This is a genomic window from Noviherbaspirillum pedocola, assembly GCF_016632335.1.
GTDB classification, from domain to species: domain Bacteria; phylum Pseudomonadota; class Gammaproteobacteria; order Burkholderiales; family Burkholderiaceae_D; genus Noviherbaspirillum_A; species Noviherbaspirillum_A pedocola.
On the sequence record NZ_JAEPBG010000016.1, the window covers coordinates 60386 to 118056 of the forward strand.

Consider the following 57671-nt stretch of genomic DNA (forward strand, 5'->3'; position numbering starts at 1 on the left):
GTCCATCGTGACGTTGTCGCTGAACTGGAACTGCTTGACGGTGCTGAAGGAGCTCGGATTGAAGAAGTTCCTGACAGTGAGCTGGTCCGTGGAACCGTTGACCATCACGATGAGGTCATAGTCCTTCTGACGATATTGCACGTCGGTGGAAGCAATGTCGGTGAAGACGACGGTGTCGTTGACGTTGGTAGCGTAGTAGCTGGTATCGGTCAGCGTGTCACAACCGTAACCTTTGCCGAAGCGGATGGTGTCTGCCCCGTCGCCACCACTGATGGAGTCGTTGCCGGCGCCACCATCGAGTACATCGTCACCGCCATTGCCGTAGAGGTTGTCGTTGCCCTCGCCGCCGAACATCACATCTGAACCACTATTGCCGCTCAGCGAATCATTCCCGGCAAACCCGAACAATGCATATGAATTGCTGTCGGGTGCATTGATTGAATCAGCATTCTCACTGCCAAGCCTGCGTGGCATGCCGGCGCTAATGATTAATTGCCCGAACTCCGAACTGTCATGACCGACTTGCTGCCTCATCGCATTTTGGACATTCACGCCGAGCGTGCCATCGCTGCGCAGAGCTGTCCCGAAGTCATCAATCTGCTGTGCTCCGGTGACGAAATCAGCAAGATATGCGCTGCGCAAGGCAGCCACGGTATCAGCGACGTCCAGCCGGAATGATGCGGAAGCCCCGTCCCATACCAGCTTCATGCTGTCGTACAAGCCCGCGAGATGGGTTTGCGTCATCAGGCGGCCGTAATAGTTCTGTTCTAGCTGTTGATAGGCGCCGGTGAGCACGGCAGTGGCATACGGGCCAGGCATGTTAGTGCCGGCATTCGTGCCGGCGCTCTGCATGAACTGCTGGCCTAGAAAGGCTTCGAGCGTGTACAGCTTGCGGCCATCGTCGATATACGTGCCTCTGCTGTCAGCGCCGTACTGACTACTGCCGGTCCATGCGAACAGGATCTGCTGCATCAAGGCATGGCGAGCGGCGTTGTCGCCTTCCTGCGCGAACTGCGTCACCAGCGCCTGTAAGCGTCCACTGCCATCGCGGGCCATGGCCTGATGCAGGCTGGGCACATTGCCGAAGCCGGGCAGGTCGGGTAGGGCGGCGATGGTGGCGTCGACGGGCGTGCTGGTGAGGTCGACTGTGCGCGCGGTGTCAGCGGCAAACCAGACGTCGACCATCGCATGCGAAGTGCCATTGGCATCGACGTAGCTGCCGGCCTGCAGCAGCTGGTTGCCTTGCGCATCGGTGACGGATTGCGCGGTATAGGCCACGCCCAGGCTTTGCACGCCGGCGGCATCGAGGGACAGCAGCTCGCCATTGCCCAGGACGGCATTTGAATCGGCGTCCTTCCAGACGCGCAGTTGGCTGAAGGTGGCATCGGCGGCGTCGATCTTGCCGTCGTGGTTGTCGTCGAGGGCTGCGAGGGCGATGAAGCCGTTGGCGGCGTGGGAACCGTTGGTGATTTGAGCGTAATTGCCGAAGAGCTCGGAACCGTCATCGATGGCGCCATTGCCGTTGCGATCCCAGACCAGCAGGCCATCGTCAGGCGCTACCCAGCCGGTGGTTTCGGCGAAGCGGTTGCCGTCGTGGTCGAAGTGAATGCCTTGGGTTCTCGAAATGGTTTCGATGCCGTCGTGGTCGAGGTCGAGGATGAGCGGGCTGATGGTGGTAAGCGCTGTTTGGAAGCGGGATTGCAGGTCGGTGATTAATTTTTCAAACGAAGCAGGGATTTTCCCAGTCGTTGTTATGTCTTTTATGCCGCTTTGAATTTTCTGCGTTATGTCTTGCAGTAAAAAATTAAGCGAAAGTGTGTATGGATTTATTAGAAAGGTTTCTGAGATGTCTTTTAAAATTCCTGACGGCTCCATTAATCCTGAATAATTCTCACCGACTGCGGCAAGATATGCGCCAACTGCCCAAGTGGCACATTGTGAACCGAAGGGCAGATCATAGGGAGGAGGAAACGAAGATGTCTTTTCTATATAGGACATTAAATTGTTGTACTGAGCTTCAGTCAATTCAATCTTTCCAGACGTGTTTGTCCAGCGATGATCTGCATCGTCATACAAAAAGCCATTACTTTCTAGTTTTCCAGATTCTAATGGCGCAAAACCATAGAAATCTTTTCGATTTTCCGGGCCATAAACCACAATGAACGCGTGTGGTATAAGGTCGTGTGGCTCACCAGTTGCGGCACCAATGAAGCTGCGAATTTCCATGCTATAGGCGCTCATTTTTTCCTCTCCAATTTAATAAGGCTTGGTGATGGTAATTGCCATAAAAATTTGTGCACTCTTTCCTGTTTCGTTTCTTCATGAATATAAATCGCTATTTCGATTTCTCTATTTGATTCAATATATTTATCTAAGCATATGGCAAGTAACTCTGCCATTAGCTTATTGTTCATGCTATAAAACTCTAACGTTATGCCTTCGTTATATGACTGGCCGAAAATTAGCTCTTTATCGAGACAATCACTTTTATGATCCTTGCATATGGAATTTTTTTTTAGCTGCCTGTATAGCTTTTCAATTAAGTCTTTAGTTTCAGCTTGATATCGTCTTTCATGTAAAATTGCATCTTTTATTGAAAAAACGAATTCTACGGAGGTATATGCTAGTGTTAGTATCGCAATTAATATCAACAGCTGCGCTCCCCTGCTGCGAAGAGTCTTATTTCCAAAATTCATTTATATAAATTTTTTATTTAATGGTTTTCGCGATTCGATCGACATGCCCACTTCGGCTGGAAAAACATTTAATGCGCATATTTTTCATTCGCCATGAGGCACCATTGCATCAGCTGCATTTCCTTGGACGCCATAACAATGTGATTGTTTGAGAGTAGGTTTCGCTTAATCCCTAGGAGGTCGTAGCTACTATCCATGGCGCTATTGCCGTTGTAATCGCAGACCAGCAGGCCATCGTCCAGTGTGAGCCAATCGGTGGTTTCGGCGAAGCGGTTGCCGTCGTGGTCGAAGTGAATGCCTTGGGTTCTCGAGATGGTTTCGATGCCGTCGTGGTCGAGGTCGAGGACATCGGCAGGAAGCTAGACATAAAGCACTCCTCGGTCGGACAAGTCGATGCGATGAAAGGCCGCCGGCGGAGGAGCGTTTGCCATCCTCATGCGCTAGGGCGATCAGCGTGGATATGAAAAAAGCGCCTGGAACACTACCGGCTTACAGCCATGTCATCGACACGGAAGGGAGCTGCAAGGAAGCGTTATTGGACCGCGAAGATCGGCATGCGGCGATTTCTGTTAAATCGACTCAACAAAGACTTAACAGTATCGTGCCCGTGGGCGACGCCGTGAAGAGAGGGATCAGCATCCGCTCGCGATGCGGACGATGGCCGCATCGTGTTCTGATCAGACAGAATCGATGCCATACACGTAGCGGAATGCGCAGGCAATGCCCTGATCGGGTTAAGTTAATTGGGCTGATGCCAAGACTCACGCCTTTGCCAATCACGCATACCCGGTTCGCTTTGATACCGCCACAGCAATCAATCTCCCGCCTCACGCGTAAACACCAGCAAACCAATCAAGCCGCCGATGATGGCACCATGGCTGCGCTGCAGCTGCGGCGGTTCTTATTCAGGCGATACCGGTACGGGCACGAAGAACAGCGAGCCGATGTGGTGGTCAGTCGATATCGACGCTCAGCCGCGAGGTCATCAGGTGGCTGCACGGTCTCGCGCCGATGACGAGCACGAACAGCCGCGCAAAGATGGAATCGGGAAGCAAGCGGGGATGCGGCAAAGCGATGGCAGCCGCGCTCATAGTCCCCGCACGAAGCGTTCGATCGCATTCAGCGCCATGCCCTTGCGGGCAAGCGCTTCATGCGGCACGACCCGCACCATCGGGTAGTCCGGCAAGGCCCGCGAAGAACGATACGGATTGGCAGGCGCGAGATAGTAATGCTCGCGGCCGTCCACGGTACGGATGAACAGCCGCGCACGCAAGCGTGCATCCGCATGCAGGATGCATTGCGCTTGCGCTGCCGGAATGTCCTCGCCAAAGCGCATGCGTGCGCGCGCAAGCAGTTCTTCCAGCGGCAGATAGTGGTCGGCGTCCGCGAGCACACGCTTCAACAGGAAGGCGAGATGCGCGGCTTCACGGCGGGCTGAGCGTTGACGTCGGGTGGTAATGGTGTCCATGTCTGTTGGTTGACGGCTGGTACATTGGTGGCTCGACCCGGCGCGCTATCGCGCATTCGTAGGGCCTGCTCCGCCCACGCGTCTCTTCGTCCGACCGGGGTCTCGAGCGTGCGACCGGTCCGCGTGGGCTTTGCCCACCCTACGGCACAGCGCGACCGCGAGGTGCAGCCAGGAATCGGAAGACAAACTATAGACAAGCGGTATCGACACGATGTGTCCGCTTTGTATCGAGCGCGACATAATCCGCGCCCGCGCCGATGGCTAGGCAGGTGTGCGAAAGAACCGCATGGACACCAGCGCAATCGCCAGCGCGCACAGCAACAGCAGCGCCAGCGCGATGCGCAGGCTCAGCGCATGCGCGATGAATCCGACGATGACCGGTCCTGCCAGCAGGCCGACATAGGCCAGGCGCGTGGTTACGGCCAGGCCGGCGGATGCGGTGCGGCAATGCGCGATCGCTTCCCTGCCGGCTGACGAGAACATGATCGGGATCACGTTCGACAAACCCAGCCCGGCCAGCAGAAAGCCGCTTGCCGCCAGCAACGGCCGCGGCATCAGCAGCGCCGCGCCGACGCCAACGATGCACAGCGCGCAGCTGCAGGGAATGACGAGGGTCGGGCCGAGACGTGCGCGCACCGGGTCGCCGAGAAAGCGCCCGGTCGCCATGCCGATCGAGAAGGCCGCATAGCCGGCGCCGATGAGGCCAGCCGAAGCCTGCGCGACATCGCGCATGTAGACCGCGGTCCAGTCGTACATCGCGCCTTCGACCACCAAGCCGAGAAAGGACAGAAAGCCGAGCATCTGCAGGCGCCGGTGCAGCCTGGGCTCGGCGCTGACGGGGGCATCGGACGATGCCGGCGCATGTTCCGGCCCGGCGGCTTGCAGCGCGGACTCCTGCATCAATCCTCGCGCGGCGAGCAGGGTGATCAGCGCGCACAGGCCGCATACGACCAGCATGTGCGCTTCATTCGGCCACCCGGCGCCGCGCCAGGCGCTGGCGACAATCGCGCCCAGCATGCCGCCGACGCTGAAGCTGCCATGCAGCGAGCCGATGATGGGCTTGCCGAAATGCGTCTCCAGCATCACCGCCTGCGAATTCGCGGCGATGTCGTTAAGCGCGCTGGCCGCGCCATAGGCCAGAAGCCAGGGCAGCAGCAGCGCGTATTGCGGCACCAGCAGAATGCCGAAGGCGGCAAGCGCCATCAAGAGGCCGCTGCGCACCGCTGCGTGCGCGCTGCCGACGCGTCCGATCCAGCGCCCGCCCCAGGCCATGACCAGGATGCCGCCCAGCGCCACCGCGAGCATGGCCAGCGACAGCACCGCGTCCGACAGATGGAAACGGTCCTTGATCGTCGGTACATGCACGCCCCACGACGCATAGATCACGCCGTTGCAGAACAAGATGGCCATGGTGGCGCAGCGCGCCTTTGTCAGTTGCGACATCGGGTACGGAAGAGATGCGTGCCGGGAAACGGGAAGGGGCTTGCGGGATACGGGCAACAACGCTGCGCATTGAGGCGCATTGATGGGCAGCCGCAGGCGGGATGGGCGTGCCCGGCATGTTGGCAAAGGCAGAAGCATAGCGGTTCTGGCAGGAAGCTTCATGCGCCGGCGCAATGCCGCGCGGCATGCCTTGCAAACGGGACAGACGGCCGCATATCAGTATCCGTACCGCCCGAGCGACAGCTCATCTCGCGGGTTGCGTTGCCCGGCCGCATTGTCATCATGGCCGCTGGCATGCGCGCATCCCCTTCCTGTCCTACCGCCCGAGCTGCATGCATTCCGACATGACACGATCGGCACATCGGCCGCGTCGATCCACGCTTCATGTCGCATCCATCAACCATGCGCATGTGCTGCGCAGGCTCTTCGGTCGCGAGCTTGCGGCTGCGGCATGCCCCACAGAGGAAAGCGAATCATGAAAGAACAGCTGATTGAAATGCAAGGCAAGGTCACCGAGATTCTTCCCGACTCCCGTTATCGCGTGGATCTCGAAAACGGTCATCAATTGGTGGCCTATACCGCCGGCAAGATGCGGCAGCACCATATCCGCATCATCGCCGGAGACAAGGTGACGCTGGAACTGTCGCCGTATGACCTGAGCAAAGGCCGCATTACCTTCCGTCATCTGGACCGGCAGGGCATGCCGCCTAGGCAGCGCCGGCGCTAAGGTGTCACGGCGCCACCGCCTCCGGCTTGCATGGCGAGCCGGTAACAAGAAAGGGCTCCCGCGGGAGCCCTTGTCGCAGGTATCGCTGGTATCGCTTAACGATAACGACGCGGCGTGGTCACGCGCACCGCATCGGCGCGCACTTCCATCGGCAGGCGGCTCACCAGGAAATGCAACAGCAGCGGCACCAGAACCAGGTCGTCAACAATGCCAAGCAGCGGGATGGCCAGGTTCAGCGGCGATACCGCGTACATGCCCAGCAGCGCCACCGCGGGAAGCAGCCACCCCGGACGGGACGGATGTTTCAACGCGTGCCAGAGCAGATGCAGATCGGCACGGCTGGTTTTCCAGAGCAGCAACATCAAACGCTTCATCAGTTTTCTCCAATGTAGGGGCGCCTGGCCCAACGCGGCGCGAACAGCGCGCCGGCACCGAGATATATGCCGCCATGCGGAATGGATACAAGACTACGCGGGAGAAAATCGGCGGAGTGGAAAGGGAAGACGCTCCATGCCACCGCTGCATCAGGAAATGTTCGGAAATGCGAAGACACATGAACGATGTCTTCATCAAGAAGTGCCGACTCGTTGAGAGCTAAACCGTCGAGCCCGCGATCACACTGGCGTGTAGGGTGGGCAAAGCCCACGCGGGTATCCGTCCATCACCCGCGTGAGCACAGCCACCCTGTGACAACACAAGCGCCCGGCCAGCCGGCTTCAGTCGATATAGCGCAACCCGGCCTTCTCCAGCGGCTCACGCATGTTGCACATATCCAGCCCCGGCATGCCCGAGCTACGTTGAACCGCGCCTGAAGGCGCTGAAGGCACCCCTGCTCGTGGATGCGCCGCTGTAGCGCCGCGAAGATCCTACATCCGCTCTTCATACCAGCGCTGCGAACGGTTCACGACCGCGACGACGAGCAGCATCACAGGCACTTCGATCAGCACGCCGACGACAGTGGCCAGCGCGGCGCCCGATTCGAAGCCGAACAGGCTGATCGCGGTCGCAACCGCGAGCTCGAAGAAGTTCGATGCCCCGATCAGGCTGGATGGGCCGGCAACGCAATGCGCGACGCTGAAGCGGCGATTGAGCAGATAAGCCAGGCCCGCGTTGAAAAACACCTGAATCAGAATCGGCACCGCGAGCAGGGCGATGACCAGCGGCTGCCTCGTGATCGCTTCGCCCTGAAAGGCGAACAGCAGGATCAGCGTCAGCAGCAGCGCCGATATCGAGAACGGCGCAAGCTTCTGGACGGCGCGTTCGAGATGGCCGCGGCCTCGGGCCAGAAGCATCCTGCGCGCGGCCTGCGCCAGAATGACCGGGAGAATGATGTACAGCACGACCGAGGTAATGAGCGTGTCCCACGGCACCGTGATCGCCGATAGCCCGAGCAGGAAGGCCACGAGCGGCGCGAAGGCCAGGATCATGATGGAGTCGTTCAGCGCAACCTGCGACAGCGTGAAATACGGATCGCCCCGGCACAACTGGCTCCAGACAAACACCATCGCCGTGCAGGGCGCCGCGGCCAGCAAGATCAGGCCCGCGATATAACTGTCCAGTTGCCCGGCGGGCAGCCAGCCGGCGAAGAGATGCCGGATGAATAGCCAGCCCAGGAAAGCCATCGAGAACGGCTTGATGAGCCAGTTCACCACCAGCGTGACGCCGATGCCGCGCCACTGGCTCGTGACCTGGGCCAGCGCGCCGAAATCGATCTTGATCAGCATCGGGATGATCATCACCCAGATCAGCAGTCCCACCGGGATATTGACCCGGGCCACTTCCAGACTGGCGATCGTCTTGAAAACGTCGGGAAGGGCGCGGCCCAGAAGGATGCCGGTGAGGATGCAGAGAAGCACCCAGACGCTCAGATAGCGCTCGAAGAAGCCGATCGCCGGGGCAGGGCCGCCAGCGACCTCGGTGGTGTGAGATGTCGTCATTGCGCAATGCGCCCGGCTTCAGGCCGAAGCGATGGGCATGTCGCCGATGCGCCGCAGTTCCCGCTCGATACCGGCCTTGTCCAGCGTGGCGATCGGCAGGCCGACGAAGCGCTCCATTCTCGCCTTGATCTGGCCGAAGATTTTGGAGAAGGCCGCGCGCTTGTGCTCGTCGCTGCCTTGAACCGCGGCCGGATCCTCGAAGGACCAGTGCGCCGTGGCGGGCCGCCCCGGCCAGACCGGGCAGGCTTCGCCCGCGGCGTTGTCGCATACCGTGATGATGAAGTCCATCTGCGGCGCATCCAGTCGGGCGAATTCTTCCCAGGATTTGCTGCGCAGGCTTTCTACCGGATAGCCGATTGCCTTCACCTTCTCGATGGCGAAAGGATTAACCGTGCCGCCTGGCTTGCTACCGGCGCTGTGGCCACGAATGTTCCCCTTGCTCATTGTCGTTGCCAGGGCTTCGGCCATGATGCTTCGCGCGGAATTGCCTGTGCACAGGAACAGGACGTTGAAGGTCTTTTCGGTCACGGTTGTCTCGAAAGGTAAGCGATTGAACGAGGAGGAGAGGTGGCTGGCGCGGATGTCAGGATGATTCTGGCGATGCTGCCGCGCAGGCCGGCTGACCCATGGGGGAGCAGGGATTGCCGCCGCAGTAGTTCTCCGTCAGGTAAGCAATGAGCTCGTTCATCGCTTCAAAGCGGGCGGAATAGAAAATCTGCCGACCTTCGTGCCGCTGCTGTACCAGGCCGGCGCGCAGCAGATCCTTGATGTGGAAGGACATCGAGGCGGCGGAAATGCCGATGTTCGCGGCAATACTGCCGGGAGTCAGCCCGGCCGGACCGGCTTGCACCAGCAGACGAAAGGCTTGGAGCCGGTATTCATGGGCGAGCGCGCCAAGCGCGGAAGCAGCGGTAAGGAGTTCCATGCCGCGCATCATAAGAAGTTTTCTTTGTAATTCAAAAAAAACTTTAATCTTTCATCGCTGCAGCTATCTTGCTCAGGGAGGCTTTACGCAAGCATGTTTGCCGAATCGCGCCAGAGGAAACGTTGAGACGCAGGCATGGCAGCTCAGCATGCTCATGCCTGCGCAACATGGGCAAGTCGGCACTGGCAGCGCTGCGGTGGCGCGTTAAGCGGGCGGTTTGGCGCCTGTAGAAGGGCTCTGAAACTATCGTGCAGGGAAGGAGGAAGATCGCCGACGCGCGTGGAGAACGCGACATCGGCGCAGTGCGGCAGGCGCGGGCTCAGGCGGCTTCGAGTTCCGGCTCCGCCAGCCGCTGGCGCGACTGGATATGGCGCTCATCAAATTCGATCTCTTCGCCGACATAGCCGTCGCGGCGGCATTCGACGATGGTGCCGAGATAGTTGAAGCCGTCGACACGATCGACGCGCACCCTGAGCTTGTAGCTCAGCGATTGCAGCACGACCAGGTCGCCGCGGCGGGTCGGCAGAGAGTCGTTTACGGATTCGCAGGCGTGCGGGCCCACAGCCAGCGCTTGCCTGGCTTCTTGCAGCATGAGGACGACCATGGATGGCTCCGGAGTAGGGCGTTGGCGGATGGGAGGCGGTTCCGGCCCGCCTCCCGAGTCATTGCAGGTTTAAAGCGTCGACGGGAGGGGCCCGTCTCAGATCACGCGCTCTTCGCGCAGCGCGGCGATGGCCTCAGTCGAGTAGCCGAGCTGCGCCAGCACTTCATCGGTGTGCTCGCCCAGCAGCGGCGAGCGGGTCACATCCGTTGGGCTGTCGGACAGCTTGATCGGATTGCCCACCGTCAGGTACTTGCCGCGCACCGGATGATCCACCTCGACGATGGTGCCGGTCTCGCGCAGCGACGGCTCTTCGGCGATTTCCTTCATCGACAGGATCGGGCCGCAGGGAATGTCGTACTTGTTGAGGATGTCCATGACTTCGAACTTGGTCTTGGTCTTGGTCCATTCCTCGACGGTGGCGAAGATTTCCATCAATCGCGGCAGACGCGCACGCGGCGTGGCGTAATCCGGGTCGGTGATCCACTCTTCGCGGCCGATCACCATGCAGATCGATCCCCATACCGGCGCCTGGGCGATGAAGTAAATGTACGCGTTCGGATCGGTCTGCCAGCCCTTGCACTTGAGCGTCCAGCCCGGCTGGCCGCCGCCCGAGGCGTTGCCGGCGCGCGGCACTGCTTCGCCAAAGGACTTGCCTTCGGTGAATTGCGGGTATTCCTCCATGACGCCGGCGCGCTCCAGGCGCTGCTGGTCGCGCAGCTTCACGCGGCACAGGTTCAGCACCGCATCCTGCATCGCCGCCAATACCTTCTGGCCGCGGCCGGTCTTTTCGCGCTGGTACAGCGCGGTGACGATGCCCAGCGCCAGGTGCAGGCCGGTGCCGCTGTCGCCGATCTGCGCGCCGGTGACCATCGGCGGGCCGTCGTCGAAGCCGGTGGTCGAGGCCGCACCACCGGTGCATTGCGCGACGTTCTCATACACCTTGCAATCCTCGTACGGGCCCGGGCCGAAACCCTTGACCGAGGCGACGATCATCTTCGGATTCAGTTCCTGGATGCGCTCCCAGGTAAAGCCCATGCGGTCGAGCGCGCCGGGCGCGAAGTTCTCGACCATCACGTCGCACTCCTTGATCAGGGTCTCGAGCACCTGCTTGCCGGACGGCTTCTTGGTGTCGAGCGTGATCGAGCGCTTGTTGTGGTTGAGCATGGTGAAGTACAGGCTGTCGGCGTCCTGAATGTCGCGCAGCTGGCCGCGCGTGGCATCGCCTTCGCCGGTCTTTTCCACCTTGATCACGTCCGCGCCGAACCAGGCCAGCAGCTGGGTGCAGGTCGGACCGGACTGCACATGGGTGAAGTCCAGGATCCGGACTCCTTCGAGGGCTTTCGTCATGATTAATGGACCGCTTAAGTTAAGAATCCCGAGTTGCGGGCAATCCTAACCGCAGAAAACCATAAAGAACAATCAATTTTGCTATGCCAGACCATAAGGCTTTGGTGATGTGCTTGCCTTATCGAAACGCCTCAGGCATGCGGTAATTCGTTGTCAGCCGGACAAATGCCATAGCGGAACGGCGACATACCAGAGGATGCTGGTCAACGCGCAAATCAGCAGGCCATCGATGCGCCCTGGCGGCCGCTTGCGCCACAGCAGCGCGCACAGCAGAGCTGCATGCGCCAGCGCAAATGGCAGCAGGCCGTCGTAACAGCCGCGCAGCGCCGGTGCATCCTTTACCAGCCAAGCGGCTGCAGGCGCCAGCACGGTCGGCAGCAGAGCCAGCCGCAGGATGCCGCGATGGCCGAGACGCACCGCCAGCGTGCGCTTGCCCGCGGCGCGGTCGGCTTCAAGGTCCGGGAAACCGGCCAGCATGATGGACGGCAGGATTGCCAAAAACAGCGGCAGGCTCGCCAGCCAGGGAAAGGCATCGCGCCAGGCGCCATCCTGCAGCAGATAGCCGCACAGCATCACGCCGAGGCTATGCGTGAGACCGACATCGATTTCGCCAAGGCCGCGCCAGCACAGTCGCAGCGGCGGCGCCGTGTAGCCGAGCGCGAGCACCAGCATTGCTGCCATTGCCGCAACGGACGGACCTCTGGCGCCAGCGTCAAGCAGCAGACCGGCGCAGGCCAGCGCGGCTACCAGGAAAAGAACGATGCCGCGCCGCAGGGCCGGCATGGACAGCCGGCGCGCGATCAGCACGCGCGAGCCGCCGTTGAACGGCCCGTAATGGCGGTTGCGCCGGTCAGACGGATAGTCGAACACATCGTTGGCAAACACCGTCGCCGCTTCGAGGAAGAACAGGTACAGGTAGCCGATCCAGTAAGTCCAGCGCGCCAGTCCGCCGGGTGCTGCGGCGAGTGCGCCGATGGTATAGGCCATCCAGGTCATCGGATAGAACTGCAGCCGCAGCGCCTGCAGCCAGGCCCACGTGCGCGTGCGCACCATGCCGGCGCGGCTGCGTCCGCCATGCTGCAGCGAGTACCCAAGGCGCCGCGCCGTCTCGAGCCAGTTGGCTCGCGTGGCGGCATCCGCATCCTTTACCGGGCCCAGCGCCAGGCTTTGCAGCGTTTCGATGCCGCAGAAGCCGAGTATCGAGCGCCGCATCGCGCCGGTGCCGGGCGAGCGGTAGATCAGGCGGTAGACCCAGGGCGGCATGTCGATGGTGGTGATCAGATGCGCGCTTCTGCCGGTCAGCAAGCCTTCATAGCGGCCCTCGTGTTCGCCGAAAGCGAAGCCCGGCAGCAGCACCCGGTCGAGAAAGCCATGCAGCCGCGCCGGGCCTATGCCCCACCAGGACGGAAACACGATTGCCAGATGGTCGGCCCAGGCAATGCTTGCGCGTGCCTCTTCCAGGTCCGGTTCCAGCGGCTGGGCAAGTGGCGATGGCGTGCGCACATCGGGATCGAAATGTAGTCGTGCCAGGTTCAGCAGGCGCACTTCCATGCCGGCGGCACGCGCACCTTCGGCATACGCTTCGCCGAGGCTGGCATTGAAGCTGGGCGCGCGCGGATGGCCGACGATGACCAGCACGCGGCGGATGGCCGTGCGCGGCGAGGCTGCTTCCGGATGTTCTGCGCTGGGGTGCATGCCCTTCCCGAAAATCCGTTTGGCGCGGATAGGGATGAGATGTTCAGCGGGAATCGGCAACGGTGCGATTCGGTCAAGTGATGGATGCGTAATGCCGGCTGCAACTGTGCGGAAACTATTCACACCGTCCATGCGCATGCGGAAGAATGCAACCGGCTAATGCGGGCAAGGGCAGTGGTCATCAGCCCGGTCGACGAATCAGCCGCGTTTTCCGGCTGCTGATCATTACATCAACACCATGGCCACCACCGGCCCGCCGCCGCGCCATTTCACGCCAACAGCGGCGCCAGTCCCAGCAGTACCCGCGCCTCGATCGGATCCGCCGGCCGCGCATCATGCCGGGCGCAGGCTTCCACCGCCAGCCTGACCAGTTCCGCGTTGCTTTGCGCGAGCCGGTCGCGGCTGATGCGGATGTTGTCTTCCAGGCCGGTGCGCACCGCATCGCCTTGGCGCGCCAACACCCATTCGATCACCTCGGCCTGGTGCCGGCCGATGCCGGCGGCAGTCCAGGTTGCCTTGGGCAGCACCCGCTTCAATTCACCGAGCAGCAGATCGACCAGATGCTCGCGTGCCGGCAATGCGTTCTTGATGCCGAGCACGAACTGCACATGCGGCCGCTCGTTGATCAGGCCCATTTCCACCAGCCGCTGCGTTGCATGGATGTGCGACAGGTCGAAGATCTCGATTTCCGGCAGGACGCGGTACTGCTGCATCTTCGCGGCCAGGTCTTCGACGAGGGCCGGCGCGTTCTCGTAGATGATGCTCGGAAAGTTGACCGAGCCGGTGGCAAGCGAAGCCATGTCCGGCTTCAGGCTCAACGCCGCGCCGCGCGCGTTCTGGTCGCGGCCACGGCCGCCAGTGGAGAACTGCACGATCATGCCGGGGCATTCCCTGCGTATGCCTTCGAGCACGCGCCGGAACTGCTCCGGGTCGGACGAGGAATTCTCCGCGTCATCGCGTACATGCAAATGCACCAGCGTCGCGCCGGCTTCGAAGGCTTCGCGGGTGGACGCGATCTGCTCCTCGACAGTGACGGGGATGGCTGGCGTGTCCTTTTTGCGCGGCACCGAGCCGGTGATGGCCACGGCGATGACGACTGGTCTCATGACGTTCTCCTCGGGATACTTGCTCGTGGTATGGCCGTCGCGTTCGGCATGCGGAAAGTGGCATCGACCCGGCGCTCCGACATCTCTTCGATAGTCGAGCCGGCGCGAGGTTTCATCCGCGCCGCAGCACGGCTTCCTCGCGCAGCGCGGCAATCAGCGCGAGCGCGGCCTCGCCCAGACTGGCATCGCTGCGCCGCGCCAGGCCCACCGGTTCTTCCGCGCCGGCAGTGGGAATCGTCAATGCGATCAGCGCGCCGTCTTCGAGTTCCGTGCGCACCGCGCCGAGCTGGGCGAACCAGACGGTGTCCGTGGTGCGCGTGAGCTGGCGCGCCAGCGAGATCGACAGTGTCTCGGTGTAGTTCGCCGGCAGCTTCAGGCCGTGCCCGGCGAAATAGCTTTCGGTGTTGTGGCGCGGTATCGTGCCCTGCGACGCGACCATGACCGGATAGGCAAGAAGGTCCTGCAGCACCGGGCCCTTGACCCCGGCCAGCGGATGTTGCGGCCGCACTGTCGCCACCAGCGGCTCGACATACAGCAGTTCAAAGGACACGCCGACCAGCAGTTCTGGCTCGGCCATGCGCGCGACCGCGACATCGATCTCCCCGCCCTTGAGCATGCCCAGCAGCGCGACGTTGGTGGCGGTCTGCACCGAGACCTGCGCTTCGGCATGATCGCGGCGAAAGCGCCGCAGCGCGCCCGGCAGCAGATCGGGCGCTACCGTCGGCAAGGCGCCTAAGCGCACCGCTTCATGCTGGCGCTCGCGCTGCGGGCCGACCGCAGCGCCGGCGGTATGCAAGGCGTCGAGCACCGTGATGGCATGCGCGAGAAAGGTTTCGCCGTCACGGGTGAGCTTCGCGCCCTGGCGGTTGCGCTCAATAAGGGTCGTGCCGAGGAGGGCTTCGAGCTCATTCAATATCTTTGTCACCGCCGGCTGCGAGAGGCTGAGCCGCGCCGCCGCCCGGCCGAGGTTGCGGGTCTGCGCGACGGTAACGAAGCAATCGAGATGACGCAGCCGCACCCGGCTCTTGAACAAATCTCTTTCCATAACCGGAGGTTATCAGCGGGCCGGCGAGATTTCAATTTACATAAAAAATCATGAAGCCTAGAGTCCGGGCTTCCATCCTCATCACGGAGACAAAGATGACTGACCGAGTCAGTGAATATCTGCAGCGCGACACCAGCGCGCATCCGCCGGCGTATGCGCCGACCTACAAGACCAGCGTGCTGCGCTCGCCGCGCAATGCGCTGATTTCGCTCCAGAACTCGCTGTCCGAAATCACCGGCCCGGCGTTTTCCGCCGAGGAACTGGGGCCGCTGGACCATGACCTGATCATGAATTACGCCAAGGATGGCTTGCCGATCGGCGAGCGCATCATCGTCCACGGCTTCGTGCGCGACGAATTCGGCCGCCCGGTCCGCAATGCCCTGGTCGAAGTCTGGCAAGCCAACGCCGGCGGTCGCTATCGTCATCGCAACGACAAATACCTGGCGCCTGTCGATCCGAACTTCGGCGGCTGCGGCCGCATGCTGACCGACGACAACGGCTATTACTTTTTCCGCACCATCAAGCCGGGTCCTTACCCATGGCGCAACCGCGTCAACGACTGGCGTCCGGCGCACATCCATTTCTCGCTGTCGGGCGACGCCTGGGCGCAGCGCCTGATCACGCAGATGTATTTCGAAGGCGATCCGCTGATCGCGACCTGCCCGATCGTGCGCACCATTCCGAACGAGGAAGCGGTGCGCGGCCTGATCGCGTCGCTGGACCGTGGCGGCGCGGTGCAGCTCGACAGCCTGGCCTATCGCTGGGACATCACGCTGCGCGGCGCGCGCGCCACGCTGTTTGAAAACCGGATTCAAGGAGCCAAATAACATGTCCTACCATTTCCAGGTCGCCAAGGAGAGCGCTTCCCAGACCGCCGGCCCGTATGTGCATATCGGCCTGGCGCCGAACCAGGCCGGCTTCGACATCTTCGAGAAGAACTTCAGCAATGTGCTGGTCGGGCCGAACACCGCCGGCGAACGCATAGCGATCGAAGGCCGCGTGATCGATGGCTCGGGCACGCCGGTGCGCGATGTGCTGATCGAAATCTGGCAAGCCAATGCGGCGGGCCGCTACAACCATCCCGCGGACAAACAGGACAAGCAGCTCGATGCCGACTTCCGCGGCTGGGGTCGCGGCACCTCGAACTTCGAAACCGGCGTCTACCGCTTCGAAACCATCAAGCCCGGCGCGGTCGAAGGCCGCAACGGCCGCATGATGGCGCCGCACATCAACTTCTGGATCGTCGCGCGCGGCATCAACATCGGCCTGAACACCCGCATGTACTTCGACGACGAGGTCGATGCGAATGCGCAGGACCCGGTGCTGAACATGATCGAATGGGAAGTGCGGCGCAAGACGCTGATTGCCGAGCGCATTCAGCGCGATGGCAAGACGGTGTATCGCTTTGATATCCGCTTGCAGGGGGAGGATGAGACGGTGTTTTTCGATATCTAACCTGATGGGCTTCAATCGCCCCTGAAGCATCCATGATCGGCGCGGCGCACGGGCAAGCCCCGTTGTGACGCGCCGACTTCGCGCAAAAATCACCCATACAGAACGCGAAGCCGTTACCATCCTTCCGCTTTCCCATACAAAAGTCTCCAGGTCGCTACCTTGGCTTGCGCACAGCATGCAGGCCAGACCCATGGATGACCTTGGCAAGGTGCCGATGCGAGACATCGCCTTGCCACCCCGCCGGCCGATGGCCTGGCGATGCATGCTCCGACAACCTCGATGCCGGAGCACGGCCCAATCAATCTGCAATGCTGACCGGCGTTATCGCTGCGCCATCCTGCGCCTGACGCATGCTTGCCGCGGCGGCCGGTCCGTATCGCTTGGAAGGAAAGGCATGGCATCGTCTTTCGAATCAGGCTCATCGTGTTCATTGGCTGCATGCGCGGCGCACGCCGATCCTGGCGTGGGCCGGATCTGCGCCGCCGTCAGCGACCATAATCACAGCTGCGCAAAGGCGCTGGACGAAGCCGAAGCCCGGCTTTGGCAACGCCATGCGAGCCGTCCGAACGCTGCGCTGCGCGAGGCATTGATCCTGCACCATCTGCCCTATGCCAGGACCGTTGCGGCTGGCATGTATGGCAGGCATCTGCACCAGGAAGTCGCGTTCGAGGATGTTCTGCAATGGGCCATCGTCGGCATGATCGAAGCGATCGACCGCTACGACCCCGGCAATCGCGCCGGCCGCGCCAGTCGGGCCAGCTTCAGGACCTATGCCTTGCCGCGCATGCGCGGCGCCATTCTCGACGGGCTCGGCCAGTTCAGCGAACGCCAGCGGCAAACCGCTCTGCAGCGCCGGCTGAAGGAGCAGGGCTTGCCTCGGCCCGCAGGCAAGCCCTGCAATGAACACCTGATGCGCCTGCTGCTGCAACAGGCTGGAACGGGCATGGGCATAGCGCTGCGCACGCTCCTGGCCGATACCGGCATGATTGCGCCGGGAGAAACCGCCTATGCGGACCCGAGTAGCGCGGCGCTGGAAACCAGACAGCAGGCGGCATTTGTACGGCAAACCCTGCGCGGGCTCACGCCCCGCGAGAGCGCCGTGATGAATTTGCATTATTTGCAGGGCATGCGCTTTCACGATATCGCCAGGATGCTGTCGATCAGCAACGGAAGGGTGTCGCAGCTGCACACCCTGGCAATCGCACGCTTGCGCAAGGCGCTTGATGGTGCCGCGTAACGGCACGCGCGCCAAGTAGCCATGCGCGCTGCACGATCCGCGGGTGTCGTCTGCTGGTCCTATGGCACGCCATCCCGGCGATCGAACCAAGGTTCGGGCTTTGCGGGCGATCCTTGCCGCCTTGCCACCACGATCGGCATTTCGACTCCTTACTCAAAGAATTTTTTCGCTCAGCCCTAAACAGTTCGCAGCTTGCTCCGGATAACTTGTGAAAGAGTGCAATGAATGCGCAGCATGCCTGGCCATTCCGGCAGGGTACGCGCGCTGCTTCACCACGTCTGCCCGATGGGCATGGCAAACCGCACCCGCGCGCAGCGGGCCGGTCGCATCCCGTCGAAGTCCCCATGCAAATGAAAGGCAGCCATGGTCGCCATCGTTAGCAGCAATACGCTCGGCATCAATCTCGATCCCTTGTCCACATCGGAAAACGGCAAGCGTCCCGTCGCCACGCCTCAGGGCCGCAATGGCGAGCGCGCCTATGTCAATGTCGCCAACGGCGACCTGGTGCTGCAGGATAGGGATGCGCTGCTGGTCGGCCTCGGCAGCGACATCAGCTCGCTGCGCACCTACAACAGCCAGGGAAGCTTCGACTTCGACAACAACGATGGCTGGCAATCGGCGCCGTACAAGTCGATCACCAGGATCAGCTCCAGGGAACTGGTTCGTACGGATGTCGACGGTTCAAGGCGCAGCTACAAGTCCGACGGCGGCGATTACTACACCGCCGTCAAGGACGACGGCGGCGGCCTCGATCAAATCTTCGAGGACCGCTACGGCAAGCGCTACACCTGGACGGATGCGGCCAGCGGCGTGAAGGAGGTCTACCGGACGGATTCTTCCGGCCTGATCCTGTCCTCCACCGACCCGAGCGGCAACACGCTGACTTATGCCTATGACAGCGAGAACCTGCTGACCTCGGTCACGAATGCCGACGGCGAATCGCTGAACTATTCGTACACGTCCGGGCGGCGCCTGGCGCAGCTCAGCACGACGCTGAAGTCGGGGAAGGTGCTGAACCAGGTCAGCTATGGTTATGACGAGCTGAATCGCCTGAGCGTAGTCAGCGTCGATCTGAATCCGGGCGGCGATCTGCCGGCCGGCAGCACCGCATCGACGCCGTACGTGACGCGCTATGCGTATGACGGCGCCAGCACCCGGGTCGCAGGCGTCACGCAAAGCGACGGCACCAGCCTGGCGTTTACCTATGCGCAAGTCGGCAGCGGCTGGCGCATCGCCAGCATCACCGATGGCGCCGGCGCGATCACCCGCATCTCGCATGACCTCGCGGCGCGCGCCACCACGATCACCGACGCGTTCGGCGTAGCAGCGATGTACCGCTACGACGCTGACGGCCAGCTGATCGGCGTCACCAACGGCATCACCGCGGCCAATCCGGCCGGCACCGGCACAGTCGGCTATGCCTGGAACGCCCATGGCGATCTTGCGTCGGTCACTGACGCCCGTGGCAACAAGACCACGATGTTTTACAGCGAAACTGGCGATCTGCACATGAAGACCGACAGCGTTGGCAACGTCACCTTCTATACCGTTGACGGCGTACACCTGAGGCAAGGGCAGAACGTCATCGACTCCACCATGAGCGTGCATGCGGTGACGCGCTATGTCTACGAAGACGGGAAACGGCGTCTGCTGCGCTACACGGTCAGCCCGGAAGGCAGGGTCACCGAGTTTCGCTACGACGCGCAGGGCAGGCGTACGAGCATGCTTGAATACTCCGACGCCGTGTACAACCTGAAGCTGACCAGCGACTCCACCATGCTTGGCGTTTTCACCATGCAGCAGTGGGCCTTGCAGCAGTGGCACTCCCGCGTTCTGCGCACGGACTACACCTACGACCATCGCGGCCAACTGCAATCGTCCACCGTCTATGGCGCCGTCGACCGCTATAGCGCGGGCGTCGCCGCCACCGGTATGACCACGCGCTATGTCTATGATCACCGCGGCCTGCTGCTGCAGACCATAGGGCCGGACGGCAAGAGCAGCAGCCAGACCATCTACGACGGATTGGGCCGGGCAGTGCTGAGTATCACGGGCACGGCCGACGGCACGCAAGCGATCCGCACCGCGATCCGCTACGACGACGCCAGCCGCGCCAGCACGGTGACGCTGGCCAACGGCTTGCAAACAAGCTCGGTGTTCGACGCCGCCGGCAGACTGGCGAGCCAGACGAACTACGCGCCCAACGGCGAAATCCTCGGCGCGACGCGCAATGTCTATGACGCCGACGGTCGCCTGCTGATGAGCGAAGACGCGAGCGGAAAGCGCAACTGGATGCTGTATGACGCGGCTGGCCGCAAGCGCGCCGACATCGATGGCGCGGGTGGCCTCACCGAATACCTGTACAACGCGAACGACCAGGTCATCGAAACCATACGTTATGCGACCGCGGTGGACGTGCGCCGGCTGGTCGATGCGAATGGCAATCCGCTGACCGCCTATAACGCCAACCCGTTTGCCGCGCCGAACGGCACGAGCGTCGTCACGCTCGATGCGATCCGGCCCGCGCGCGCTGCGCAGGATGCGCGCAGCTGGAACGCTTACGATGCGCTCGGCCGCCTGAGCTGGCAGATCGATGCGCTCGGCTACGTGATTCGGAATGTGTACGACGTTGCATCGCGGCTCAATGGCGTCATCCGCATCGCCACGCCGGTCGACACCGGCATGCTGCAGGACGGCGTCGAGTTTTTCATTCCTTTTGGCAGGGAAACGGCGCCGGTCGGCGCGGTGTCGCTTCGCGCTACTGCCAGCGCAGACGACCGCAGCAGCTATTTCTTCTACGACCGCGACGGCTTGCTCGTGCAATCCATCGATGAAGAAGGCTATACGACGGAAATCCGCTATGACGCCGCGGGCCGGCAAGTAGCACGCATCGCGCATGCGAGCCGTGTTCCGGGTTACGGAACGGTCGATTTCAATTACCGCCTCGCCATGGTGCTGCGGGCTGACTTCCCACGGGCGCTGATGCCGAACGCCACCGATGACGACATCGGTGATTACCGCTACTACAACAACGCAGGCCAGCTCGTCGCCGAAGTCGAAGCCGGATACCTGACCGAAACGCTGTACGACGCCAATGGCAAGGTCGCGCGCACGATCCGGTACGCGAATCCGCCGCGCGCCTGGGTCAGCGTGATTGCTACCCTTGCCGAGCTGCGTCCCGTGGCCAGCCCGCAGGACCGCGTCACCAGCTATACCTGGGATGCGTTCGGCAGGCTCGCCAGCCAGACCAATCCCGAAGGCACGATCACGCGCTATAGCCATGACGCCGTCGGCAACCTGATCGGCACCGTCACCGCGGCCGACACCAGCGAGCAGCGCGGCCTGCTTGCCAGCTACGACCTGCAGGGACGACTGGTCGCCGAGCTCAGCGCCGAGGGCGCGGCGCTGCTGAGCGGCGCGCAAAGCGCGGAGGAAATCGACGCGATCTGGGCCAGTCATGCGATGCGGTATGCCTATGACGCTGCCGGTACCCGCATCAGCGCCACCGACGCCAGCGGCAACCGCAGCGTCTATCTTTACGACGATGCCGCCCGCCTGCGCTTTGCGATCAATGGCGCCGGTGAAATTACCGAAAACCGTTACGACGCGTTCGGCCGCAAGCTGCGCGAAGTCCGCTATGCCGCCAGGCTCGCGCCGGACGACGCGGCAGCGCTGCGCGGTGGCCTGCTTTCCGCGTCGGGCAACCGCGACGCGGCGAAGGTCTTGGCCGCCGCGGAACAGGCGAACGTAGCCGACAACCACGTCACGCAATACGCCTACGACGCTGATGGCCGGCTGGTCACGAGCACCGATGCGACTGGCGCCACCAGCAGCCATGCCTACAACGCTTTCGGTGAACAGATTCGCTCGATACTTCAGGTCGCGCCCGATACGCAAACTACCACGCTGCGCCGCTACGACAAGCGCGGCCTGCTGCTGGCTGAAGTAGCGGATGCCGGCGGCCTGAGCCTGAGCACGGGCAGCGAATACGACGCCTTTGGCCGCGTCGTGCGCACCGTCGATGGCAACGGTAATGTCCATGTCTTCACCTACGACACGCGCGGCCGCGTGGTGCAAAGCACCGATCCATCCGGCGCAATCCGGCTCAGCACGTATGACGCCTTCGATCGCGTGCTGACCCAGACCGATGCGCTCGGCCATGTCACGCGTTACCGCTACGATGATGCCGCGCGCAGCATCGTCGTGACCACGCCGGATGGCGTAAGCGTCACGACGCGGCGCAATCGCCTCGGGCAGACCGACAGCATCACTGACGGCCGCGGCAACACCACCCGTTTTCATTACGACCACGATGGCAGACTGCTGTCCACCGAAACGCCCGCCACGCGCGAGAGCGCCAGCTACGATGCCGACGGGCTTCTGATTGCCAGCGTCGATGCGAACGGCACGCGCACCGTCTATCGCTACGATGCGACGAATCGCCTGCTGAGCCGCACCGTCGATCCTGATGGTCTTGCGCTAACGACGATTTACCGCTACGACGCCTTTAACGACCAGATAGCCGTCACCGCGCCGGATGGTGTCGTCACCCTTACCACCTACGATGCCGACGGCCGTGTGCTGAGCCAAACCGTCGATCCGGCATCGCCTACCAATCCCGGTGGGCTCAATCTCGTCACCCGCTACGCCTGGGATGCTCGCGGCGACTTGCTAAGCGTGATGACGCCGGGAGGCAGCCTGACGCGCTATGTGTACGATGGCGCCGGCCGCCGCTTGCAAACCATCGTCGATCCGTATGGCTTGCACCTCGTCACCAGCCATCGCTATGACACCAATGGCAATGTGATTGCCACCACCGATCCCGATGGCAGGATCCGCCGCCAGGTGTATGACGCCAGCAACCGGCTGATCTACTCCATCGATGCCGCCGGCAATGTCAGCGCCTATCGCTACGACGCCGCCGGCAAAACGACCGCGGTGCTGCGCTATGCGCAGCCCATCGATACCGCGGGCCTGGGCGCGAATCCCGCGCCCGCCGATATCGAAGCGCTGCTGCGTCCGGCGCCGGATGGCGACGCGATCGAAAACCGTGTTTATGACGATGCCGGTCATCTGGTCGCCACCGTCGATGGCGTCGGCGCCGTGGTGGCCTATCGCTATGATGCGAACGGCAATGTCAGCGAACGCATCGCGTATGCGAACCCCATCGATGTGCGGACCTGGACACCAGGCACCATGCCGGCGCCATCCGCCGACCCCGCGCACGATCAGCTCACGCGCACCGTGTATGACGCGCTGAACCGGGTCGTCTATCAATTGACATCGACCGGCGATGGCAGTCAGATCGCCGTCAGTGCCCGGCGCTTCGATGGCAATGGCAATCTCATCGAACGCATCGATTATGCACACGCGATATCGGCGAACACGCCGCCCAGCGAGCAAGCCATTGCCGCCGCGCTGGCACCGCTTGCCGATGCGCGTGTCGATGTCGCCCGTCGTTATCTGTACGACGCGGCAGGACGCATGAGCTGGAGCGCCGATGGCACCGGCGCCGTTACTCGATATGTCTACGATGCGCATGGCCGCCTCGTAAAGCAAATCGCCTTTGCGCAGCGCATTGCCGCCGATGCCCCACCCCCATCCGTCACGCCTGGTGCCGGCGACCGCATCACGCAATTCGCCTACGACGGCGCCGGCCGCCTCGTCTACAGCGTCGATGCGCTCGGCGCCGTCACGCAAACCGTTTATGACGGCAACGGCAATGCCACGAAGCGCATCGCTTACGCGCATCCCTTCGAGCGACCAAGCGCTGCAACGATGCCGCTGATAGCAGCATCGCTCACAGCCATGCTGGTCAGCGACCCATCCGAGGACCGCGTCAGCCACGCCTTCTACGACGGCGCGAACCGGCAAGCCCTCGCGATCGACGCCAGTGGCGCGGTGACCTATACCGCGTTCGACGGCAATGGCAATGCGATCGCGGTCATCGCCTTTGCCAGCGTGATCGATGTCCACGCTTTGCGCAGCGTCCCGACGATTGCTGAGGTCGCAACGCTGTTGCGTCCGCAACCGAACATGGACCGGATCACGCTGCATGCCTATGACGCCGCCAGCCGTGAAATCTACAGCGTGGATGCGCTCGGCTATGTCACGCAGCACGGCTACGATGCGCTCGGCCGCCTGCAATTCACCACGCTGTATGCCACGCCGGCAAGGAACCTGCCCGCTGGCAGCAATGCCGCGGCGATCGCCGCCGCGCTCAGCTCGGATGCGGATGCGGACCGCACGACGCGGCAGTCATTCGATGCCGCCGGTAGGCTGCTGCAACGCACCGATGCGCTCGGCCACGTCGAATCGTGGCGCTACAACGCGCTTGGCGCGAAGCTGTCCTGGACCAACGCCAACGGCGCGACCTGGGATTACGACTACGACGCCGCTGGCCGCCAGGTGCGCGAACTCAGTCCGGAAGTCGAGGTGGGCGCCATCGTCAACCTGGGCGACAGCAACCCGGACGGCAGTCCCTCTCTTGGCGACCTGATCGGCCGTTTCATCGGCGGCGTCCGCCTGCTCGAGCCGCAAGCCAGCACGATCCGCATCGAAACCCGCTACACCTACGATGCGCTCGGCAACCTGATCGAGCGCACCGAAGCGGCTGGCAGCGCCGAGGCGCGCAGCACCCGCTATGAATACGATGCGAGCGGCCGACAGATTCGCACGATTCTTCCGCCAGTCGGCGTCTACGATGAATCCGATCTGACGCATCTGGCGCAGGATGGCGGCGGCTCCGCGGCCCGCGCCGAAACCATGCGCGCTCCCGCAACGCAGGTGGGCTACAACAGCTTCGGCGAAGCGGTGGCCAGTATCGATGCGGCTGGCAATATGAGCGTCAAGGCTTATGACGCGGCAGGCCGCATTGCCTTCGAGGTCGACGCGGCCGGCTATGTCACCGCGTACGGGCGCAATGCCTACGGCGACGTGATAGCGATGACGCGCCATGCCCGTCAGACGCGGCTCAATGCCAGCGTGGCGGATATCCCAGATGCCGCCACCATCGCAGCCGCCGTCGGCAGCGACGAGGGCGACCGCACGATACGCACCGCCTACGACTGCTCCGGCCGTGCCGTGCAGACGACGCAGCCGGCGGTCTGGGTCAACAATGGCCAGGGCGGAGGCTACCTGGCGGCGCCGACGACGCGCATTGCTTACGATGCATTCGGCCAAGTCGTGCAAAGCGCGATTCTGGCCGACGCGTCACAGGGAATGGACGGCGCGTCCTGGGCTATTACTGATAACTTCTACAACCGCCGCGGCGAGCAAATCGCCAGCATCGACGCCCTGGGCTATCTGAGCACGCAAGCCTTCGACGCAGCCGGCAACCTGCTGCAGCGCATCGAGTATGCGCAAGCGCTTCCAGGCTGGGACGGCAATGCGCCAACCGACTTCAGCGCCATCGCAGCGCCGCAGCCGGACCGCAAGGATCGCATCACCAGCTATGCCTACGACCTCGGCAATCGCCGCATCAGCGAAGTGCAGCAGGGGGGCGAATTCAGCACGTTGTGGCCATGGACCCTGTTCGGCACCCAACCCATCGTCACCAGTCAGGAAGGCGACCTGTTAACGACCTATGCCTATGACGCCCTCGGCAACCTCGTCGCCAGCACCGACGCCCTCGGCAAGCGCAGCTACAACTACTACGACGCGCTCGGTCGCGTGAAGGCGGTCGCGCTCCCGGCGGGCGCTGGCAAAACCGCGCTGACCCGCTATCTGCGCGATGCCTTTGGCAACGTGGTAGTTCAGATCGAGGCAAGCAATGGTGCTGATGCCGCCGACATCGCCGGATACCGCTACACCGCCGATCTTGGCAATGACCGTGTGACGATGGCGCGCTATGACAGCCGCGGCAATGCAATCGAAACCATCGACGCGGGCGGCGTAAGCCACTATGCGTCCTTCGATGCACTGGGGCGGCTGGCGAAATCCTGGCAGGGCGTCAGGGGCCGCGTGGCCACGCATGTGCTGTACACCGTGCACCGCTACGATGCGCTTGGCCGTCAGACGGAAGTCATCACACCGCAATCCAATACCCGGCTCAATGGTGACAAGATCGAGGAGCGCGCCGACCGCGAGCTGTCATCGGTGCTGACGGCAATGCGCTATAACGCCTTCGGCGAGATGGTGGCGCGTGGCAGCGCCGACATCGGCAGCGCCGCGCTGTTCCAGGAATTCTTCGACTACGACGGCGCGGGCCGGCTGTGGCGCAGCAATGGCAACGATGGCGTCGTCAAGATATGGCTGTACGACCTGCAGGGCAGGCAAAGCGCCCAGATTGTCAGCGCCGGCAGCGCCTACGGTGGCTTGGGCATTGATCTGCAAAGCATTGCAAGCGCACAGGAGGCGGGCTGGCGCGGCAGCGACGGCCTGCGCCGCAGCGACACGGTGCGCGATCTTCTCGGCCGTGCGGTGCTGCAGATACAGCCGCTGCGACAGGACGTCCTCAATGGCGACGCCTACCGGCCCGCGATCTTCCAGAGCTTCGACCGCTGGGGCAATGTGCTGTCGCAAAGCGATGCGCGCAACAGCGCCTGGCGCACGCTGTATGAATACGATCAAGGCAATCGCCTGATTGCCCAGGTGCAGCCGGATGCGTATGGCGCCATTGGTGGCGGCAGTCCGAGAACTGAATTCTTTTACGATGCCCTCGGACGGCAGCTGGCCGTGCGCGCCGCCAACGACTATGTGAACGGCCAGGTCTGGGATGACGGCGGTCGGCTGGTGCTGGAAATGCATGCCGATGGCGGCCGCGTACGCCATCAGTATGACCTCTTCGGCAACCGCATCACGGATATCGATGCGATGGGTAACGTCACCCGCTACGGCTACGACCGGCAAGGGCATCTGACGCAAATCACCCATGTCGGCGTGGATGTATACGGCGCGGATGAGCGGTACCGGGTCAGCGGCGGCCGTACCGATGTCTCGACCTGGCAATACTGGGACGACGCCGGTCGCATGGTTGGCGAAGTCGACGGCGAAGGCGGCATCACGCAGTATCGCTATGATCTGCGCGGCAACGTGATCGCAACCACCGTGGCGGGCGTCGTCACGGCAACGGCGGCTTTTGACGCGCAGGGCCACAAGATCGCGCAGCGCGATGCGAACGGCAGGCTGTCGACCTGGGACTACGACACCTATGGCCGCCTGCTCTCGCGCACCGACCTCGGCGGCGTCGCGACCTGGTACCGGTACGACCATGCTGGTCAATTGATCCAGCAGGACAGCGGCCGCGGCCAGCGCCTGCGCTATCGCTACGACGCTGCCGGGCAGCAGGTGCAGATCATCGATGACGCCTTGCAGCAGGTGACCGACCGCGCCTACGACGCCGGCGGCAGAACGGTGTGGGAGCGGACGCAGCAGGCGGGCGTGAGCTACCAGGACCAGCGGATGCAGTACGACACGCTGGGCCGGCTGGCGCGGATTGATGCGCAGTCAGGGGTGGCCATGGCCATCGACTATGACGGCGTGGGCAACAAGCGCCATGTGCATGTCGACTACGCCGGGCGTTCACGCGAGATGTGGTACGCGTATGACGCGATGAACCGACAGATCCTGGCCGACGGCGCAGTGGATAGCAATCCGGAGAACCAGGCGAACATCACGGCCGAGCAGGGCCACTTGCTGGCGTACGACCGGAATGGCAACCGTATCCGGGACATTGGGTGGGACACAGCGGTAGTGCCGCTCTACCGGCAGACGAGCGACGAGACCGGCACGCCGGTTGGACCGTATCTGCCCAGCGGGTATGAAGGCGTGAAGGATGCCGTGACGCACTGGTACGCGTACGACGCCATGAACCGGCTGTCGCAGGTATTGGTAGGCGCAATCGCGGTGGAGCAGACTGGAACGACCACGGTGTGGAGCGGCAGCTCGGACTCGGGCGGACCGGTGGCAACCGAAGTGCCGATCATGACGCGGCGGCAATTGGACCGCGACCAGGCGATCGTGCTGGACACGAGGCTGTACGACGGCGCGTCGCGGCTGGTGCAAAGCGGGCCGGCGGGCGCACTGTCGGAATGGTATGTGAGGGCGCTGGCAGGGGACAACGCCTCGCTGCCCGGCGCGGTGACGACGGTAACGCGCTATGACAGCGCGGGCCGCGTGCTGTCGCAGCACACCAGGAATGAAGCGAACGGCAGCGACTCGGAAACGGTCTACCGGCGCTACACGACGACGTACGAAGTCGTGGAGCTGTCAAGCGAGATCAATGAACAGGGACAGCAAGAAACCGTCCTCCTGCAGATACCGCATACGACGTGGGAGGACGGCTACGACGCGGCGGGCAATGTGCTGGGATACCGGACGACGCAGGGCGACATCGTGTCGGACACGACGATAGCGCTGGCGCTGTACGACGGCTACAAGGAAGCGTCGGTGAGCATGGTGATGACCAACACCGACTCGGGCGATCAAACCAGCGGCACGATGGTGGACCGCTATGACGTGAATGGCTACCTGATTGGGGTAGCGGATGCGAACCCGCCGCCGCAAGAGATTCCCAGGCCGAAGAAGGGTATTTGGTTAGACGTTGCAAGGTCGTTGCTGCTCAACCCGCACAACCGCAGCCTGATCAACGACGCCTACGGCCACGTCCTGCAGAAGAAGCAGGAAGACAACGTACAGCAGCAGTTGTTCGTCAACGGCAAGCTCGAAGCGGTGTACGGCCGCGGCACCGATCCGGACAACCAGACCAAGCCCGGCGATAACGGCAAGGCCGCTTCACCGAACTACATCACGCTATCGAACTTCGATCCGGCATACCGGCCGGTGACGAACAACTACCCATCGGCGGGCGTGGGCCAATACGTTGTGCAGGCGGGCGACACGCTGCAGGGCATCGCGCAGAACGCGTATGGCGACAGCGGACTGTGGTACCTGATCGCGCAGGCGAACGGTCTGGCAAGCGACGCCGAGCTGCGGGTGGGGCAGACGCTGAGCATCCCATCGCGGGTGACGGCCGGCGTGCACAACAATGCGCAGACCTTCGCGCCATACGACGCGGCGCGCACGGTGGGCAGCACGGCGCCGAACCTGCCGACGCCGCAGGGAGACGATGGCTGCTCGCTGGAGCAGGTGCTGGTGATCGCGGTGTCAGTGGTAGCGACGATCTGGACGGCAGGGGCCACGGCGGAGCTGCTGGCCGGGGAAACGGTAGGCGAGTTCGGCGCGATGATGGAGCTGGGCGGAAGCGTGCTGCTGGGGAATGCCGGTGTTGCCGGTGCGGCGGCCGTCGGCGTGAGTGGATTGGTTGGCGTGGAAGCGGCGGTGATCGGCGGCGCGGTGGGCTCGCTGGCGGGGCAGGTGTTTGGCAACATCATCGGAGTGCAGGACGGCATCAGCTTGCGCGGGGTGGCATTGGGCGCGCTGAGCGCGGGTGTGGCGACGGGGGTGGGCATGCTGGCGCAAGGCGTGCCGATCCTGGGTGCGACAGGCCCGGGTGCGGCGGGCTGGCTGGGAGCGGCGAGCCGGGCGATGGTAGCCAACGCGGTCACGCAAGGCATAGGCGTGGCGGTGGGCCTGCAACCGAGCTTCAGCTGGACGAGCGTGGCGGCGGCTGCGGCCGGCGCGGGGTTGAGCGCGGCGGTGGGCGAAGGGATGAACACGCTGCTGGAGTATGTGCCGAAGCAGGGCTTCGACCTGGGCAAGAGCCTGATTTCGGGGACGGTATCAGGGTTTGTAGGCGGGATGGCCGCATTGGCGCTGCGCGGCGGTCGGCTGAGCGTGGCGCAGGTGGCGCGAGATGCGTTCGGCAATGCGCTGGGCAACAGCCTGGTGGAAGCAAGCCTGCCGGCGCCGGTGTACGGGAAGACGTTCGAGGAGGATAGGCAAGCGCGGGAGGCGATGAACCCGTTGTTGAAGGCGATGAGGGTCTCGGGGAATGACGCGGGGAGGATGCTTACGGAGCAGGTGTGGCAGGCGAGCATGCCGGGGATCCCCGCGTTGAACGATGGACGAGTGGGTATTCGGCAAGCGTCTGAGACTGGCACGCGGATTCAATCGTATTGGGATACGCATCCAATGCTGTATGCGAGCAACGATGTCGTCGACCCGTTGAATAGCAGGACGATTTTTGACAATGGAGCGTCGCCATCAAAAAGAATCGGCGAACAGACTTTTGAATTCGTCGACTTCATTGATGCAAGTAGCAAAGAATTAGGAATCCCGGAAGTTAAGTATCCGGACGGCACATGGACGGTACCGCAAGACTTCCAAATGCCCAGTAACGACTTCAGCTTGCCAGAGATATTAAACTCTGATGGCTCGTGGTCTCTCCCAAGAGGAGCCAATAATATTGGGAATCCATTTTTAGTAAAAAATGGCCAAATAACCTTTGAGGCGGAAGGAAACGAAATACAAACCAGCCCATACTTTAGTCGAGTAATTCAATGGCCCGGCGGCAACTCTGGGGTCACGTTGGGTCGTGGCTATGACATGAAAGAAAGAACTGAATCTGGTGTCAAGTCTGACCTATTTAATGCAGGTATCGACAAAGAAATGGCAATAAAATTTGCGCAGGGAGCCGGATTGTCAGGGCAAGCTGCAAAAGACTTTGTTGCAACAAATAAACGACTGCTTGGAGAAATAAGCCCAACACAACAAAAAGCATTGTTCGAAATTGCGTATTCTCAAAAAGAACAGTATGCGGAAGGATTTTACGGGAGGGTGACAAAGAGCATGACTGATGCCCCAAGTTGGTCTGAATTAAACCCGATCATACGAGATGTTGCCGTCGATTTCGCATACCAAGGCACGTCCACGTCAGAGTTTCGTGCCATCGCGACGAATAGCAAAGAGAAGATTATATCGTTTATAAAAGAATCGGAGAAATTGATGAAATATGAGGCAAATCGAGGAAGAATAAAATATTTGGAAGCAGGTCAATGATATGAAGATCAGTCGCAATTCTTGCATATTTACCTATGGCTTCTTCTTGATTTTCCTTATCGCCACTATGCATAAGCTTGGATACTGCTTTGAATTTGGGTCGGCGTATGAAGGTGTATATGTGATGCCCGGCAAAGCAACAGTGCTGGATCCAGTTAGCAATAAATACCATATGGTAAAAAATGCCACGGATTGCTTGGTAATGCGAAAGATTTCAGAGTCTGAAGTAAGGGTTTATTTAAGTACTATTCAAGAGCGCGGTTACAGCTGCTACTTAGAAGGGGAGGCACAAGTCGAAAACGGTAAACTTGTAATGCATATTCAAGACGATGAGAAAGATAATAATGGATTTCAAGGTGTATATATTAAATTTAACGGCAAAAAAATTTTTTTTGAGGTGACTCCCGGTGCTGCGTCCAATTTCTGTGGGATTCATGCTTCTTTGCGTGGGCTAGCTTTCGATGTCAAGAAAAAGACCATTCCTTGGAGGAAAAATAATAATGTTTCGGATGAGTTGCTGAGCAAATATTGTCCAAAATGGAATAGGTAATCGTGTAGGGAATGCGAGAGAGATTCTTGCAATATGTTCCTAAAAAAGTGGTATGGGGATCAGGAAATTTAGGATGTTGGAATTTTAAATCAAATCTGGATCGGATTGGAGATTTATATAGTGAGAGAATAGGTCGACAAGCTAGCTTGGTTCATCCAAGGTGGGTTCTAGCGGACACGAAGAATAAGTGCTTCAACTTCAATGGGTACGTCTGAACTGTCTTTTGACAAGTCGTTCACGTCTTCATATCGTGGCAATCCCGAAGCGGCACTTAGCTTTATTCAGTCTGAAACCAATGCGGTTGGCGAAGGCGTTATGGCTGATATCCGAAGTGGAGTCTTGGCTGTACCAAAAGTAGTCAGTGGACTTGAATACAAGAAATTTCTAATTAACAAAACGCGGGCTCGTTATTCGAATCAGACTCCAGGACTTCAATACACTTTTATAGCGAAAATATTCCCATGAATAACATCACTCCTAATACCTTGGGTGAGGCAATAATTTTTGGTCTCAAATTATTAGATGATGATAGCAAACGCGAATTGGCGAAGATTGGTTGGGTAAATCCACACACAAAATATGAGACCGACTTCATTGGGATAGTCGGGGCGGCTCTTGGAATTCTGGATAAAACTAATCAGTCATTATTGCAAGATATTGCGACTAACCATGCAGATTGTTTGCATTTCTTGGATACTGATGGATCACTTGTTGAGCCTGATGCAGCGATCCGTGTGGTATTGAGTGAGATGTCTAAAGTAGTTCTCTTGTAACTTATGCAGACGTATTTGGAAGTGGTTAAGGAGCGTCATCGCTATGCCCGAAAAGTGCTCAAATACGTTTGTCATCGCGAGCTTGAATAGAGAGCAAGGACTACATTGGAGATTGCCATGGAAAGACAGGCCTTTGCCGAGCCAGCTTGGGTTATCCGAAGTAAAACCATCAAGCAATTGATCAAGGAGCTGCAGTCATTTGAGAATCAAGACTTACCCGTTGAAATTTCGGTCGATGATGGAGCAACCCGAAAGCCAATTAGTCTGGTAAAGAAATCCGGGCAGGTCTGTCTGTTGGTTAATAGTGAAACATAACGCCCCATGCCTTGCCAAGATTGCGTGCCGGGCATGATGTAATGGAAAACCACAATGCTGCGTATGTCGAAGCCAAAAATGAAACGAGAACAATTGGAGTCAAGTCTTGCAAGGATAGGTGTTCATCCAAGCAGTTTTTCTTTGGGGAATATTCGTCATAGCGAATGCGTCTGCGCAGTGCCTACGGATGGGCACTGGAAGGTTTTCTATGTTGAGCGTAATAGGCCTCAAGAAATGGCCTCATTTCCGTCCGAAGAAGGTGCATATGACTTCGTGTATGCAACCTTTTGTAGCTGGATGGGAGTACAGGAGTAAAGAACCCGACGATTTTCCCGCGCTTAGAGCGGGTTTTTACCCGCTCGCCCGTAACAGCAGCCGCATCGTGGACATCGGCCCCACCACGACATCGACATAGGCTTCCTAATCACGTTGGAGCAACACGAACCCTACTGTGCAAAGTCCATTCGAGAATAGTGTCATATGCGTCGGCGTTGGCATGGCGAAGCGGCGCAGCAGTACAAAAAGATTGGAATGCTGGTACTTACCAAGGCTCCTGGTTGCCGGAGCCCCAATGGGCTTGGGGTGGGCGTGCTGCTCCGCAGGCAGTTAATGGTTTCTCGACGGACAAATGGGGCCTTGAATTTGACTGGATTAATAAAGGCGCTGGCAACCAGATTTATGTTTCGAATGCGTGAAACATCATTTTTCCCTCTAGCAGGGTGTTGAAATTTACCGCCTTTCACTATCAAGATAATGCTGGTGATGAACATATATATGACTCGTAGACGAATTCGTTCCGAGGAATTCTGAAGGAAGCTAAAAAATCTTAGAAAATCAGGACTTCGCGCACTATCGATAAGGGAATGAAGCGCTATTTAGGAGAGAAATAATGATTCGATCAAATCATGCAATGCGACTCAAATTGCCTGTGCTAATGAGTAACTCAAGGTCAATTGCAAATGCGTTGATGGAATTATTGGAAGATGGTTTTGCTTTATTCGATGGGTGCACGTTCTTAAATTCACTCTTATTGCTTAACAGAAATGCGCGACTCCAAGATTATTCCGATGAAACAGGCTTTGAGTGCTATGTCAACTCCTTCCACATCGAAGACTATATTGAGGGAGGTGGGATAGAGCAATCGCTCTCATTTATTTTCGAGCTCTTTTTGCTGTGGAATAAGGAGCCTCGGTGCAAAGTATTGCGAGCAATGATTTCAAATGACGTATTCGGGACTGTAATCCATTTTCATGTATTTCGTGAGGGTGAATCATGGCTCTCTGAAGATATAGACGAATATGAGGAAGCGATTCTTATTGCCGATTCTACCGATGTGGGCTCGTTATTTAGCGTAACTGGAATGTCTTCGGTCAGTGTGGCTCGATAGCGTAACGCGCCATGGATGGCTTATATGGGCGTCTCATAATACGTAGTCTCTAGAAAAACGCTAATTTTATGAAATTCGTTAACCCTTACATTGGCGCGGCGTTTTTGGAGCTATTTATGTTTTTGGAGCCTGGAGAGAACGCGTCGCTTGCATCAAGGAAGTTGAAAATGTGCTAAATGCGATTGATTTCGCATTACGACAAAATACTTCTTTTAGTGGGTTGCGTAACGAGCATTTCACTTTTCGTATATTTACAAGGAATGAAATGGAACGCTTGCAAGCGCAATCAGATGCACAACATTTTTTATTAAAAAATGGCCTTATTAGATTGGGAGGGAAAAAATGCGAGTGAAGAGTATTCACTGGATATCCGTGGAGGCAAAAGAGGCGGAGGTCGAAATTGCAGATGGGCATTACGCATGTTTGGCATTCTCTCAGCCATGTGGCGTCAACGTTGACGACGAGGTATCCATGCCGCTGCATGTGTTTGACATCAAGAACGCAATGCTCAGCAAGGAGACTGAGTTGGGCGTTTGGAAGACAAGCGAATCTGGTCATGGACGTAGAGTCGTTGCGCGTCTGGTTGATGTAGAGAGGCAGTTACTAGCTGTGGGAGGTATACAGCTGGTCGTAGACAAGCATTTACCAGGAGGTCTAGAAGCAGAGAAAGTTATTGAATTCGAATGTGCTCGGCTTGATCTATGGTGATTTTGATTTTGGAGTAGTCGTGGCAATCGATCGTGCCAAGGATGACGTAAGAGCAGTACTTGAGTCAGGCGCGGAAATTCAGCTGATTGATAGAGGCGACTACTAGATTTATGTGCCAAATGCGCGTAATGACATCTTTCCCTCTGACGTAGTGACTGGCCTGCTCCATGGAGATATCTGTGACGTACGATGCACGACTAATTCCCTGGCTTGAACTGGCTGACGAGTTGGAAGAATTCGACCGTTTCATGCACACCACTGGAGAACGATATTTTCCTGGCGGGCGATCGAGCCGCGGTGTGGAGTTTGATGCTGGCACAACGGCCGCAAAGCGCATGCGCAAGGTCGCGGCAAGCCGGTGGATGTGGTCTGGTTGCAAGCGGGATCAATTCGAGGGCATCGTCGAAATGGAATTACGCACCTTCCGCCGCTGGATATCCGAGTCAGGCGGGGAAAGCTGGTATGAAGAAACCGAAGCGGGCCGAGAAATGCTCGCGCGGATCGCCAATATCGAACGCAAATTCAAGCAGCTCATGGAAACTCGCTAGGGTTCGGATGCAATATGAGCCTTAATCAACGACGCCTACGGCCACGTGCTGCAGAAAACGCAGCAGGACAACGTGCAGCAGCAGTTGTTCGTCAACGGCAAGCTCGAAGCGGTGTACGGCCGCGGCACCGATCCGGACAACCAGACCAAACCCGGCGATAACGGTAAGGCTGCTTCGCCGAACTACATCACGCTATCGAACTTCGACCCGGCATACCGGCCGGTGACGAACAACTACCCATCGGCGGGCGTGGGGCAGTACGCGGTGCAGGCGGGCGACACGCTGCAGGGCATCGCGCAGAACGCCTATGGCGACAGCGGGCTGTGGTACCTGATCGCGCAGGCGAACGGTCTGGCAAGCGACGCCGAGCTGCGCGTGGCGGTGGGCGAAAGGATGAACAAGCTGCTGGACTACGCGCCGAAATAGGGCTTCGATCTGGGCAAGAGCCTGATCTCGGAGACGGTATCGGGCTTTGTAGGCGGGATGGCGGCCAGGCGCTGCGCGGCGGTCGGCTGAGCGCGGCGCAGGTGGCGCGGGATGCGTTCGGCAATGCACTGGGCAACAGCTTTGTGGAAGCAAGCCTGCCGGCGCCGGTGTACGGGAAGACGTTCGAGGAGGATAGGCAGGCCCGGGAAGCGGTGAATCTGTTGTTGAAGGCGATGAGGGTCTCGGGGAATGACGCGGGGAGGATGCTTACGGAGCAGGCGTGGCGGACGAGCATGCCGGGGATCACGGAGGAGCAGTACTTCAGTGCAGCGCCGAGAACAATTGCTGTGATCTGGGTCGGCGTAGAAGCACAGTAAAAATACAGATACTGCGGTGCGTCCCCCGAGCATCCAGTGCTCTCTTCCTTGTTGTGCATGTTCCAAGTCGAAGATGATATTTGACGCAAGGGAACCTTGTCAGCTGACCGGTTTCTCAACCGGCTCTTATGAACAGAGCCTCAGCCATCCCTTTCGCATCGACGCGCCCGTGTCGCCACTATGTAAGCGCGGCATCTTCTCGCATCGAGTTCATTATTTCTTCCTTTACTCCACGATAAAAAGCAGATGCCAGATTTCCCGGACAGAGGAATTCGTATCTCACCATGGACGTGCTCAAGCCTAAGCGCTAAAGAGCGGTGCAACATCCTTCAGCATATGGAGAAGCTCAACGACGGCAGCGCCTGCTTCGTCGAGTGTGATGCGAACGATGCCAGCATTTTCTATCTGCGCAAGCGGACGTTGAAAGACTGGTGGCATGAAAGTCGCGCGCAATTCTGGGCTGAGTTTGGCTTTGTCGAAGAGCTGAACAAATTGAAGGCCGCGAGAGTCGCTGCGATGCATGTGATTGCTTCTGCCCTCGGTGTAAGTCTTGACGACGGATCAAAACAACAGATACGCGAGGCGGCGCACGGAGCCAGCTTCTACCTGCTGGATGTCAGCCGTGTCATTGCGCCTGAAACACTGGATCTGTCGGGAAAGAGCTTTCTGATCAGTGGCTTCGAAACATTCGATGAAGGGCACAAGCTTCGTCGCAAGCATGGACTGGATCGTCTCATGAAGGACGGAAGGCAGCCGTTGCGGGTTGATCGGGTAGCCGATGCGCAGGGCAATGAGCATCTTTATGTCCGTCCCAGATCGATGGAGGAAGCGTTCCAGGAGTTCTGGATGAGCGAGAGCGAACGGCGAACCATTGAAGACGAGGCTCGAAAGGCAATCAAAAGCGCATTCAAACCCTATCTGGACGAGCTCAAGGGAACAAGTGCAGCATCGGGCCGGGGTCAGGGAGTGCGGCCAAACAAGGCGAGCGCAAGACAACAGGCTACCGATGCATATAACGTCCGTGCATCGGTAGAAGGACTCAAGAGGGCCGTTTCAGCGGATCGACGAAAAGTGTCCCGGGTGAATCTGCGTGAAGTCATCGACAAAGACAACGTTGCTGAATTTCTTGTATCGCTCGAGGCGCTTCTCCATAGCTCTTCAGAGCCTTTGCGGCTCAAGGATGAAGAAGACGAACATGGTAATCAGGCCCTATATCTGCAGGAGCGTAGCCCGGACGAGCGCATTAAGGAGATGACCTTCGGGCTGATATTGCAACGGCAATTGTCCGACATGAAGCGAGACACGGCGTGCATGATTGAAAACAAGCTTAGCGAAGTCATTGGGCTTCTTCAAAAGGGAATTGCGCCATCTAGTAATCCGCTAGGCATTCATCTCAAAGGTGTAGAGGGATTGCTCAGCCGCTTGCGTGCAAGGGGGTGGGAGAGCGAAAAGGTGGGAGAAGCATCCAGCTTGTTGCCCAATTCGATAAGGAAGTCCGGAGCTTCGTCAGGTTCGCGTCTGGATGTCCACGCCTCGCATGGCGTAAGGCATGCGAGGCTAGTTGGGTGTTCAGTGGTTGCAGCTCATCCGCTGAGTTTTGCGGCGAATAACATCATTGTTCCGCTGGACGAGATAAGAACCATGCTTACTTACGGAGATGCAGTATTAGAGGAAGGCCAAGCTGTTGCCCTGAAGGCTGCAAAGGAGCATGCGGAGCAAATGAGCGAGTTGGAGGAAAAATCGAGAGTGAGCGAAGTCGATCAGAACACGCTGCAAGGAAATTCCGCTCGAACGCAGGCAAAGGTAAAGCCAAAAACAGAAGCAAAAGCGCAAGGACAGCCAGGCGGTGTGCCCTTTCCGCAGGATGTGCGGAGCATTCGGCATACGCCTAACCTATTGCTGGTGCCTTCTCTGGGCGCGCTGCCTGATAAGGAAACTTGCGAATCGTACTGGCACGCCTACTATTCCGCACTGTTGAACACTTCACTGAAAAACTCTTCATTGCCGTGCGATCCTCCGCCGGGCACTCTGAAGGGAACGGTTGTGATTGCTCCACAGCCAGAGCAAGGGCCGAATCGTTATTCCGAAGCGAACTTGCGCGGCCTCGTGAGGGCATGTCGGGAGCGTTCTTCGGTGGAATACGCGAAACAGCATGACACTGAACTGCTTGCGATAACGATTGCGCATCCTGACGAGGATGTTACTGAACGGATCAGCAGACTTCTGGATTCCAACTGCATTTCTCACAAAATCAGGGAAAGCACCGCAGCAAGTGACCCTGCAGCAGGAAAGCAAGAACAAGCAATGGTTGTCCGTACTGAAAAGAAAATCGAGCGATTCGAGTTCGAAAGCGAAGACGATACTTTCTGCTATGAACTGGCGCAACATTTAGCATGTCCCACGATCTTAGCGTCGCCGGTGAAAATACTGACCTTACCAGGGACTGAAAAGCATAAGGATGACGACGAGATTGGCCCAGGTTATCGATTGGATTCGTTTTAAGTTGTCCGGCTTTGACTTCATGATCCTGCGCGCAGGCATGCCTTGCCTCTGCATTCCGTTGACTCAGTGCAGAGCCATACTCCTGGCCATCATCATCATCGCGATAACGCAAAAGATTCCTGCGTTCCGTCCATGCGACTGTTTCTGATGTCGCCGGCCTGATGCCTGCGATGCAGTACGCAACAAATGAACGTCGCGGAAGTCGGTTCGTCGGCTTCATGCGCATGTGCCGTGCATCTCCGGCGCGATGCCGCGAAGGACGACGCGTTGCGTATCACGGCTCGAGACTTTATGGTTTCCCTTGGGGGCGGCATAGATACGGCGTCATGAACATGCGTTGAAATAAGGCTTCGCTAAGCCATGGAAACCATGCAAGCCGCTTGCGCGTCCAAGTCCGGGACTTCTCACGCATGGAAAGGCGTAGACCGGATTTGGATAACGACAGGCAATCTTCGCAACCGCCACTAACGCCGCGGTCCTGGCGCACGCGGCTGGCCTCGGGCCTTTCTGTGCTGCTGCGACTGGCACGTTTCTTCTGGCGCTGGCTCGCCGCCCGCGGCGCCGCAGTGCTCGACCGCAAGGCGCCCCGCCGCGCACGCATGCTTGCATTGGCGCGGCTTGTTGGCGGCTTCGCCGGCGCCGGCATCGTGCTGCTCGCGATCTGGACCCTGATTCAGATCCCGCTCACGCCCGGCATCGCCGACCTGAAGAAAGCCAAGCGCGAACATCCGAGCGTGCTGGTCTCGGTCGACGGCCAGACCTTGGCCAGCTACAAGCGCTTCCATCGCGAATGGGTGCCGCTGGAGCGGATCTCGCCGGATGTGGTCAATGCGCTGGTGGCGACCGAGGACCGGCGCTTCTATCAGCATCACGGCATCGATTTTCATCGCCTGGCCGGTGCCGCGCTGCGCACGCTTGCCGGGCGCATCGAAGGCGGCTCCACCATCACCCAGCAGCTGGCGCGCAATCTCTACCCTGAGGAAATCGGCCGCAAGCGTTCGATCAACCGCAAGATCCGGGAAACCATCACGGCCCTGAAGATCGAGCATGCGTACACCAAGCGCGAGATCCTCGAAACCTATCTGAACACGGTGCCCTTCCTGTACAACGCCTATGGCATCGAAATGGCCGCGCGTACCTATTTCGACAAGCCGGCCGCGAAGCTGACGCTGCTCGAATCGGCCACGCTGATTGGCATGCTCAAGGGCGCCAGCTATTACAACCCGGTGTTCAATCCTGAGCGATCGCGCTCGCGGCGCAACGTGGTGCTGGCGCAGATGAGCAAGGCCGGCAAGCTTGCACCGAACCGGCTTGCCGCCTTGCAGGCGCAGCCGCTGGGCCTGGACTTTGAGCGGCAGCTGGAAGCGCGCGGCCCGGCGCCGCATTTCGCCGAATTCCTGCGGCGCTGGCTGATCGACTGGGCGGACCGCCATGACTACAACATCTATGCCGACGGCCTGAAGATCTACACCACCATCGACTCGCGCCTGCAGGCGGCGGCGAATGCGGCGGTCAAGCGCCAGGCCGATGCGCTGCAGGCGGTGGCCGATGTCGAATGGGCGCAGCCGGGACAGTCGCTGCTGTCGACATCCACCGCGGCCTATGCGGCGATGCGGCCACGCGTGACGCCGTTCGCGCATTTCTGGCGCGCGCATCCGGAGTTGCTCGACGCCTTCGTGCGCGAGTCATCGGCGTATCGCAATGCGGTTGCTGGCGGCGCCGATGCGAGCGCCACGCTGGCGCGCCTGAAGTCGGACACGGATTTCCTCGCCAAGCTGAAGTCGGACAAGACGCGGCTGGAAGCCGGCATGGTGGCGATCGACCCGGACAGCGGCGATGTGAAAGCCTGGGTCGGCAGCCGCGATTTCGACCTCGACCAGTACGATCACGTCGCGCGCGCGCAGCGCCAGCCGGGCTCGACCTTCAAGCCTTTCGTCTATGGCGCGGCGCTGGAAGCGGGCATTCCGCCGGATCGCAAGTATCCGGACCGGGTGAAGGAATACCGCCTGCCCGACGGCGGCACCTGGCAGCCACGCGACATCGGCCCGGCCAGCGGCAGGATGATGAGCATGGCCGAGGGCCTGGCGCAGTCGAAGAACACCATCACGGCGCAGGTGATGGAAGCAGTCGGGCCGGCGAAAGCGGCGGACTTCGCGCGCCGCGCCGGCGTGCGCCAGAGCCGGCTCGAGGCGGTGCCGGCGCTGGCCCTGGGCACAAGCCCGGTGACCTTGCTGGAGATGGCTTCCAGCTATGCCACCATCGCCGCCGGCGGCATCTACCGCGCGCCGCTGATGTTGACGCGCATCGAGGATGCCCAGGGCCGGGTGTTGGTGGAATTCTCCAGCCGCTCGCGCCGCGAATTACCACGCGGGGCCAGCGAGGAGCTGATTGCGATGCTGCGCGGCGCGATCGACCATGGCACCGGGCAGGCCATACGCAGCAGCTTCGGCATACGCGCCGACGTCGCCGGCAAGACCGGCACCACCCAGGACAATACCGACGGCTGGTTCATGCTGATGCATCCGCGCCTGGTCACGGGCAGCTGGGTTGGCTTCGACGATGCCCGGGTGACGATGCGCAGCGATTACTGGGGGCAGGGCAGCCACAATGCGCTGCTCCTGGTTGGCGACTTCTTCCGTGGGGCGGCGAACCGGCGCCTGATCGACGTCGCCGCGCGCTTTCCGGGCGAGCGCGCTTCCTGGTTCGGCGCGGGCCTGCTGGATTGGCTGGATCGCATGCTGCATGGTCATGGCGACGGCGGCGGGCATGGCACGCCACTGGATGCGCTGGCGGATGGCATACGCACCGTGCGCGAGAGCATCGAGCGGGTGCAGCGGGAATGGGAGGCGCTGCAGCGCCTGCTCGACCGGATACGCGGCGTATTTTCCTGAACGCCTACTGGGTCGGCTTGCGCGGCGGCGCGCCGGCGGCGGCGGCTGTTGCGGCATCGCGCCGTGGTGGCGCGGCGGGCGGCGCCTTGTGCGGCGGCTGCGTGTCTTGCGGCGAGTTGCCATGCGGCGCATTGTCCACGTGCGTGACCCGGTCTCGGCTTGGCCGCGAGCGGTCGGCGCTACGTTCGCGCGACTGGTCGGCTTCGAAATCGTCCGGGCTGAAGGCTTGCGGCGCAGAATCGTAGCCGCTGAAGCTGCCGGCCGTGGACGAACCGACCACCAGCGCCGCCATGATCATCAGCGCAGCACGGCACAGGCCATGCGTCAGGGTGTTGGTGGCGAACGGGCGCCGGCGTGGCGTCGCCGCCTGCAGACAGGCACGCGCTTGCAAAGCGCAAAAGCTTGCAACGGAAACGTCGCAAGCAGTGGAGAGACTGCAACCGCAGGATCCTGCCAGGCGGATCCCGGAGCAGTGGACCGGGAGTGTGGGCATGGTCATTACTATAACGCATGGCTCCTCAGTGCATAGGCCGTATTGCTCGGATGATGATCGCCCTCGTGTCGAAAGCGTTTCACATCGTGATCACTGCGCGCTTCGTGCCGCGCCTGCCACAGTCGGCAAACGTTTGATGTTCGTCGGAAACAGCTGCGAGAAACCAGCCGGCAGGAACGCAAACCGGCACAATGTCGAGTCCACCCGCCCGGGGATGCCTATGCAAACCGGGCCTGCGTTGAAAGGAAGCCATGGCATATACCGAAATCAGCATGCGGCTCCTCACCGCGGTCCTGATGGGCTGCATCCTCGGGCTGGACCGCAATCTGCACGGCAAACCGACCGGCGTGAAGACCCTGGGCCTGGTTGCGCTCGGCTCGGCGCTGGTCACGATCGCGGTCGACGTTCCCGGCGCGGCAAACTCCAGCCACGATGTCAATGCGTTATCGCGCGTGATTCAGGGCGTGCTCACCGGCATTGGCTTTCTCGGCGCGGGCGTGATCGTGCGCGGGGCGAGCGACCACAGCGTAAAGGGATTGACCACCGCTGCCTCGATCTGGGTGACCTCGGCCATCGGCGTGGTATGCGGCATTGGCGCCTGGCCGGTGGCACTGATTGCGATGGGCATCATGATGGTGCTGCTGCTCGTCGGCCATCCGCTGGAGCGCTATCTGCACCGCGTCTGGCTCGGCAAGAGCGCGGAAGAACGCAAGGACGATATGCGCCATGACGCCTGAGGCCCGCGCAGCATGATGAAGCATCGCCACCTGAAGATGGTGATCTCGGCGCTGTCGGGCTTTTGCGTGCTGACCATGGCAGCGCTGCTGTTCGTGGTGCTGTTCGAGCCGGGTCTGGCCTACCGCACCGTGACGCCGCTGCCGCCGGCGCGCGACGCGTCGTTCACCTCCGCCCTGGCGCACGCAGTGGGCGAGGCGATCGTGCAGCCGCTTGAGACGACCGTGTTCCCGGACGGCGAACGCTTCTATCCGGCAGAACTCGAGGCGATACGCAATGCGAAGACCTCGATCGAACTCGAAGCCTTCATCTTCCACAAGACCGCAGTCGGCGAACGCTTCCTCAACGAGCTGACGGCGCGTGCTCGCGCGGGCGTTGCGGTGCGGGTCGTGGTGGATGCGGTCGGCAGCCTGCCCACGCCGGACAGCTTCTTCGACCGTTTGCGCGCTGCCGGCGGACAGGTGGTCTGGTATCAGCCGTTTCGCTGGTACACGCTCAAGCACTGGAACAACCGTACCCATCGCGAGCTGCTCATCGTCGACGGCGATACCGCATTCATCGGCGGCGCCGGCATCAGTTCGCACTGGGATGGCGGCACCGCTGGCCTGCCGCCGTGGCGAGATTTGATGATGCGCGTGCGCGGCGCGCCGGCGCGCGCGCTGCAGAGCGTGTTCTTCCAGGGCTGGCTTGAAGCCAGCGGCGACATCCTGGTCAGTCCGGGCATGCCACGAAACGAGGCCGATGCGCCGGGTCCATCGGCGGCTGCGGATCCGCCCGATGCCGCCGATCCGGCGGACGGGCATGGGCAAGCGCTCATCATCGGCAGCAATCCGACCGGAGGCCGCGCCACCCGCGCGCGCGTGATGTACCAGTTGATAGTCGATGCGGCGCGCAGCGACATCCTGATCGATACACCCTACTTCGTGCCGGACCGTTCGATGCGGCGCGCGCTGCTGCGCGCGGTGGCGCGCGGCGTGCGTGTGACGGTGATCACGCCGGGCCGGCACAACAACCATCCAATCGCGCGCATCGCCAGTCGCCGGCATTACGGCGAACTGATCGCCGGCGGCGTGCAAATTTACGAATACCAGCCCGGCATGATCCACACCAAGCTGTTCATCGCCGATGGCCTGTGGTCCATCGTCGGCTCCACCAACTTTGACAACCGTTCGCTGGGCTTGAACAACGAAGTCAACCTGGCGCTGCGCGATGCCGAGGTCGCGCGCACGCTGGCAAACATCGCGACCGACTATCTCGCGCAGAGCCAGCGCATCAGCCTGGAAGCCTGGGCGGCGCGGCCATGGAGCGAGCGCTTGCTCGCATCCATCGGCAGCGTGCTGGAACGGCAGGAATGAAAAAGCGCCGCGATGCAGCCGGCGCTCGTGAGGATCATGCTTACTTCGGCATCAGCACGGTGTCGATCACATTGATCACGCCGTTGGATTGCATCACATCGTAGGTGCTGATGTCGGCGTGATGGCCGCCGGAATCCGCCACCACGATGTTGTGCGGTCCGTTCATCATGAAGCTCAGCATGTCGCCTTCTGCGGTTTTCAGCTCGGCTTTGCCATTGCCCTTCATGATGGCTTCATGCAGCGCATTGAAGTCGTATTTGCCCGGCACCACGTGATAGGTCAGCACCTTGGTCAAGGTGGCTTTGTTTTCCGGCTTGACCAGGTTGTCTACGGTGCCGGCCGGCAGCTTGTTGAACGCGGCATTGGTCGGCGCGAAAACGGTGAACGGACCTTTGCCCTTGAGCGTGTCGACCAGGCCGGCGGCCTTCACTGCGGCCACCAGCGTGGTGTGGTCGGCCGAGTTCACCGCGTTGTCGACGATGTCCTTGGTCGGATACATGCTCTGTCCTCCAACCATCACCGTATCGGCGGCGTAGGCGGAGGTGCTGGCGAGGCCGGCGCAAAGGGTCAAGGCGGCGAATGCGGTGGCAAGTTTTTTCATGGTCTTCTCCTTAGAGGTTGTTTGCGGTTGCATGGGCTTATACGCGGGCATTTCGTAAATGGATTCAGTTGCCAGAGCCTTTGCCGATGATGCGGTCCGGCGCGCGCGGCACCCCCATCATCTGTGCCAGACGGGGTGCATAAGGAAAGGGACGAGAAGCGGAACGGGCCGGTGCTCACCTGATGCGCAGGTGCAGCGCATGAAGCGGGCAAGCGATGCCAACCGGTGTGCTGTTTCGGTTAAGGTAGCGTCTTTTTCTTCAGGTCTTCAGGAGACGCACATGGAAAGACGCAGGTTGCGCGTCGGGCAGGCGATCACGCCCGACGAATTCGATGAACTCAGCGATGAACAGCTGGCGCGCCTGGTGCCGGCGAAATACCGCGATGACTTTCCGGGCAAGGATGCCTGCGCCGACGGCTTCTTCTATCTGCACGACGGCACCGCATGGAGCTTCTACAAGGGCGGCTTCCTCGACGACTGAGGCAGCCCTGCTGCAACCGGCCTTGAGCAGCGCTGCATCATGGAAGATTCAGCAGCAGGAGCTCGCGGCCGCGCCGCCTTCGCGTGCATCGAAAGGCAGTCCACCGCCGCAGCCGGTGAACAGGCCGTAATGACGCTCGAAATTGCCGATGAAGTCGAAGTAAGGCGCGAAGCGGGTGTCATGCAGCATGCGCCAGGTGTTGCCGCACACCGGGAACACGCGCCCGGCTTCGATGTCGTGATGCTTGTCGAGCGCAAAGCGTTGCGGCGTGCCCGGCATGCCGCCGCGGTATACCACCGCCTGGCCGTAGTCTTCGCAATCGCTCTCCAGGCCATCGAGCTTGAACAATCGATATGTCGCCGAGAAGAAGCGCAGGTTGCCGATGCGCTCGGCCAGCTCCGCATCGGTAATCGCCAGCGGCCGATCCTCCACCAGGCGCGGATCGGCATAGCCGTTCTGCCGCGCCAGCCGCAGGAAATCATTCCAGTACAGCGCGCCGCCCAGGCATTCGCCGATGAGCACCGGGTCGTCGCGCACCGCTTGCGGCACGCGCCGGTCCGCATACACATCCGAGAAATAGAACTCGCCGCCTTCGCGCAGCAGACGATGCGCGCCGCGCAGCACCGCATCCTTGCGCGGAGACAGATTCAGCACGCAGTTGGAGACGATCACATCGAAGCTGCCGGGCTCGAGATCGAGCCGGTCGAGTTCTTCGATATACCCATGCAGGAAGCGCACATTGTCGAAGCCGAAGGCGTCGCGGTGATGGGCCTGGTGCTGTCGCGCGACGGCGAGCTGCGCTTCGGTCATGTCCACGCCGACCACTTCGCCCGTTGGTCCGACCAGTTGCGACAGCAGGTAGACATCGCGCCCGGTGCCGCAGCCCAGATCGAGCACGCGCCGGCCTTCCAGCAGCGGCGGGCAGACCAGGCCGCAGCCGTAATAGCGCGCGGTGATTTCCGGATGCACCCGTGCCAGCAGCGGCTTGAGCCAGTTCGGCACCTGCGACGCATCGCAGCAGGCGCTGGTTTTCAGATCGGCGCTGCTCTGCAGCTGGCGGCCGTAATAGTCTTGAACGATGTCGTGCATGTTGGCTCCGGTGGAGGGAGAGGGCTCGGGAGGGATGCGGCCGTGCTTGCCACCGCGTCCTTGCTGCATCCATGGCGCTCTGGCGCGGCGCGGCGATTATAGCCTCTGGCGCAGGTGCATTCATGGTCATGGCATCGCATGGTTTCTTGCGCAAACCGGACGAGAAAATGCGCCAGATCCGCATAATCGCAGAACGTGAAACGATGCTTGCGGCCGCGCCGACGTTGCGCCGGCTCGGGTTTGCACATGCGCGCGGGGAATGGGCGCTCGGACGATTGCCTGAACCGGCGGTGGTATCGGTATGGTGGCGTTAAGTCGCCAGCGCACCGCGTCGCTACGGTTCATGAATCGCGACCATGCAATGCCTCTCATTCGTCGCACATGCCCGTCGCGCAAGCGCGCCTTCGCTTGCCAGTGGCTTTCGCCGCCTCCATACCACGCTTCGAAAAACCGACATGGCTGAATCCGATCTACCCGAATCCCGAAGCGCTGCCGCATCCGGACAGCAAGCGGGTGCGCATGCCGAGCAAGGGCGCAACGCCGACGACAACGCGCCGAAAAAGCCTTCCCCGCTCAAGCGTCGCGGCGTGCGCATCGCGCTGCTTGCCGTTGCCCTCGTTGCGATCGCCGGCGGCATCTTCTGGCTAATCCATCATGAGACCGTGGGCAAGTACATCCAGGGCACCGATGACGCGTATATCGATGCCGACATGGTCACCGTCGCGCCCAAGGTCGGCGGCTATGTCGAAGCGGTGCTGGTGTCGAGCAATCAGGAGGTAAAGGCCGGGCAGCCGCTGGTGAAGATCGATCCGCGCGACTACCAGGCACAGGTGGCGCAGTTCCAGGCGCAGATTGATATCGCCAAGGCCAATGCCGATGCGCTGAGGGCTGGCATCGGTGAGCAGCAGTCAGCGATCAATGAAGCCCGCGCGCGACTGGCCGCGGCGCAAGCCAACGCCGCCTATGCATTGGCCGAGGAAAAGCGCTATGCGCCGCTAGCCCGGATCGGCGCCGAGACCAATGAGACCCTGTCCGCCAAGCGCAACCAGGCCAAGCAGGCCGGCGACCAGGCGGCGATGGCGCGGGCCGCGCTGGCCAGCGCCGAAAAGCGCATTGCGTCGCTGCATGCGCAGATCCGCCAGGCCGAAGCCCAGGGCGAAACCGCGAGCGCGCAATTGGCCGCGGCAAAAGTGAGCCTGGAATCGGCGGTGGTGACATCGAGCATTGCCGGGCGCATCGGCGATCTCACAGTGCGCGTCGGCCAGTTCGTGCAACCGGGCACGCGCATGATGTCGGTGGTGCCGGTGGACCGCCTCTACCTCACCGCGAACTTCAAGGAAACCCAGATCGGCCTGATGCGCACCGGCCAGCCGGCCGAGATCAAGATCGATGCGCTGTCCGGCATCAAGCTGCGCGGACGTGTCGAAAGCATCGCTCCCGGCACCGGCGCGCAATTCTCGCTGTTGCCGCCGCAGAACGCGACCGGCAACTTCACGAAGATCGTGCAACGCGTGCCGGTGCGCATCGCCATCGAAGCCAGTCCCGAGATCAGGCGCGTGCTGGTGCCGGGGCTGTCGGCAACGGTGAAGGTCAACACCATCAATGCCAAGAATGAAAAGGCGCGCATGGAAGACAGCCAGCAGCAGCGAAATGGAGACGGCCTGTGAGCGCGGCGTCAGCGTCGCAGTCGCGCGCACAGGAAGTGCCGGGTGACGAGCAGCGCGCCGATGCCGCGGCCTGGCTCGCGGTTGCGGCCGGCACCCTTGGCGCGCTGATGGCCACGCTCGATATCTCCATCGTCAATTCCTCGCTGCCGACGATACAGGGCGAGATCGGCGCCAGCGGCACCGAAGGCACCTGGATTGCCACCGGCTACCTGGTGGCCGAGATCATCATCATTCCCTTGTCCGGCTGGCTTGAACGCATGCTGGGCCTGCGCACCTTCCTGTTGACCGTGGCTGCGCTGTTCACCGGCTTTTCGGTGATGTGCGGCTTGTCGACGTCGCTGCTGATGATGGTGATCGGCCGCGTCGGCCAGGGCATCGCCGGCGGTGCCATGATCCCTACCGCGCAAACCATCATCGCCACGCGCCTGCCGCGCAGCCAGCAGCCGATCGGCACCGCGATGTTCGGCGCCACCGCCATCCTCGGGCCCGTGATCGGTCCGGTCGTCGGCGGCTGGCTGACCGAGAACCTGAGCTGGCATTACGCCTTCTTCCTGAATGTGCCGATCTGCGCGGCGCTGGTGGCGCTGCTGCTGATCGGGCTGCAGCATCAGAAGGCGGATCTCGACATGGTCTTCAAGGCGGACTGGCTCGGCATCGTCGGCCTGGCGGCCTTTCTCGGCGGACTGACTGTGGTGCTGGAAGAAGGCGAGCGCGAGCAATGGTTTTCCTCAAGCTTCATCGTCTGGCTCACGGTGCTGGCCGCGGCCGGCTTCGTGACCATGCTGATCGGCCAGTTCACCGCCGAGCGGCCGGTGATCCGGCTGAAGATCCTGCTCGATCGCCAGTTCGGTAGCGTGGTGGTGATGGGCACGGTGGTCGGCATGGTGATCTATGGCACCGCCTATACGATCCCACAGTTCCTTGCCGCGATTGCCGATTACAACGCGCTGCAGGCAGGCCAAATCGTAATGCTGTCCGGCATACCGGCCTTGATGGTCATGCCGCTGGTGCCGCTGCTGATCAAGCATGTGGACATACGACTCGCGGTCGGCTTCGGCCTGGCGCTGCTGGCCGCAAGCGCCTACATGGAAACCGATCTGACTTCACAATCGACCGGCTCGGCCTTTGTCGTATCGCAGCTCATGCGCGGCATCGGCACCATTTTCGCGATGCTGTTCCTGAACCAGGCGGCGATACAGTCGGTGCCGCGCGAACAGGCCAGCGACGCCGCGGGCCTGTTCAACGCGGCGCGCAATCTCGGCGGCTCGCTGGCGCTGGCCGGCATCGCGGTGCTGCAGAACCAGCGCCTGTGGCTGCACAGTCGCCGCATTGAAGAGACCCTGAACGCCAACAGCGAGAGCGTGCAGCAATTCCTCGCAGCGCAGGCCCGGGCCATGGGTGGGGTGAGTGCCGCCCTGCGCGGCATCGAAGGCGGCATACAGGTGCAGGCGCTGACGATGACCTACATCGACCTGTTCTGGATCCTGTCGGTCGGCATCGCTGCCGTGATTCCGCTGGTGCTGTTCCTGCGGCCACTGGCCAAGGGCGCGCCGCTGGCGGCGCATTGAGAGCGGGGATGACCATGCGCATGCGAATCGTCTTCTCCGCCTGGCTGACCACGCTTCTGGCCGCCTGCAGCGCGGTCGGCCCCGATTACCATGGCGCGCCGGCGACATCGACGCCGGCAGCCTTCACGCGCGCCTTTGATGAGAGCCCCGCCGCGCCGCTGGCCACATGGTGGGCCGCGCTTGGCGATCATGAACTCGACACGCTGGTAGCACGCGCGCTGCAATCGAGTCCGACACTGCCAAGCGTGCGCGCACGCCTGCTGCGCGCTCGCGCTGCCTTGCAGGCCACGCGCGCCAACGCCGCGCCCAATGTCAGCGCCTCGGCGCTGTATGCGCATGCGCGGCTGCCATCGCTGCCGCTGGGCGGAGGTAACAGCGGGGGCGGTTCGTCGCCGTCATCGCTGAACCTGTACAACCTCGGCTTTGATGCGAGCTGGGAAATCGATCTCTTCGGTGGCCAGCGCCGCGCGGCCGAGTCGGCGCAGGCGGCGCTGGGCGCGGCCGAGGCGCAGCTCGCGGATGCGCAGGTGAGCTTGTCGGCAGAAGTCGCGCAAGCCTATGTGAACCTGCGCGCGACGCAGGCGCGGCTGGCGCTGGCGGCGGCGGCGATCCAGCGCCAGACGCGCGTGCTGCAATTGACCGAGCAGCGTGAAGCCGGCGGCACCGCTTCAAAGCTCGATGTGGCGCGGCTACGCAATCAGCTCGAGGCTACGCGCGCCGATGTCGCGCCATTGGAAGCGCAACGCGACGCCTACAGCGATGCGCTGGCCTTCCTGGTTGGCGCAATGCCGGGCACGCTCGATGCCGAGTTGGCGCAAGTCACGCCGCTGCCTCTGCCGCCGGCGCAGGTGGCGGTCGGCGATCCGGCCGCGTTGCTGCAACGGCGCCCGGACATACGCGCGGCCGAGCGCGTTCTGGCCGCGCGCAGCGCCGCGATCGGCCAGGCTGAGGCCTCGCGCTTTCCGCGGCTATCGTTTCTGGGATTGATCGGCATAGGCGGCACCACGCCCGGTTCGCTGTCGCAGCTCGATGATTTCACCGTCATCGCCGCGCCGCAGCTGCGCTGGAGTTTTCTCGATTTCGGCCGCGGCGCGGCGCGTGTAAAAAGCGCCGAAGCCGATCGCGACGAAGCGGAAGCGCAATACCGCGTGGCGGTGCTCGGGGCCTTGCGTGATGCCGAGGATGCGCTTTCGCGTTATTCGAAACGGCGCGTGGCCGTGGCTACCGCCGCGCGCGCCAAGGGCGCGGCCGACGAAGCGGCAATGCTGATGCGGGCACGACTGCGCGCTGGTACTGCCAACCTGATCGAGATGCTCGATGCTGAACGACAGCAGATTGCCGCCGAGCAGAATCTGTTGGCGGCTGAGGCGGGGCTGACCGGTGATTTTGTGTCCCTGCAGAAAGCCTTGGGTTTGGGGTGGTCGCAGGAGGCCGGGCCGCGCTCCTAGTCCGGCTGGCAGGATAGGTAGCGAAGACCGGCGATGATGGCGGCGCAGCCCACGCGGGTGGATGCGACGCGGACAGACACCATTCCTCAGGGGCGCAACGTGAGGTACTGCGTGGGCTGCGCCCACCCTACAGGGACGCCTTCCCGATAAACCCGCGCGACGCCGCATCCGCACGAAATACCAGCGGCTGCGGCGCTGCTGCGGCCGGCTGGGTGGCATGGAAGATGATCTCGTCAACCTTGCCGCGCTGCGGCGACTTCGCGCATACCGGGTCGGTGGCCGCGGCGTCGCCCGCGATCAGGTAAGCCTGGCAGCGGCAGCCGCCGAAGTCCCGGCCCTTCTCCGGGCAACTGCGGCAAGGCTCAGCCATCCATGAGTCGCCGCGGTAGCGCTGAAATGCCGGACTCGCATTCCAGATCCAATCGATGGCAGCATCGCGCACGTTCGGCAGTTCCAACCCTGGCAGATTGCGCGCGTTGTGGCAGGGCATGGCCAGACCATCCGGCGCCACCGCGAGAAACACTGCGCCCCAGCCATTCATGCAGGCCTTGGGTCGATCCTCATAGTAGTCCGGCACCACGAACAGCAGGCGGCAGCGATCGCCGATCTTCTCGCGATAGTCCTGCACCACGGCTTCGGCCTGTCGCAGCTGCTCGCGCGTGGGCATCAGCTGGTCACGGTTCTGCCAGGCCCAGCCGTAATACTGGGTATTGGCCAGCTCCAGGTATTCCGCCTCCAGCTCCAGCGCCATGTCGATGATGCGGCCCACGTGCGGCAGGTTGTGCCGGTGCAGCACGCAGTTCATCACCATCGGATAGTCATGCGCCTTGATCATTGCCGCGATGCGCCGCTTCAGCTCGAAGGTCTTGGCGCTGCCGAGGAAGTCGTTCAGCTCGCGCGTCGAGTCCTGGAAGGATAGTTGGATATGGTCCAGCCCTGCATCCTTCAGCGCGCGGATGCGGCGCTCGGTCATGCCCACGCCCGAGGTCAAGAGGTTGGTGTAGAAGCCGAGGCGATGCGCTTCGGCCACCAGTTCCTCGAGGTCCTCGCGCGCCAGCGGCTCGCCGCCGGAAAAGCCGATCTGCACCGCGCCCATCGCGCGCGCCTGGCGCATCACGTCGACCCAGCTTGCGGTGTCGAGCTCGCGCTCCACCTTTGCATAGTCGAGCGGGTTGTAGCAGAACGGGCAGTGCAGCGGGCAGCGGTAGGTCAGTTCGGCCAGCAGCCAGAACGGCGGATTCGGCGTGGCGCTCATGCCAGCCATCCCTGCGCCTGCGCATGCGCGAGAAAGCCGAGCACATCGCCGCGCAGGCCGCTGGCATTGAAGTCGTGCTCCAGGCTGGCGACGATCGCATCCACATTGCGCGCGCCATCGCAGCGCTTCAGGATCTCGGCGGCCGGGCGGTTCAGCCGCACCATGCCTTCCGGATACAGCAGCACGAAGGATTGCTGCGCCTCTTCCCATTGCAGTCGGAAGCGGCGGTTCAGATGTGGCGCCGCGGGCAGCGCGGTATCGGCAGGCGTGCTCATTCCGGGTAAGCCCTTTCGATCGCATCCAGCATGGTCCACAGGATGTCGAGCTTGAATTGCAGGATGTCTAGCGCGCGCTGCTGCATCGCGCGGGTAGTGAAGTGGTCCAGCGTCACTGCCAGGCCGTGGTCGACATCGCGCTGCGCCAGCGGGATGCGGCTGCGGAAGTAATCGAGGCCAGCGGCATCTATCCACGGATAGCATTCCGGCCAGCTGGCCAGGCGGTCCTTGTGGATCTGCGGCGCGAACATCTCGGTCAGCGAAGAACATACGGCCTCCTGCCACGGCGCGCGCCGCGCGAAGTTCAGATACGCATCGCAGGCAAAGCGCACGCCGGGCGCGACATGACGCAGCGACCACAATTCCTCGCGCGCGATGCCCACCGCTTCGCCGAGCCGGGTCCAGGCTTCGATGCCGCCGGCGGCGCTGCCGCTGTAATCGTCGTGGCCGTCGTGGTCCAGGATGCGCGCGATCCACAGCCGGCGCGTTTCCCGGTCGTCGCAGTTGGACAGGATCGCCGCATCCTTCATCGGGATGATCGACTGGTAATAGAAACGGTTCGCAACCCAGCCGCGAATTTGCGCCGGCGAACACTTGCCGCCGTTCATGCGCACATTGAAAGGATGATGGATGTGATAGGCGCGACCCTTGTCGCGCAGCTGCGCTTCGAACTGCTCGCGGCTCCAGGGCGCCGCCGTGGTGTCCATGCTCACAGGAGTATCTCCATGCCGTCGTGCGCGACCTCGATGCCGTGCGCGTGCAGCAGCGCGCGCTCGTCGCCGTCCTCGCGCAGGATCGGGTTGCTGTTGTTGATGTGGATGAGGATCTTGCGCGCGGCCGGCATGCGGTCGAGGACTTCGATCATGCCGCCCGGTCCGGACTGCGGCAGATGGCCCATCTCGGCTGCGGTCTTTTTCGACAGGCCGAGCGCGATCATTTCATCTTCGCGCCAGAAAGTACCGTCAATGAGCAGCACGTCCGCCTCGCGCATGGCCGACTCGACTTCGGCGCTGAGTTCGCCCAGGCCCGGCGCATAGAAGGCCTGGCGGCCGCTGGCGCGGTCCAGGATGCGCAGGCCGATGTTGTCGCCGGGATGCGGATCCTGGCGGTGCGGCGAATACGGCGGCGCCTTGGATGACAGCGTGATCGGCAGCAGTTCCACGTCGCTCAGATGCGGCAGTGTGAACGCCGTGCCGGGATCGATGAGATGCCGATCGGTGCCGCAATAGTGTTCGAGCGCACCGAGCACCGTGAGGCCGCGCGACAGGTCTTCGATCACCTGCGCCGTCGCATACAGTGGCAGCGGCGAGTTGCGTTCACGCAGCATCAGCAGGCCGGTGACATGATCGATCTGCGCATCCATCAGCAGCACGCTGGCGATGCCGGTGTCACGAATGGCCCGCGCAGGCTGTAGCCCGGGCAGTGCGCGTATCTGCGCCAGGATGTCGGGCGAGGCATTTACCAGCGCCCAGTCCTGTTCATTCTGTGTGAGTGCGATCGATGATTGGGTGCGGGCCTGCGCGCGGATCGTGCCGCGGCGCAAGCCGTCGCAATTGGCGCAGTTGCAGTTCCACTGCGGAAAGCCGCCGCCGGCGGCGGAACCGAGAACGCGGATTTTCATGGGATGTGGGCAGCGAGGGCAACCGGCAGGCATGCCCGCCGGTTGCGTTCGTCATCAGCGGTTGGCGATGTACATCGTGATTTCAAAGCCCCAGCGCATGTCGATAGCTTGCGGTGTTTCCCAAGTCATGCTGTTCTCCTCAGAACGTTGGATGGAATGTCCGCGTTGAATGACACGGACGAGACCATTCTGCCCATCGGAGCGCGCCGGGCGCAGCCGGGAAATCATGAAAGCCCTCTCATGATTTTCATGATTTTTGTAGCGGTTTCCCGCGGGCGACGCCGGCCTGCGCTTACAATCGCCGCATGGACAAGGAGACAGGCAGCGACGCGACGCTTCCCTTCGAAGAAGCGCGCCTCGATAGCGGAGACGGGCATCGTCTCTGGCATGCAGAACGCGGTAGCCGCAATGGCACCGCGCTGTTCTGGCTGCATGGCGGGCCCGGCAGCGGCGCGAGCCTGCGCCATGCCGCGCTGATCGACCCCGGAAGCTTCCGGCTGGTGCTGATGGACCAGCGCGGCTGCGGCCGCAGCGAACCGGCTGGCGCCATTCACCACAATTCCCTGTCATTGCTGATCGATGACATCGAGCGCCTGCGCCGGCATCTCGGCATCGCTCGCATGCTGCTCGGCGGCGGCTCCTGGGGCGCGACGCTGGCCATTTGCTATGCGGCGCGTTATCCCGAGGCGGTGGCGGGCCTGGTGCTGCGCGCGCCCTTCCTCGCCGAGCGTGACGAGATCTCCCAATTGTTTCAACCGCTCGGTGAAGACGATTCGAGCTGGCAGGCTTTCGCCGCGCTGGCGCCGCCGGGCGTCGACTTGCTCGCCTACGCGGCCGACCAACTTGAACGCAATACGAGCGAGGCAAGGGCACTGGCACGCGCCTGGCACCGCCACGCCTGCCTGCGCGAAACCGGCCACGAACCGGGGCAGGAAATGCACGATGATGCGGCATTGCTCGCGCGCTACCGGGTGCAGTCGCATTACCTGCGCCACGGCTGCTTTCTCGACGAGGGCGCCGTGCTCGACATGGCCAGCCGGCTGAGCATGCCCGCGGCAATCATCCACGGCGGCGCGGACCGCATCTGTGCGCCGGACAATGCCCGTCGCCTCGCCGCGCGCATGCCGCGCGCTGCGCTATCCATCATCGATGCCGCCGGGCATGACCCGTTTCATCCGGGCATGGTCGACGCACTGCAGGTGGCGCTGCGCAGCGTCGCGCAACGCGCCTATGCCCTTCGATCGGAGGAAATCGATGCCTGAGCTTGAACACAAGCCACGGCGCCGCGCGCTGGGCCTGCCCGCAAAAATCAACCTGGTGCTCGGCTTGCTGACGCTGGCTTCGCTGGCGCTGTTCCTGCTGCAGGACATCGGCAGCACCAGGAACAGCATCCGCGAGGAAATGCAGGGCTCGAACCGCGTTGCCACACAGCTGCTTTCACGCGTAGCCGAGGCGCAGGGCCGCGCCGGGCCGGCGGCGCTGGTGCGCTTTCTGCAGGAGACCGGCCGCATCCGCGCCAATGAAGTGATGCTGTATGGCGCGCACGGCGAGCTGCTGTACAACTCGCCGCCTTCGTCCTACAAGGCCGGCCGCGATGCGCCGGACTGGTATGCGGCCCTGGTCGCGCCCAAGCTGGTGGCGACCGTGATCCGCCTGCCGGCCGCGACGCTGGTGGTCGCGCCGAATCCAAGCCGCGCGGTGCTCGATGCCTGGGACGATGTCAGCAGTTTTGTTTTAAGGCAGTCGGCGCTGCTGGCCCTGGCCTATCTGCTGGTATTCTGGCTGCTGCGGCGCTGGCTCGCGCCATTTGCGCAGTTGCGGCGCGCGTTGCTCGATATCGGCGCCGGCAAGCATGAAGTGCGTCTGCCGCCCTTGCCGGGTCGCGAGCCGGCTGAGCTCGGCCGCGCGTTCAACCGCATGGCCGACGCATTGCAGCAAGGCATGCGCTCACGCCAGGAAGCGGCCGATGCGCGCGCCCGTCTCGCTGCACAGCGCGAATTCAACGCGGCGTTGCGCCAGCGGGTCGAAGCGGAACGGCGCGCAATCGCCCGCGAACTGCATGATGAATTCGGCCAGTCGTTGACCGCGATTCGCAGCATCGCTGCGGCGCTGTTGCAGAGCCCGGAGATACGCGGCAAGTCCGGCGAAGCGGCGGTGCGGCTGCTGTTCGATACCGCCGGCGGCACCTTCGACGCGATGCACCGCCTGATCCCGCGCCTGCGTCCGGCGGCGCTGGACGACACCGGCCTGGCCGATGCGGCGCGCGACCTGGCCGCAAGCTTCGGCGTGGCGCATGCGGGCTTGCGCGTCGAGTGCGACATCGCAGCGCTGCCCGAACTGGAACCAGAAATCGAGACCGCCGCGTATCGCATCCTGCAGGAAGCCTTGACCAATGTGGCGCGCCACGCAGGCGCGCGCAACGTACGTCTGTCTCTGGCGTTGGATGGCGACACGCTGCACATATCGGTGGCCGACGATGGCCGTGGCCTGGGCGTCGATGATGAAGCCACGGCTAGCTATGGCCTGCGCGGCATGCGCGAGCGCGCCGAGGAGTTGGGCGGCACGCTGCAGCTGCTGAGCGCCGCGCAAGGCGGACTGGAAGTCGCGGCTCGTCTACCCTTGCAGAAGGTGACGGCATGAACGCCGTGACGCCGCAGGCAACGATACGGGTAATGCTGGTGGACGACCACATGGTGGTGCGCATCGGCTTTCGCATGCTGCTCGAAGCGACGACGGACATTTGCGTGGTGGCCGAAGCCGAAGATGCCGACAGCGCCTGGCGCGAATACCAGGCCAGCCGGCCCGATGTGGTGCTGATGGATATCGGCCTTGCCGGCGCCAACGGCGTAGAAGCCACGCGCCGCATCCTGGCGCGCGAGGATGGCGCACGGGTGCTGGCCTTGTCGTCGCATGAAGACCCGAGCTATGTGCGCGCGATGATGCGGGCTGGCGCGCTTGGCTATGTATCCAAGCGCAGCGCGCCCGAGGAATTGCTCGCGGCGATCCGCCAGGCCGCGCAAGGGCGACGCTATCTCGACGCGCATGTGAGCCGCCGCATGGCGATGCACGAGTTCGAGGCGCAAAGCCCGGTGGAAGCGCTGTCCGAGCGCGAATTCGCGGTTTTCGTCGAACTTGCGCGCGGCATGACGGTGAACCAGATTGCGCAGGCGATGAACATTTCGCCGCGCACCGCGGGCACGCATCTGTACAACATCAAGCAGAAGCTGTGCGCCAGCAATGGTGCCGAGCTGACGCTGATTGCAATACGACACGGCATCATCGAGCCCTGACGGCGGCTTTGCATGCCGTCAGGGCAAGCTAGTTTGTTGGGAGGCAGACATGCAGTCCATTCAGCGCGCGCATATAGCCACCGTGATGCAGGTGGCCGAAAGCGGCCTCGCGGCCGGTGGCGCCGCAAGGCACGATGACATCATCCGCAGCTCCTGGCTGCGCTGCGTGCATGAGCACCGGCTCGATCCGATGCGCATGCAGGAAGCGGTGATCCTGCCCGGCGCACGCCTGCGCGAGCACCAGGACCAGATGGAAGACTTTCTGCACATTGCCCGCTTCGGCCTGGAGAGCCTGTACCAGCAGGTGGCGGGCATGGGCTACGTGGTGCTGCTGACCGATGCGCGCGGCGTGACCGTCGATTTCCTCGGCGATCTGCAGGAGGACGGCAGCCTGCGCCGCGCCGGGCTTTATCTGGGCGCCGACTGGAGTGAGCGACATGCCGGTACCTGCGGCGTGGGCACCTGCATCTCCACCGGCCACGCGCTGACCGTGCACCAGGGCGACCATTTCGACGCGACCCACATTCCGCTGACCTGCTCCAGCGCCCCGATCTTTGGCGCGAATGGGCAATTGAACGCGGTGCTGGACATCTCGGCGCTGAGCTCGCCGCGCGACAAGAATAGTCAGTACATGGCATTGCAACTGGTAACGATGGTCACGCACCAGATCGAAAATGCCTGGTTCCTGCACCGCTTTCGACGCGACTGGGCGCTGCGCCTGTCGGCCGCGC

At 61.8% G+C, this 57671-nt stretch carries 48 protein-coding genes (1 of these 48 cut by a window edge); 26 read left to right on the forward strand and 22 right to left on the reverse strand.

The window, feature by feature from the left end; genetic code table 11:
- From JJB74_RS25580 to JJB74_RS25595, 5 genes are all read right to left on the reverse strand, one after another.
- On the reverse strand, positions 1-2241 hold a 2241-nt coding region (locus JJB74_RS25580), incomplete at its 3' end, for a calcium-binding protein (protein ID WP_267913200.1).
- Positions 2238-2696: a hypothetical protein gene (locus JJB74_RS25585; protein ID WP_200596860.1), complete on the reverse strand. Its 459-nt coding sequence runs from the start codon at positions 2694-2696 to the stop codon at positions 2238-2240. The genes JJB74_RS25580 and JJB74_RS25585, both read right to left, overlap by 4 nt.
- A gap of 953 nt (positions 2697-3649) precedes the next feature.
- Positions 3650-3787: a hypothetical protein gene (locus tag JJB74_RS33475; RefSeq protein ID WP_234484852.1), complete on the reverse strand. Its 138-nt coding sequence runs from the start codon at positions 3785-3787 to the stop codon at positions 3650-3652.
- A complete protein-coding gene (locus tag JJB74_RS25590; RefSeq protein ID WP_200596862.1) occupies positions 3784-4164 on the reverse strand; it encodes a hypothetical protein in 381 nt (126 codons plus the stop codon). The genes JJB74_RS33475 and JJB74_RS25590 overlap by 4 nt, the downstream gene beginning before the upstream one ends.
- A gap of 261 nt (positions 4165-4425) precedes the next feature.
- Positions 4426-5769, reverse strand: a complete 1344-nt coding sequence (locus JJB74_RS25595) for an MFS transporter (RefSeq protein ID WP_325170175.1) — start codon at positions 5767-5769, stop codon at positions 4426-4428.
- Positions 5770-6079: 310 nt separating this feature from the next.
- Here JJB74_RS25595 and infA point away from each other — a divergent pair, with 310 nt between their 5' ends.
- Positions 6080-6334, forward strand: coding sequence for a translation initiation factor IF-1 (infA, locus tag JJB74_RS25600; RefSeq protein WP_200596968.1), 255 nt, complete (start codon positions 6080-6082; stop codon positions 6332-6334).
- A gap of 95 nt (positions 6335-6429) precedes the next feature.
- Here infA and JJB74_RS25605 read toward each other — a convergent pair whose 3' ends face one another.
- From JJB74_RS25605 to JJB74_RS25645, 9 genes are all read right to left on the reverse strand, one after another.
- Complete coding sequence (locus JJB74_RS25605) at positions 6430-6708, reverse strand: hypothetical protein (protein WP_200596866.1); 279 nt, start codon at positions 6706-6708, stop codon at positions 6430-6432.
- A 492-nt stretch (positions 6709-7200) separates the two neighbouring features.
- Entirely contained in the window at positions 7201-8271 is a 1071-nt protein-coding gene (gene arsB / locus JJB74_RS25610) for an ACR3 family arsenite efflux transporter (RefSeq protein WP_200596868.1), read from the reverse strand.
- Positions 8272-8289: 18 nt separating this feature from the next.
- Entirely contained in the window at positions 8290-8799 is a 510-nt protein-coding gene (locus tag JJB74_RS25615) for an arsenate reductase ArsC (protein WP_200596870.1), read from the reverse strand.
- 55 nt (positions 8800-8854) lie between these two features.
- Positions 8855-9196, reverse strand: coding sequence for an ArsR/SmtB family transcription factor (locus JJB74_RS25620; RefSeq protein WP_200596872.1), 342 nt, complete (start codon positions 9194-9196; stop codon positions 8855-8857).
- Positions 9197-9515: 319 nt separating this feature from the next.
- Positions 9516-9800, reverse strand: coding sequence for a hypothetical protein (locus JJB74_RS25625; RefSeq protein ID WP_200596873.1), 285 nt, complete (start codon positions 9798-9800; stop codon positions 9516-9518).
- A 96-nt stretch (positions 9801-9896) separates the two neighbouring features.
- Positions 9897-11147: a formyl-CoA transferase gene (gene frc, locus JJB74_RS25630; RefSeq protein WP_200596875.1), complete on the reverse strand. Its 1251-nt coding sequence runs from the start codon at positions 11145-11147 to the stop codon at positions 9897-9899.
- Positions 11148-11300: 153 nt separating this feature from the next.
- Positions 11301-12842: an NAD(P)H-dependent oxidoreductase gene (locus JJB74_RS25635; protein WP_200596877.1), complete on the reverse strand. Its 1542-nt coding sequence runs from the start codon at positions 12840-12842 to the stop codon at positions 11301-11303.
- A gap of 269 nt (positions 12843-13111) precedes the next feature.
- A complete protein-coding gene (locus JJB74_RS25640; RefSeq protein ID WP_200596879.1) occupies positions 13112-13948 on the reverse strand; it encodes a BKACE family enzyme in 837 nt (278 codons plus the stop codon).
- Between the two features lie 112 nt (positions 13949-14060).
- Entirely contained in the window at positions 14061-14993 is a 933-nt protein-coding gene (locus JJB74_RS25645) for a LysR substrate-binding domain-containing protein (protein ID WP_200596881.1), read from the reverse strand.
- Positions 14994-15088: 95 nt separating this feature from the next.
- Between JJB74_RS25645 and pcaH the strand changes: the two genes are divergently transcribed.
- From pcaH to JJB74_RS25715, 14 genes are all read left to right on the forward strand, one after another.
- Positions 15089-15820, forward strand: a complete 732-nt coding sequence (gene pcaH, locus JJB74_RS25650; RefSeq protein ID WP_200596883.1) for a protocatechuate 3,4-dioxygenase subunit beta — start codon at positions 15089-15091, stop codon at positions 15818-15820.
- A gap of 1 nt (position 15821) precedes the next feature.
- Complete coding sequence (pcaG, locus tag JJB74_RS25655; protein WP_200596885.1) at positions 15822-16448, forward strand: protocatechuate 3,4-dioxygenase subunit alpha; 627 nt, start codon at positions 15822-15824, stop codon at positions 16446-16448.
- Between the two features lie 394 nt (positions 16449-16842).
- Positions 16843-17685 carry a sigma-70 family RNA polymerase sigma factor gene (locus JJB74_RS25660; RefSeq protein ID WP_200596887.1) on the forward strand — a complete coding sequence of 281 codons (843 nt, stop codon included), beginning with the start codon at positions 16843-16845 and terminating at the stop codon, positions 17683-17685.
- Positions 17686-18048: 363 nt separating this feature from the next.
- Complete coding sequence (locus JJB74_RS25665) at positions 18049-30585, forward strand: LysM peptidoglycan-binding domain-containing protein (protein WP_200596889.1); 12537 nt, start codon at positions 18049-18051, stop codon at positions 30583-30585.
- A gap of 1 nt (position 30586) precedes the next feature.
- Entirely contained in the window at positions 30587-31135 is a 549-nt protein-coding gene (locus tag JJB74_RS25670) for a hypothetical protein (RefSeq protein WP_200596891.1), read from the forward strand.
- Between the two features lie 461 nt (positions 31136-31596).
- Positions 31597-31908 carry a hypothetical protein gene (locus JJB74_RS25675; protein ID WP_200596892.1) on the forward strand — a complete coding sequence of 104 codons (312 nt, stop codon included), beginning with the start codon at positions 31597-31599 and terminating at the stop codon, positions 31906-31908.
- Positions 31909-32025: 117 nt separating this feature from the next.
- On the forward strand, positions 32026-32223 hold the full coding sequence (locus JJB74_RS25680) for a hypothetical protein (protein WP_200596894.1): 198 nt from the start codon (positions 32026-32028) through the stop codon (positions 32221-32223).
- Between the two features lie 889 nt (positions 32224-33112).
- On the forward strand, positions 33113-33610 hold the full coding sequence (locus tag JJB74_RS25685) for a hypothetical protein (protein ID WP_200596896.1): 498 nt from the start codon (positions 33113-33115) through the stop codon (positions 33608-33610).
- Positions 33611-33958: 348 nt separating this feature from the next.
- Complete coding sequence (locus JJB74_RS25690) at positions 33959-34318, forward strand: hypothetical protein (RefSeq protein ID WP_200596897.1); 360 nt, start codon at positions 33959-33961, stop codon at positions 34316-34318.
- A gap of 179 nt (positions 34319-34497) precedes the next feature.
- Positions 34498-34866: a hypothetical protein gene (locus JJB74_RS25695; RefSeq protein WP_200596898.1), complete on the forward strand. Its 369-nt coding sequence runs from the start codon at positions 34498-34500 to the stop codon at positions 34864-34866.
- 45 nt (positions 34867-34911) lie between these two features.
- Complete coding sequence (locus JJB74_RS25700; RefSeq protein WP_200596900.1) at positions 34912-35292, forward strand: LysM peptidoglycan-binding domain-containing protein; 381 nt, start codon at positions 34912-34914, stop codon at positions 35290-35292.
- Positions 35293-35435: 143 nt separating this feature from the next.
- Positions 35436-35669, forward strand: a complete 234-nt coding sequence (locus tag JJB74_RS25705; RefSeq protein WP_200596902.1) for a hypothetical protein — start codon at positions 35436-35438, stop codon at positions 35667-35669.
- A 336-nt stretch (positions 35670-36005) separates the two neighbouring features.
- A complete protein-coding gene (locus JJB74_RS25710; RefSeq protein WP_200596904.1) occupies positions 36006-38171 on the forward strand; it encodes a hypothetical protein in 2166 nt (721 codons plus the stop codon).
- A 410-nt stretch (positions 38172-38581) separates the two neighbouring features.
- Positions 38582-41062 (forward strand): penicillin-binding protein 1A, encoded by a 2481-nt coding sequence (locus tag JJB74_RS25715; RefSeq protein WP_325170176.1) that lies wholly within the window; start codon positions 38582-38584, stop codon positions 41060-41062.
- Between the two features lie 4 nt (positions 41063-41066).
- Here JJB74_RS25715 and JJB74_RS25720 read toward each other — a convergent pair whose 3' ends face one another.
- Positions 41067-41453: a hypothetical protein gene (locus JJB74_RS25720; RefSeq protein ID WP_200596906.1), complete on the reverse strand. Its 387-nt coding sequence runs from the start codon at positions 41451-41453 to the stop codon at positions 41067-41069.
- Positions 41454-41806: 353 nt separating this feature from the next.
- Here JJB74_RS25720 and JJB74_RS25725 point away from each other — a divergent pair, with 353 nt between their 5' ends.
- Both JJB74_RS25725 and JJB74_RS25730 read left to right on the forward strand, forming a co-directional pair.
- Positions 41807-42292: an MgtC/SapB family protein gene (locus tag JJB74_RS25725; protein WP_200596907.1), complete on the forward strand. Its 486-nt coding sequence runs from the start codon at positions 41807-41809 to the stop codon at positions 42290-42292.
- Positions 42293-42304: 12 nt separating this feature from the next.
- On the forward strand, positions 42305-43645 hold the full coding sequence (locus JJB74_RS25730; RefSeq protein WP_200596908.1) for a phospholipase D-like domain-containing protein: 1341 nt from the start codon (positions 42305-42307) through the stop codon (positions 43643-43645).
- A gap of 40 nt (positions 43646-43685) precedes the next feature.
- On the opposite strand, the gene JJB74_RS25735 is transcribed toward JJB74_RS25730, so the two are convergent.
- Positions 43686-44246 carry a fasciclin domain-containing protein gene (locus JJB74_RS25735; protein WP_200596910.1) on the reverse strand — a complete coding sequence of 187 codons (561 nt, stop codon included), beginning with the start codon at positions 44244-44246 and terminating at the stop codon, positions 43686-43688.
- Between the two features lie 280 nt (positions 44247-44526).
- On the opposite strand from JJB74_RS25735, the gene JJB74_RS25740 reads away from it, so the two are divergent.
- Positions 44527-44727, forward strand: a complete 201-nt coding sequence (locus tag JJB74_RS25740; RefSeq protein ID WP_200596912.1) for a hypothetical protein — start codon at positions 44527-44529, stop codon at positions 44725-44727.
- Between the two features lie 48 nt (positions 44728-44775).
- Here the strand turns inward: JJB74_RS25740 and JJB74_RS25745 are convergent, their stop codons facing one another.
- Positions 44776-45816 (reverse strand): methyltransferase domain-containing protein, encoded by a 1041-nt coding sequence (locus JJB74_RS25745; RefSeq protein WP_200596914.1) that lies wholly within the window; start codon positions 45814-45816, stop codon positions 44776-44778.
- A 71-nt stretch (positions 45817-45887) separates the two neighbouring features.
- Between JJB74_RS25745 and JJB74_RS25750 the strand changes: the two genes are divergently transcribed.
- From JJB74_RS25750 to JJB74_RS25765, 4 genes are all read left to right on the forward strand, one after another.
- Entirely contained in the window at positions 45888-46130 is a 243-nt protein-coding gene (locus JJB74_RS25750; protein WP_200596916.1) for a hypothetical protein, read from the forward strand.
- A 141-nt stretch (positions 46131-46271) separates the two neighbouring features.
- The gene (locus JJB74_RS25755; RefSeq protein WP_200596918.1) at positions 46272-47483 is read left to right on the forward strand and encodes an HlyD family secretion protein; all 1212 of its coding nucleotides are present in this window, start codon (positions 46272-46274) and stop codon (positions 47481-47483) included.
- 35 nt (positions 47484-47518) lie between these two features.
- Positions 47519-49051, forward strand: a complete 1533-nt coding sequence (locus JJB74_RS25760) for an MDR family MFS transporter (protein ID WP_407672426.1) — start codon at positions 47519-47521, stop codon at positions 49049-49051.
- Positions 49052-49065: 14 nt separating this feature from the next.
- A complete protein-coding gene (locus tag JJB74_RS25765; RefSeq protein ID WP_325170178.1) occupies positions 49066-50499 on the forward strand; it encodes an efflux transporter outer membrane subunit in 1434 nt (477 codons plus the stop codon).
- Between the two features lie 127 nt (positions 50500-50626).
- Here JJB74_RS25765 and pqqE read toward each other — a convergent pair whose 3' ends face one another.
- From pqqE to pqqA, 5 genes are read right to left on the reverse strand one after another with little or no spacing between them, the layout of a single operon-like run.
- Positions 50627-51763, reverse strand: coding sequence for a pyrroloquinoline quinone biosynthesis protein PqqE (gene pqqE, locus JJB74_RS25770; protein WP_407672424.1), 1137 nt, complete (start codon positions 51761-51763; stop codon positions 50627-50629).
- Positions 51751-52029, reverse strand: coding sequence for a pyrroloquinoline quinone biosynthesis peptide chaperone PqqD (gene pqqD / locus JJB74_RS25775; RefSeq protein ID WP_200596920.1), 279 nt, complete (start codon positions 52027-52029; stop codon positions 51751-51753). The genes pqqE and pqqD overlap by 13 nt, the downstream gene beginning before the upstream one ends.
- Positions 52026-52736 carry a pyrroloquinoline-quinone synthase PqqC gene (gene pqqC, locus JJB74_RS25780; protein ID WP_200596977.1) on the reverse strand — a complete coding sequence of 237 codons (711 nt, stop codon included), beginning with the start codon at positions 52734-52736 and terminating at the stop codon, positions 52026-52028. Before pqqC ends, pqqD begins: the two co-directional genes overlap by 4 nt.
- A 2-nt stretch (positions 52737-52738) precedes the next feature.
- A complete protein-coding gene (gene pqqB, locus JJB74_RS25785; RefSeq protein WP_200596921.1) occupies positions 52739-53650 on the reverse strand; it encodes a pyrroloquinoline quinone biosynthesis protein PqqB in 912 nt (303 codons plus the stop codon).
- Positions 53651-53704: 54 nt separating this feature from the next.
- Positions 53705-53878 (reverse strand): pyrroloquinoline quinone precursor peptide PqqA, encoded by a 174-nt coding sequence (gene pqqA / locus JJB74_RS33480; RefSeq protein ID WP_234484855.1) that lies wholly within the window; start codon positions 53876-53878, stop codon positions 53705-53707.
- A gap of 77 nt (positions 53879-53955) precedes the next feature.
- Here pqqA and JJB74_RS25795 point away from each other — a divergent pair, with 77 nt between their 5' ends.
- The 4 genes in view from JJB74_RS25795 to JJB74_RS25810 are tightly spaced (at most 49 nt apart) and all read left to right on the forward strand, a layout consistent with a single transcriptional unit that may run on beyond the window.
- Positions 53956-54912 carry an alpha/beta fold hydrolase gene (locus JJB74_RS25795; RefSeq protein WP_200596923.1) on the forward strand — a complete coding sequence of 319 codons (957 nt, stop codon included), beginning with the start codon at positions 53956-53958 and terminating at the stop codon, positions 54910-54912.
- Positions 54905-56290, forward strand: coding sequence for a sensor histidine kinase (locus JJB74_RS25800; RefSeq protein WP_200596925.1), 1386 nt, complete (start codon positions 54905-54907; stop codon positions 56288-56290). Before JJB74_RS25795 ends, JJB74_RS25800 begins: the two co-directional genes overlap by 8 nt.
- Entirely contained in the window at positions 56287-56940 is a 654-nt protein-coding gene (locus JJB74_RS25805) for a response regulator (RefSeq protein ID WP_234484856.1), read from the forward strand. Before JJB74_RS25800 ends, JJB74_RS25805 begins: the two co-directional genes overlap by 4 nt.
- A gap of 49 nt (positions 56941-56989) precedes the next feature.
- On the forward strand, positions 56990-57671 hold the 5' portion of the coding sequence (locus JJB74_RS25810; protein WP_200596926.1) for a sigma-54-dependent Fis family transcriptional regulator. Its footprint extends 1244 nt past the window's final position; the window shows 682 of its 1926 coding nt (coding positions 1-682); it begins with the start codon at positions 56990-56992; its stop codon lies off the right edge, out of view.

Excerpts from the sequence above, each read along its gene's own strand:
- JJB74_RS25585 (WP_200596860.1), bottom strand. The coding sequence starts at position 2,696 with ATGAATTTTGGAAATAAGACTCTTCGCAGCAGGGGAGCGCAGCTGTTG.
- JJB74_RS33475 (WP_234484852.1), bottom strand. The coding sequence starts at position 3,787 with ATGAGCGCGGCTGCCATCGCTTTGCCGCATCCCCGCTTGCTTCCCGAT.
- JJB74_RS25590 (WP_200596862.1), bottom strand. The coding sequence starts at position 4,164 with ATGGACACCATTACCACCCGACGTCAACGCTCAGCCCGCCGTGAAGCC.
- JJB74_RS25595 (WP_325170175.1), bottom strand. The coding sequence starts at position 5,769 with ATGAAGCTTCCTGCCAGAACCGCTATGCTTCTGCCTTTGCCAACATGC.
- JJB74_RS25605 (WP_200596866.1), bottom strand. The coding sequence starts at position 6,708 with ATGAAGCGTTTGATGTTGCTGCTCTGGAAAACCAGCCGTGCCGATCTG.
- arsB (WP_200596868.1), bottom strand. The coding sequence starts at position 8,271 with ATGACGACATCTCACACCACCGAGGTCGCTGGCGGCCCTGCCCCGGCG.
- JJB74_RS25620 (WP_200596872.1), bottom strand. The coding sequence starts at position 9,196 with ATGGAACTCCTTACCGCTGCTTCCGCGCTTGGCGCGCTCGCCCATGAA.
- JJB74_RS25625 (WP_200596873.1), bottom strand. The coding sequence starts at position 9,800 with ATGGTCGTCCTCATGCTGCAAGAAGCCAGGCAAGCGCTGGCTGTGGGC.
- frc (WP_200596875.1), bottom strand. The coding sequence starts at position 11,147 with ATGACGAAAGCCCTCGAAGGAGTCCGGATCCTGGACTTCACCCATGTG.
- JJB74_RS25635 (WP_200596877.1), bottom strand. The coding sequence starts at position 12,842 with ATGCACCCCAGCGCAGAACATCCGGAAGCAGCCTCGCCGCGCACGGCC.
- JJB74_RS25640 (WP_200596879.1), bottom strand. The coding sequence starts at position 13,948 with ATGAGACCAGTCGTCATCGCCGTGGCCATCACCGGCTCGGTGCCGCGC.
- JJB74_RS25645 (WP_200596881.1), bottom strand. The coding sequence starts at position 14,993 with ATGGAAAGAGATTTGTTCAAGAGCCGGGTGCGGCTGCGTCATCTCGAT.
- pcaH (WP_200596883.1), top strand. The coding sequence starts at position 15,089 with ATGACTGACCGAGTCAGTGAATATCTGCAGCGCGACACCAGCGCGCAT.
- pcaG (WP_200596885.1), top strand. The coding sequence starts at position 15,822 with ATGTCCTACCATTTCCAGGTCGCCAAGGAGAGCGCTTCCCAGACCGCC.
- JJB74_RS25660 (WP_200596887.1), top strand. The coding sequence starts at position 16,843 with ATGGCATCGTCTTTCGAATCAGGCTCATCGTGTTCATTGGCTGCATGC.
- JJB74_RS25665 (WP_200596889.1), top strand. The coding sequence starts at position 18,049 with ATGGTCGCCATCGTTAGCAGCAATACGCTCGGCATCAATCTCGATCCC.
- JJB74_RS25670 (WP_200596891.1), top strand. The coding sequence starts at position 30,587 with ATGAAGATCAGTCGCAATTCTTGCATATTTACCTATGGCTTCTTCTTG.
- JJB74_RS25675 (WP_200596892.1), top strand. The coding sequence starts at position 31,597 with ATGAATAACATCACTCCTAATACCTTGGGTGAGGCAATAATTTTTGGT.
- JJB74_RS25680 (WP_200596894.1), top strand. The coding sequence starts at position 32,026 with ATGGAAAGACAGGCCTTTGCCGAGCCAGCTTGGGTTATCCGAAGTAAA.
- JJB74_RS25685 (WP_200596896.1), top strand. The coding sequence starts at position 33,113 with ATGATTCGATCAAATCATGCAATGCGACTCAAATTGCCTGTGCTAATG.
- JJB74_RS25710 (WP_200596904.1), top strand. The coding sequence starts at position 36,006 with ATGGAGAAGCTCAACGACGGCAGCGCCTGCTTCGTCGAGTGTGATGCG.
- JJB74_RS25715 (WP_325170176.1), top strand. The coding sequence starts at position 38,582 with ATGGAAAGGCGTAGACCGGATTTGGATAACGACAGGCAATCTTCGCAA.
- JJB74_RS25725 (WP_200596907.1), top strand. The coding sequence starts at position 41,807 with ATGGCATATACCGAAATCAGCATGCGGCTCCTCACCGCGGTCCTGATG.
- JJB74_RS25730 (WP_200596908.1), top strand. The coding sequence starts at position 42,305 with ATGATGAAGCATCGCCACCTGAAGATGGTGATCTCGGCGCTGTCGGGC.
- JJB74_RS25735 (WP_200596910.1), bottom strand. The coding sequence starts at position 44,246 with ATGAAAAAACTTGCCACCGCATTCGCCGCCTTGACCCTTTGCGCCGGC.
- JJB74_RS25740 (WP_200596912.1), top strand. The coding sequence starts at position 44,527 with ATGGAAAGACGCAGGTTGCGCGTCGGGCAGGCGATCACGCCCGACGAA.
- JJB74_RS25745 (WP_200596914.1), bottom strand. The coding sequence starts at position 45,816 with ATGCACGACATCGTTCAAGACTATTACGGCCGCCAGCTGCAGAGCAGC.
- JJB74_RS25750 (WP_200596916.1), top strand. The coding sequence starts at position 45,888 with ATGGCGCTCTGGCGCGGCGCGGCGATTATAGCCTCTGGCGCAGGTGCA.
- JJB74_RS25755 (WP_200596918.1), top strand. The coding sequence starts at position 46,272 with ATGGCTGAATCCGATCTACCCGAATCCCGAAGCGCTGCCGCATCCGGA.
- JJB74_RS25765 (WP_325170178.1), top strand. The coding sequence starts at position 49,066 with ATGCGCATGCGAATCGTCTTCTCCGCCTGGCTGACCACGCTTCTGGCC.
- pqqE (WP_407672424.1), bottom strand. The coding sequence starts at position 51,763 with ATGGCTGGCATGAGCGCCACGCCGAATCCGCCGTTCTGGCTGCTGGCC.
- pqqD (WP_200596920.1), bottom strand. The coding sequence starts at position 52,029 with ATGAGCACGCCTGCCGATACCGCGCTGCCCGCGGCGCCACATCTGAAC.
- pqqC (WP_200596977.1), bottom strand. The coding sequence starts at position 52,736 with ATGGACACCACGGCGGCGCCCTGGAGCCGCGAGCAGTTCGAAGCGCAG.
- pqqB (WP_200596921.1), bottom strand. The coding sequence starts at position 53,650 with ATGAAAATCCGCGTTCTCGGTTCCGCCGCCGGCGGCGGCTTTCCGCAG.
- pqqA (WP_234484855.1), bottom strand. The coding sequence starts at position 53,878 with ATGATTTCCCGGCTGCGCCCGGCGCGCTCCGATGGGCAGAATGGTCTC.
- JJB74_RS25795 (WP_200596923.1), top strand. The coding sequence starts at position 53,956 with ATGGACAAGGAGACAGGCAGCGACGCGACGCTTCCCTTCGAAGAAGCG.
- JJB74_RS25800 (WP_200596925.1), top strand. The coding sequence starts at position 54,905 with ATGCCTGAGCTTGAACACAAGCCACGGCGCCGCGCGCTGGGCCTGCCC.
- JJB74_RS25805 (WP_234484856.1), top strand. The coding sequence starts at position 56,287 with ATGAACGCCGTGACGCCGCAGGCAACGATACGGGTAATGCTGGTGGAC.